At 72.3% G+C, this 55,426-nt stretch carries 61 protein-coding genes, 1 tRNA gene and 1 pseudogene (1 of these 63 running past the window's edge); 57 read left to right on the top strand and 6 right to left on the bottom strand.

The features are described 5' to 3' along the window. Positions 1-102, bottom strand: partial view of a type IV secretory system conjugative DNA transfer family protein gene (locus HNR12_RS10860; RefSeq protein WP_179767376.1) — the beginning only. 1,638 nt of this gene lie to the left of the window's left edge; 102 of the gene's 1,740 nt are visible here — the first part of the coding sequence; it begins with the start codon at positions 100-102; its stop codon lies beyond the left edge, outside the window. A 1,205-nt stretch (positions 103-1,307) separates the two neighbouring features. On the opposite strand from HNR12_RS10860, the gene HNR12_RS10855 reads away from it, so the two are divergent. From HNR12_RS10855 to HNR12_RS10845, 4 genes and pseudogenes are all read left to right on the top strand, one after another. Next, on the top strand, positions 1,308-1,541 hold the full coding sequence (locus tag HNR12_RS10855; RefSeq protein ID WP_179767375.1) for a DUF4258 domain-containing protein: 234 nt from the start codon (positions 1,308-1,310) through the stop codon (positions 1,539-1,541). Between the two features lie 5 nt (positions 1,542-1,546). Further along, positions 1,547-1,684: pseudogene (locus HNR12_RS28415) on the top strand (DUF2283 domain-containing protein); the annotation flags it as partial. Between the two features lie 171 nt (positions 1,685-1,855). Then, complete coding sequence (locus HNR12_RS28410) at positions 1,856-2,065, top strand: helix-turn-helix domain-containing protein (protein ID WP_246425434.1); 210 nt, start codon at positions 1,856-1,858, stop codon at positions 2,063-2,065. A gap of 95 nt (positions 2,066-2,160) precedes the next feature. Further along, on the top strand, positions 2,161-3,060 hold the full coding sequence (locus HNR12_RS10845) for an aminoglycoside phosphotransferase family protein (RefSeq protein ID WP_179770540.1): 900 nt from the start codon (positions 2,161-2,163) through the stop codon (positions 3,058-3,060). Here the strand turns inward: HNR12_RS10845 and HNR12_RS10840 are convergent. Continuing rightward, a complete protein-coding gene (locus HNR12_RS10840) occupies positions 3,057-4,442 on the bottom strand; it encodes a hypothetical protein (RefSeq protein ID WP_218901909.1) in 1,386 nt (461 codons plus the stop codon). The genes HNR12_RS10845 and HNR12_RS10840 overlap by 4 nt on opposite strands. 148 nt (positions 4,443-4,590) lie before the next feature. Here HNR12_RS10840 and HNR12_RS10835 point away from each other — a divergent pair, with 148 nt between their 5' ends. After that, positions 4,591-4,752, top strand: a complete 162-nt coding sequence (locus HNR12_RS10835) for a hypothetical protein (RefSeq protein WP_179767373.1) — start codon at positions 4,591-4,593, stop codon at positions 4,750-4,752. Here HNR12_RS10835 and HNR12_RS29750 read toward each other — a convergent pair. Next, positions 4,747-5,097: a helix-turn-helix domain-containing protein gene (locus HNR12_RS29750; RefSeq protein WP_179767372.1), complete on the bottom strand. Its 351-nt coding sequence runs from the start codon at positions 5,095-5,097 to the stop codon at positions 4,747-4,749. The genes HNR12_RS10835 and HNR12_RS29750 overlap by 6 nt on opposite strands. Before the next feature lie 372 nt (positions 5,098-5,469). Here HNR12_RS29750 and HNR12_RS10825 point away from each other — a divergent pair, with 372 nt between their 5' ends. From HNR12_RS10825 to HNR12_RS10715, 24 genes are all read left to right on the top strand, one after another. After that, entirely contained in the window at positions 5,470-5,619 is a 150-nt protein-coding gene (locus HNR12_RS10825; protein WP_179767371.1) for a hypothetical protein, read from the top strand. An 84-nt stretch (positions 5,620-5,703) separates the two neighbouring features. Further along, entirely contained in the window at positions 5,704-5,928 is a 225-nt protein-coding gene (locus tag HNR12_RS10820) for a hypothetical protein (protein WP_179767370.1), read from the top strand. Positions 5,929-6,407: 479 nt separating this feature from the next. Continuing rightward, complete coding sequence (locus tag HNR12_RS10815; protein WP_179767369.1) at positions 6,408-6,683, top strand: hypothetical protein; 276 nt, start codon at positions 6,408-6,410, stop codon at positions 6,681-6,683. A 78-nt stretch (positions 6,684-6,761) separates the two neighbouring features. Continuing rightward, positions 6,762-6,929: a hypothetical protein gene (locus tag HNR12_RS10810; protein WP_179767368.1), complete on the top strand. Its 168-nt coding sequence runs from the start codon at positions 6,762-6,764 to the stop codon at positions 6,927-6,929. A 24-nt stretch (positions 6,930-6,953) separates the two neighbouring features. After that, entirely contained in the window at positions 6,954-7,481 is a 528-nt protein-coding gene (locus HNR12_RS10805) for a DUF3307 domain-containing protein (protein ID WP_179767367.1), read from the top strand. 88 nt (positions 7,482-7,569) lie between these two features. Next, a complete protein-coding gene (locus HNR12_RS10800; protein ID WP_179767366.1) occupies positions 7,570-7,740 on the top strand; it encodes a hypothetical protein in 171 nt (56 codons plus the stop codon). A gap of 102 nt (positions 7,741-7,842) precedes the next feature. Continuing rightward, positions 7,843-8,034 (top strand): hypothetical protein, encoded by a 192-nt coding sequence (locus tag HNR12_RS10795; RefSeq protein WP_179767365.1) that lies wholly within the window; start codon positions 7,843-7,845, stop codon positions 8,032-8,034. A 92-nt stretch (positions 8,035-8,126) separates the two neighbouring features. Next, complete coding sequence (locus HNR12_RS10790) at positions 8,127-8,726, top strand: NUDIX hydrolase (protein ID WP_179767364.1); 600 nt, start codon at positions 8,127-8,129, stop codon at positions 8,724-8,726. Between the two features lie 142 nt (positions 8,727-8,868). Beyond that, entirely contained in the window at positions 8,869-9,249 is a 381-nt protein-coding gene (locus HNR12_RS10785) for a hypothetical protein (RefSeq protein ID WP_179767363.1), read from the top strand. Positions 9,250-9,383: 134 nt separating this feature from the next. After that, positions 9,384-9,512, top strand: coding sequence for a hypothetical protein (locus tag HNR12_RS29150; RefSeq protein WP_276516382.1), 129 nt, complete (start codon positions 9,384-9,386; stop codon positions 9,510-9,512). Further along, positions 9,509-9,694, top strand: a complete 186-nt coding sequence (locus HNR12_RS10780) for a hypothetical protein (protein WP_179767362.1) — start codon at positions 9,509-9,511, stop codon at positions 9,692-9,694. Before HNR12_RS29150 ends, HNR12_RS10780 begins: the two co-directional genes overlap by 4 nt. Beyond that, positions 9,691-10,863 carry a hypothetical protein gene (locus tag HNR12_RS10775; protein ID WP_179767361.1) on the top strand — a complete coding sequence of 391 codons (1,173 nt, stop codon included), beginning with the start codon at positions 9,691-9,693 and terminating at the stop codon, positions 10,861-10,863. Before HNR12_RS10780 ends, HNR12_RS10775 begins: the two co-directional genes overlap by 4 nt. Positions 10,864-10,959: 96 nt before the next feature. Then, the gene (locus HNR12_RS10770; protein WP_179767360.1) at positions 10,960-13,188 is read left to right on the top strand and encodes an FtsK/SpoIIIE domain-containing protein; all 2,229 of its coding nucleotides are present in this window, start codon (positions 10,960-10,962) and stop codon (positions 13,186-13,188) included. 233 nt (positions 13,189-13,421) lie between these two features. Further along, entirely contained in the window at positions 13,422-13,610 is a 189-nt protein-coding gene (locus tag HNR12_RS10765) for a hypothetical protein (protein WP_179767359.1), read from the top strand. Positions 13,611-13,613: 3 nt separating this feature from the next. After that, complete coding sequence (locus HNR12_RS10760) at positions 13,614-14,408, top strand: DNA cytosine methyltransferase (protein WP_179767358.1); 795 nt, start codon at positions 13,614-13,616, stop codon at positions 14,406-14,408. 74 nt (positions 14,409-14,482) lie between these two features. Continuing rightward, positions 14,483-14,620, top strand: a complete 138-nt coding sequence (locus tag HNR12_RS10755) for a hypothetical protein (protein ID WP_179767357.1) — start codon at positions 14,483-14,485, stop codon at positions 14,618-14,620. Continuing rightward, positions 14,617-15,762 carry a DNA polymerase III subunit beta gene (gene dnaN / locus HNR12_RS10750; RefSeq protein WP_179767356.1) on the top strand — a complete coding sequence of 382 codons (1,146 nt, stop codon included), beginning with the start codon at positions 14,617-14,619 and terminating at the stop codon, positions 15,760-15,762. Before HNR12_RS10755 ends, dnaN begins: the two co-directional genes overlap by 4 nt. Further along, the gene (locus HNR12_RS10745; RefSeq protein ID WP_179767355.1) at positions 15,759-16,055 is read left to right on the top strand and encodes a WhiB family transcriptional regulator; all 297 of its coding nucleotides are present in this window, start codon (positions 15,759-15,761) and stop codon (positions 16,053-16,055) included. Before dnaN ends, HNR12_RS10745 begins: the two co-directional genes overlap by 4 nt. Continuing rightward, positions 16,052-16,870: a deazapurine DNA modification protein DpdA family protein gene (locus HNR12_RS10740; RefSeq protein WP_218901908.1), complete on the top strand. Its 819-nt coding sequence runs from the start codon at positions 16,052-16,054 to the stop codon at positions 16,868-16,870. The genes HNR12_RS10745 and HNR12_RS10740 overlap by 4 nt, the downstream gene beginning before the upstream one ends. Beyond that, positions 16,867-17,832, top strand: a complete 966-nt coding sequence (locus HNR12_RS10735; RefSeq protein ID WP_179767354.1) for a bifunctional DNA primase/polymerase — start codon at positions 16,867-16,869, stop codon at positions 17,830-17,832. The genes HNR12_RS10740 and HNR12_RS10735 overlap by 4 nt, the downstream gene beginning before the upstream one ends. Then, entirely contained in the window at positions 17,833-19,635 is a 1,803-nt protein-coding gene (locus HNR12_RS10730) for an ATP-binding protein (RefSeq protein WP_179767353.1), read from the top strand. It begins immediately after the preceding gene. 77 nt (positions 19,636-19,712) lie between these two features. After that, the gene (locus HNR12_RS10725) at positions 19,713-19,901 is read left to right on the top strand and encodes a hypothetical protein (protein ID WP_179767352.1); all 189 of its coding nucleotides are present in this window, start codon (positions 19,713-19,715) and stop codon (positions 19,899-19,901) included. Continuing rightward, a complete protein-coding gene (locus HNR12_RS10720) occupies positions 19,898-20,107 on the top strand; it encodes a helix-turn-helix transcriptional regulator (RefSeq protein WP_179767351.1) in 210 nt (69 codons plus the stop codon). The genes HNR12_RS10725 and HNR12_RS10720 overlap by 4 nt, the downstream gene beginning before the upstream one ends. Then, positions 20,104-21,492 (top strand): tyrosine-type recombinase/integrase, encoded by a 1,389-nt coding sequence (locus tag HNR12_RS10715; protein ID WP_179767350.1) that lies wholly within the window; start codon positions 20,104-20,106, stop codon positions 21,490-21,492. Before HNR12_RS10720 ends, HNR12_RS10715 begins: the two co-directional genes overlap by 4 nt. Before the next feature lie 207 nt (positions 21,493-21,699). On the opposite strand, the gene HNR12_RS10710 is transcribed toward HNR12_RS10715, so the two are convergent. Next, positions 21,700-21,771 (bottom strand) — tRNA-Arg (locus tag HNR12_RS10710). Between the two features lie 108 nt (positions 21,772-21,879). On the opposite strand from HNR12_RS10710, the gene HNR12_RS10705 reads away from it, so the two are divergent. The 28 genes from HNR12_RS10705 (at position 21,880) to HNR12_RS10570 (ending at position 52,458) form a co-directional block, all read left to right on the top strand. Further along, the gene (locus HNR12_RS10705; protein WP_308118610.1) at positions 21,880-22,278 is read left to right on the top strand and encodes a response regulator transcription factor; all 399 of its coding nucleotides are present in this window, start codon (positions 21,880-21,882) and stop codon (positions 22,276-22,278) included. Positions 22,279-22,428: 150 nt separating this feature from the next. After that, on the top strand, positions 22,429-23,916 hold the full coding sequence (locus HNR12_RS28405; protein ID WP_308251318.1) for a DALR anticodon-binding domain-containing protein: 1,488 nt from the start codon (positions 22,429-22,431) through the stop codon (positions 23,914-23,916). A gap of 322 nt (positions 23,917-24,238) precedes the next feature. Beyond that, positions 24,239-25,633 (top strand): diaminopimelate decarboxylase, encoded by a 1,395-nt coding sequence (gene lysA / locus HNR12_RS10695; RefSeq protein ID WP_179767349.1) that lies wholly within the window; start codon positions 24,239-24,241, stop codon positions 25,631-25,633. 107 nt (positions 25,634-25,740) lie between these two features. After that, positions 25,741-27,036, top strand: coding sequence for a homoserine dehydrogenase (locus tag HNR12_RS10690; protein WP_179767348.1), 1,296 nt, complete (start codon positions 25,741-25,743; stop codon positions 27,034-27,036). 260 nt (positions 27,037-27,296) lie between these two features. Beyond that, a complete protein-coding gene (gene thrC, locus HNR12_RS10685; RefSeq protein ID WP_179770535.1) occupies positions 27,297-28,355 on the top strand; it encodes a threonine synthase in 1,059 nt (352 codons plus the stop codon). A 21-nt stretch (positions 28,356-28,376) separates the two neighbouring features. Further along, complete coding sequence (gene thrB, locus HNR12_RS10680) at positions 28,377-29,354, top strand: homoserine kinase (protein ID WP_179767347.1); 978 nt, start codon at positions 28,377-28,379, stop codon at positions 29,352-29,354. Positions 29,355-29,784: 430 nt separating this feature from the next. Beyond that, the gene (rho, locus tag HNR12_RS10675) at positions 29,785-31,743 is read left to right on the top strand and encodes a transcription termination factor Rho (RefSeq protein ID WP_179767346.1); all 1,959 of its coding nucleotides are present in this window, start codon (positions 29,785-29,787) and stop codon (positions 31,741-31,743) included. Between the two features lie 232 nt (positions 31,744-31,975). Next, the gene (locus HNR12_RS10670; RefSeq protein WP_179767345.1) at positions 31,976-33,841 is read left to right on the top strand and encodes an L-lactate permease; all 1,866 of its coding nucleotides are present in this window, start codon (positions 31,976-31,978) and stop codon (positions 33,839-33,841) included. A gap of 188 nt (positions 33,842-34,029) precedes the next feature. Continuing rightward, positions 34,030-35,304, top strand: coding sequence for a serine hydrolase domain-containing protein (locus HNR12_RS10665; protein ID WP_179767344.1), 1,275 nt, complete (start codon positions 34,030-34,032; stop codon positions 35,302-35,304). A 209-nt stretch (positions 35,305-35,513) separates the two neighbouring features. Next, positions 35,514-35,723 (top strand): 50S ribosomal protein L31, encoded by a 210-nt coding sequence (rpmE, locus tag HNR12_RS10660; protein ID WP_179767343.1) that lies wholly within the window; start codon positions 35,514-35,516, stop codon positions 35,721-35,723. 153 nt (positions 35,724-35,876) lie between these two features. Continuing rightward, positions 35,877-36,944, top strand: coding sequence for a peptide chain release factor 1 (gene prfA / locus HNR12_RS10655; RefSeq protein WP_179767342.1), 1,068 nt, complete (start codon positions 35,877-35,879; stop codon positions 36,942-36,944). Further along, complete coding sequence (prmC, locus tag HNR12_RS10650) at positions 36,941-37,798, top strand: peptide chain release factor N(5)-glutamine methyltransferase (RefSeq protein WP_179767341.1); 858 nt, start codon at positions 36,941-36,943, stop codon at positions 37,796-37,798. The genes prfA and prmC overlap by 4 nt, the downstream gene beginning before the upstream one ends. Positions 37,799-37,923: 125 nt before the next feature. Beyond that, positions 37,924-38,772 (top strand): L-threonylcarbamoyladenylate synthase, encoded by an 849-nt coding sequence (locus HNR12_RS10645; RefSeq protein ID WP_179767340.1) that lies wholly within the window; start codon positions 37,924-37,926, stop codon positions 38,770-38,772. Positions 38,773-38,863: 91 nt separating this feature from the next. After that, positions 38,864-39,529 (top strand): hypothetical protein, encoded by a 666-nt coding sequence (locus HNR12_RS10640; RefSeq protein WP_179767339.1) that lies wholly within the window; start codon positions 38,864-38,866, stop codon positions 39,527-39,529. Between the two features lie 316 nt (positions 39,530-39,845). Further along, on the top strand, positions 39,846-41,126 hold the full coding sequence (locus tag HNR12_RS10635) for an erythromycin esterase family protein (protein ID WP_179767338.1): 1,281 nt from the start codon (positions 39,846-39,848) through the stop codon (positions 41,124-41,126). Positions 41,127-42,028: 902 nt separating this feature from the next. After that, complete coding sequence (locus HNR12_RS10630) at positions 42,029-43,189, top strand: MraY family glycosyltransferase (RefSeq protein ID WP_179767337.1); 1,161 nt, start codon at positions 42,029-42,031, stop codon at positions 43,187-43,189. 288 nt (positions 43,190-43,477) lie between these two features. Then, on the top strand, positions 43,478-43,930 hold the full coding sequence (locus HNR12_RS10625) for a hypothetical protein (RefSeq protein WP_179767336.1): 453 nt from the start codon (positions 43,478-43,480) through the stop codon (positions 43,928-43,930). A gap of 69 nt (positions 43,931-43,999) precedes the next feature. Then, positions 44,000-44,218: an AtpZ/AtpI family protein gene (locus HNR12_RS10620; protein WP_179767335.1), complete on the top strand. Its 219-nt coding sequence runs from the start codon at positions 44,000-44,002 to the stop codon at positions 44,216-44,218. A gap of 206 nt (positions 44,219-44,424) precedes the next feature. Further along, complete coding sequence (gene atpB / locus HNR12_RS10615) at positions 44,425-45,267, top strand: F0F1 ATP synthase subunit A (RefSeq protein WP_179770534.1); 843 nt, start codon at positions 44,425-44,427, stop codon at positions 45,265-45,267. Positions 45,268-45,387: 120 nt separating this feature from the next. Continuing rightward, positions 45,388-45,600, top strand: coding sequence for an ATP synthase F0 subunit C (gene atpE / locus HNR12_RS10610; protein ID WP_179767334.1), 213 nt, complete (start codon positions 45,388-45,390; stop codon positions 45,598-45,600). A 21-nt stretch (positions 45,601-45,621) separates the two neighbouring features. Next, positions 45,622-46,176 carry a F0F1 ATP synthase subunit B gene (atpF, locus tag HNR12_RS10605; protein WP_179767333.1) on the top strand — a complete coding sequence of 185 codons (555 nt, stop codon included), beginning with the start codon at positions 45,622-45,624 and terminating at the stop codon, positions 46,174-46,176. Then, positions 46,176-46,985: a F0F1 ATP synthase subunit delta gene (locus tag HNR12_RS10600; RefSeq protein WP_179767332.1), complete on the top strand. Its 810-nt coding sequence runs from the start codon at positions 46,176-46,178 to the stop codon at positions 46,983-46,985. The genes atpF and HNR12_RS10600 overlap by 1 nt, the downstream gene beginning before the upstream one ends. A 77-nt stretch (positions 46,986-47,062) precedes the next feature. Continuing rightward, positions 47,063-48,706 (top strand): F0F1 ATP synthase subunit alpha, encoded by a 1,644-nt coding sequence (gene atpA, locus HNR12_RS10595; protein WP_179767331.1) that lies wholly within the window; start codon positions 47,063-47,065, stop codon positions 48,704-48,706. A gap of 3 nt (positions 48,707-48,709) precedes the next feature. Beyond that, on the top strand, positions 48,710-49,630 hold the full coding sequence (locus HNR12_RS10590) for a F0F1 ATP synthase subunit gamma (protein ID WP_179767330.1): 921 nt from the start codon (positions 48,710-48,712) through the stop codon (positions 49,628-49,630). Between the two features lie 5 nt (positions 49,631-49,635). Next, complete coding sequence (gene atpD, locus HNR12_RS10585) at positions 49,636-51,078, top strand: F0F1 ATP synthase subunit beta (RefSeq protein ID WP_179767329.1); 1,443 nt, start codon at positions 49,636-49,638, stop codon at positions 51,076-51,078. A gap of 79 nt (positions 51,079-51,157) precedes the next feature. Beyond that, positions 51,158-51,565, top strand: coding sequence for a F0F1 ATP synthase subunit epsilon (locus tag HNR12_RS10580; protein ID WP_179767328.1), 408 nt, complete (start codon positions 51,158-51,160; stop codon positions 51,563-51,565). Between the two features lie 28 nt (positions 51,566-51,593). Next, positions 51,594-52,079, top strand: coding sequence for a DUF2550 domain-containing protein (locus HNR12_RS10575; protein ID WP_179767327.1), 486 nt, complete (start codon positions 51,594-51,596; stop codon positions 52,077-52,079). Positions 52,080-52,155: 76 nt separating this feature from the next. After that, positions 52,156-52,458 (top strand): MTH1187 family thiamine-binding protein, encoded by a 303-nt coding sequence (locus HNR12_RS10570; protein WP_179767326.1) that lies wholly within the window; start codon positions 52,156-52,158, stop codon positions 52,456-52,458. Between the two features lie 86 nt (positions 52,459-52,544). On the opposite strand, the gene HNR12_RS10565 is transcribed toward HNR12_RS10570, so the two are convergent. Together HNR12_RS10565 and HNR12_RS10560 are read right to left on the bottom strand one after the other, a co-directional pair. Next, positions 52,545-53,156 carry a cob(I)yrinic acid a,c-diamide adenosyltransferase gene (locus HNR12_RS10565; RefSeq protein ID WP_179767325.1) on the bottom strand — a complete coding sequence of 204 codons (612 nt, stop codon included), beginning with the start codon at positions 53,154-53,156 and terminating at the stop codon, positions 52,545-52,547. Positions 53,157-53,559: 403 nt separating this feature from the next. Further along, the gene (locus tag HNR12_RS10560; RefSeq protein ID WP_308118726.1) at positions 53,560-55,125 is read right to left on the bottom strand and encodes a M20/M25/M40 family metallo-hydrolase; all 1,566 of its coding nucleotides are present in this window, start codon (positions 55,123-55,125) and stop codon (positions 53,560-53,562) included. Positions 55,126-55,426 lie beyond the last annotated feature (301 nt).

Below are 55,426 nucleotides of genomic sequence, written 5' to 3'. Positions count from 1 at the left end.
GGAACCCCACACCGCCAAGATCACCAGGAAGACGAACAGACCCATGAAGAAGAGTTCCCAGGACTCGTCGTCGCGTGGGCGCCCCGGATCTGCGTTAGTCATGCCTTCCTCTTTCTCCAGCACGACCGGGCGCCTTGGAGGAGCCGGGCCGCGAGCGCACCGCAGAGGCTACTAGCTTGATCAATTTTTTTAAAGGGTCGGTTTTCGCAGGTCATGACGGAGAGACGCCCTTCTCCAATGATCATTTCCGGCTGTGAGTCCGCTCCTGGAGGGCAAATGAAACCGCTGGTGGGCTGGTCTTTTCGGCAGCGCACCTCAGACGCGGGGACCGGTGCCCCCGGTTCGCCCGGGTCCGGGTTTGGCCACGATAGGCCAACCGTGCGCATAAACGATCTTGAAGCCGCCGGAGGTCCGGCCGGAACCGGCCGGGCACGGCCGGACCGCCGCACCCCAAACCGGTTTGCCTCCCTTTCCGATTCCACGCGGAAATGATCGGCGTCGCCGCAGGTGAATTGCTGCGAGAGGGCGAAACGGCGCGGCGCGGTGTCCGCCGGCCGGCGCGGCCGGCCCCGGCCGAGCGGACGGACCGCGAAGGCGGCCCGGACACCACGCCCCCCGTCGGCGCGGCGGCGACACCCTCGGCGGCCGCCGGCAGCGGGCGCACAAAAAAACCGGGGACCCGGCGGAACGCCTGGTCACCCGGTCTGCGGGATGCTGCTGTGCGGTGCCCCCTGCAGGATTCGAACCTGCGCACACGGCTCCGGAGTGCGTGAACGGCAAACGCCATGACCAGCACAAACGCCCGCCGTCAGTGCCATGCTGGCCACCACCCGACCACAGGGCTCCCATAGAGGGCTCATTCGAGAGCTCCCGTCGCTGGGGCTAAGGCTGTGTCGCTAGCCATCGGGGGGTCTCGTTTGGAGATTAAGAAGGTATCAGTGTCCGCAGCGTCCGCACTGCCCTTGAAACCGGGATTGACCTGCGCGGACGCTGCGGACACTGAGTGCGGACACTGTTCTGCCCTAGCGTCCGCAGGGTCCGCAAGATCAACCGCCAGCGCGCTGGCCCTGAGACGAACAGGGATCCCCTCGCTACCACCTCACTGCCTAGGCCCTCCTAGCACATACGGCACCCGTTCCGCCCTCCCTTGCCCAGATTTGGCCAATCCGTTCCGCCGTTGGCACACAGTGCTCACAATGGCAACGCATCACTGTGGGCTCTCGTCCGTTCCGCTACGTCGGCCTAAGCGACAGGCGCGCAAGCTAGGAGCGAGGGGAGACGTCGTGACCAGGAAAGGCGGATGGTAGGTGCCTCCACGCTTCACACGGCACCTACGGGAGCGCTTGCAGGCGAGGCAGATAGCGGAAGACGACGTCAGCGCCATCATCGCTCGTCCAGCGAGGGAAGAGCATGACCCCACGAACCACTCCTACAAGTTGTACGGCTGGACGACCGAAGGGCGGTGGATCTACGTCGCGGTCACAGAAGACTCCTGGAGGACCGAGCATCCTGTCGTGAAGACCGCAGTGGAAGTATCGTGAGAGGCATGGCCGAGGTACCCAGCGTCTCGATCGATCCCGAAGCGGACGCCGCCTACCTCACCCTGGTCGAGGCGCCCGTGGCACGCAGTGTCGACCATGGTTCCTTCGTCGTGGACCAGGACGCCGACGGGCGAGTTGTCGGAGTGGAGTTCTTGACACTGCGGCACGGGTTGCATACTGAAGAAGTTTTGGATGCGATCGCATCGGCTGGCCCGGGGACGCGCAAGACCGAGAATCTCCTAGCCAAGCGCGTTCTTCCCGTAATAGAGACGTTTCTGTCTGCTGGGAAAAAAGCATTTCGCTCATCATCTGCAATGGCGCCTCTGGATGATGTTCGATTCCTGACGGTCGGTGAAGTCGCCACCATTATGCGGGTCTCAAAAATGACCATTTATCGAATGGTGCACGCAGGAATAATCCCCGCAATTCGAGTGGGTCGTTCTTACCGGATACCGGAACGCGCAGTGCATGCGTATCTGACTGAAACGCTTGAACATCAGGACCATAAAGGCGAAGGTCTCTAAATATCATAATCCGCTCAAGGGAGAAGCGGTGTGCCCCCCAATGGCTAGCATCCTGTTCAGACGTCTTTGTCAGGTACCCTCGACGTGTGGCAGTGATGAACAGCAACGATGCCCTCACGGAGCATGAAGCGTGGCTCGTGCTCAAAGCTGCATGCCGACACGGCGGCCTTGCTTCGGATGGAGCCGAACTGGTCCGCATCGGCTCAAATGCGGTCTATCGACTTCGTGAGCAACCGGTCATCGTACGGATCTCCCGCGACGGTGCTCTCGAAGATGTGCGCCGTCAGGTAAACGTCGCCCGGTGGTTGGTGGGCGAGGGCTACCCGGCCACCCGCGCACTGGATCTTGAGCAACCGATCGTGGTGCGCGGACGTGCGGTGACCTTTTGGGAGTCCGCCTCTGAGCGCACCGACTATGCCTCACTCGAACAAGTCGGCCGTCTGCTGCGGTGGCTTCACCGCCTAACATCGCCCAAAGACCTCGCGCTCCCCGAGAAGTGTCCCTTCGACGACGACATCGGCGACCGCCTCGCCTACTTGGAAGGGCTTCCGGCCGCCGACGCCGGCTATTTGCGCGAGCGGCTCGCCGACGTCCAGCTGCGCTACGCAGCCCTCGACTTCGTGCTCACGCCCGGCGTAATCCACGGTGACGCGAACATTGGCAATGTGATCCTTGACCGGGCTGGCGAGCCAGTTCTCATTGACCTTGACGGCTTCTGCACCGGCCCTCGAGAGTGGGATCTCGTACAAACCGCGCTCTTCTACGAGCGGTTCGGGTGGCACACAGCAGGCGAATACCGACAGTTCGTCGACGCCTACGGGTTCGACATAATGGACTGGCCTGGCTACCCCGTGCTCGCCGACTACCGCGAAATTGCGATGACGCTCTGGCTGTGCGGCAAGGCCCAATGGGACCAAGAAGCCGCGGCCGAGGTCACCAAACGCGTGTCGTCGATGCGGGACGGCGGCGACCGCCGGGACTGGGAGCCGTTCTAGCCGGTGTTCTCGGCTTTCCAGAGCCGTGCTGTACGGGCTTGCTCGGCGAAGTCCCGCACGACAGGGCTGTCGCCGACACGCTTGAGGCGTTGGCGGAATTCGTCGACGTAGACCCGGCAGCGGGCGGATTTGAGGTTCTCGCCGATCTCCAGGCCGGTCAGCGCGACGCGGCAGGCTTCCTCCGCCTCGCCCTGATCCAGGTAAGAATCGGCGAGGACCATCGTGGCGAAAAAATCACTGCGGAGATACCCGTTGCCGCCGAGTGACTGCTCAGCATAGGCGCTGGCATCCACCGGCCGACCGAGGTCCCGGTTGCAGTGACCGAGTTCTGCCGCGAGCTCCGCGTCATCGAAGTAACCGAACCAGTCCGCCGGATCATTGTCCGGGTCGCGCCGCTCGAATTCGCGCACGGCCGCCGCCATAGCCCGGTCGCAGTCGGCGCGCTCACCAAGGCGTGCCAGCGCGCGCGCCTCCATGGCGTAAAAGTGCGCCTGAGCACTGGGTGAGCCAGCTGCCTCGGTCCCCATCCTCGCGGTCCTGGCGAGGTTCGCCGCCTCACGGAAATTACCCAGAAAGGTGGCCTGGTGGCTCATGGCATCCAGAATGCTGGCGGCCCGAAGGTTCTCCCCCGTCGCTTCAGCAAGCTTTAGAGCCTGGATGAAATACCGTTGGGCAAGCCCATGCACACCAGCGTCATAGGTCATCCAGGCGCCGAGGAGTACGGCTTCAGAGGCAACACGGAAAAGCTTTTTCCCAACCTCATCGGAATAGGATCCGCGCAGTAGGACGGCGAGGTCCGACCGCAGGAACTCGATAAGGGAGCGGCGCGCATGCCCCCCGCCATGCCGACCGTCGAGTTGGTCGAACATGTCGACGGTGCTGCGGATGCCCGTGATATCGGATTCGCCGACTCGCCGACTTCCCGTGCCGTTGGCTACCCCACTCCGAGTCGCGACAAGCCACGAAAGCGCCGCTTCATTCCACGCCCCCACGTGCACCGGCGCGGCGCGCAGCACGTACGCCCGGTCATGGTCGGCCTGCCAGAGTTGAGTGACGGCTGCGACGCTGTCCGCTGGCGAGTCCGGATAGCGGAGACCGAGATGGGGATCCAGCTTCTCGGTCCCGCCGAACCCTAATTCGTCCTGCCCCACAGTGCGGCCCAGGCGCTCTTCAAGGGCAGTAGCAATGGCCTGGCGAGTTGCCGGGTCTCGTGGCACCACGCCGTCAAGCCAGCGCTTGACATAAGTGTGCGTGTACGAGCGGTTGCCGTGCCTGCTCACCGCTCGGGCGAACACCTTCGCCCCGACTGATCCGTCGTCCTTGAGGAATCCGGCCTGGCGCATTAGCGCAGCGAGGTGCCCGTTTCCCCCCACCTTGACCACCGTTTCACGTCAAGCACTGGATCCTGAGTGTTCAAGTGTGCCCCCGTCTGTGCCCTGTTGACTAGGCGATTCGCGGACAAGACTCGGTTGTGCGTCGGCGGACAACGCCGACTGTGCTGATCAGTCAGACCTGACGCGGAGGTACAAAATGATCCCCCAGCCCAAGAAGATCTGGCCGGCGGCGGCCATGATCGTATTTGTCCTGTTTGTGGTGCAGTCGCCCGAGGCTGCCGCGAGAATCGTGAGCGGCACCTTTGGTCTGCTGTCGACGGCGGCAGACGCGGTAGGTGTGTTCGTGGAGACGCTATGAGTCGCGCACCGACCCAATGGAGCGCTCCAGAGCTTCCACGCGCCGTCGGAGGTCGGCAACCTCGCTGCGCAGATCTCCCGTGGGGCCGCCCGCAGCCGATGATGACAGCCCGACCTCGCCGTCCGCTACGGCGCGGAGATGGTCGTCAGGTAGGCCAAGCGCACGGGATACGGCGCTGAGGATCGCATCCGAGCGCTCCTGGGCGACTCCCTTTTGAATCTTGCGCAGGGTCGCAACGGACACCCGCGACCGCCTGGCTAGCTCCTTCTGCGTCAGTCCCAGTTCGCGAAGCCGCCGGTTCACAGCGTCCGCCACTGCCGCCCAATCCCTCACAGCACGCTCCATCCGACCTGTGGGTTGACCTCACCAACCTTAGTGAAGCTCGAAGCGCTATTGACAGCGCTACTAGTAGCGCTTTTAATAGCGCTACAGGCACTGCGGGTGCCCGCCGAAGCCGGTACTCACTTCCGGCCGGAGCCCTTTGACAACTTCACAGCGTGCCTAGCCCTGGCCCTATCCCCAGCTCCCACGGGACGGCTACCAGGGAAGTCGTGGTCCACCTCGGGACCGTCCTTGCCGATGCTCACGTCAGCCGGCGGACCGCTCCCGACGTGTATGGGCCGCGCCACCGCGTCCGTGTGACGCCGATCCGCCCCCGATGCGGGGGCGGCGTCGGGGCCGCACGGCCCGCACGAACCGCATCACCAAGGAGCTCCGATGAACAGTGCCACCGCTCTTCGCCCGGACCAGCGCGTGATCCACGTCGACATGGGCGAGGTCGTCGTCACCCGCGTCGAGGGCGACCGCGTCACCGTCGCCGACGAGACCGGCGACACCGTCCAGGTGCCCGCCGACGAGATCTGCTGACCGCCGCACACCAACCCGAGCGGGCCGCCCGCGCGTTCGCGGGCGGCCCTGCTGCTTGCCGGATCCACCCACCAGGAGAGAGACATGCCCGTCCCCGCCGATCCCGCCGAACCGGTGGTCCTCACCAGCCTGATCGCTCCGGCGCTGCTGGCCGAGATGGCCGGCCCCCGCCGCATCAACGAGAGCTACGCCGACTACCGCGCCCGCCAGGCCGCGTTCGCCGACATCACCGCCGACCTGGCCGACGAGTACGCGGCCGGCGGCGGCGACGAGTGGTTCGAGACCGACCCGGAGGACCTTGTCGCGTGAAGCGGGCTGGTGCCTCTGCCGCCCCGAGCCGGGGGCGGCGGGGAGACCGGCCCGCGATGGAGGAGAGGAGGTGAGGCTGTGTGCGGCTGACCGCCGATGCCGGCATGACCCGGGAGGAGGAGCGCGAGATGTACGAGCGCGAGGTCCGCGAGCAGAACGGCGCCCCGCCCACAAAGTAGGCCCCACCCATCGCCTGGACAGCCGGGTGAGGCCCACACCGAACCGCACTCGATCCGGAGTCGCCCATGCTAGCCCTGTCCCCGCCCGGGCGCCTGAGCCACTGCGTGTACGCAAAGGAGACCTGCTCCTACTGCGGCGCTGAGGCGCTGCTCATCACCTATCCCTGCGGCCCGGACCTGCCGGTGCCGGTCTGCGGGAAGTGCGCTGGCCGCTGAGCGGCCGGTGCCTCTGTCGTCCACCCCAGTGGGTGGGCGGCGGGGGGACCGGTCAGGTCCGCACCCGAGAGCACGAGGAGCAGCATGTCCGACCAGCACAACACCAACAACCCTGTCGCGCAGGGCGAGGCCCCCATCCGGTGCGTGTGCGCGTCCGCGTTGGCGCGCGCCCGGCAGACCTACGGGCACCTGGAGGGGTGCGATGTCTGGATCCGCCGCGACGACAGCGGCACTGCGTACCGGGGCATCCTCCACGTGGCCACCGCCCTGCCCGGCCATCTCTGGATCGAGCGCCAGTACGGCGACGGCCGGGACCTGATGGTGCACGTAGACGACGTGCGGGAGTGCACCCTCGCCTGATTCGGCCGGTGCCTCTGCCGCCCACCCGCTGGGGTGGGCGGCGGGGGGACCACCCGCTTTCAGATCAAGGAGCCACCCGTGTCCCACAGCGACCAGCCCACCGTCGTGATCGGCCCGATCCACCGCCTGGAGTCGGTCAACGGCATCACCGTGGTCGTCCGCCCCGACGGCACCCACGAGACCTACGAGGGGCCGGTGACGGTCCAGGCCGACACCATCACCGGCGGCATCCACTTCACCCGCTGACCCCCGAATCAGAAAGGCACGCTGATGCACGTCGACATCACCGTCTTCACCGCCGCAGCCCTGGCGCTGTTCGCCGGGCACCACCTGGGCGACTACTGGCTCCAGTCCGACCGCCAGGCCCAGGCCAAGGGCGGGTGCGGCCGGGCCGGGCGCACCGCCTGCGCCGGCCACGTCTCCACGCTCACCGCCGCCCAGGGGCTGCTGCTGGTGCTGGTGATCGCCCTCACCGGAGTGGAGGTGTCCCCGGCCGCTGTGGGCTTGGGGCTGGCCCTCAACGCGCTCTCCCACTACTGGGCGGACCGCCGGTTCACCCTGCGGGGCCTGGTGGTGGCCACCGAGCCGCTGACCGCCAAGCGCGGCTTCTACGACAACGGCGGGGCGGCTCACCTGGACCAGGCGTGGCACGTGGCCTGGCTGGTGCCCTCGGCTCTGATCGCCGCGGCGCCGCTGCCGCTGGCGGGCGCGATCACCGCCGCCTGCCTGGCGCTGCTGGTCGTGGCCGATGTGGTCTCCCGGGTCGCCCGCCGCGCTGAGGCCCGCACCGCCGCTTGACCCGGCCTGTGCCTCTGCCGCCCACCCCAGCGGGTGGGCGGCGGGGGGACCGGCCGAGACACGGACGGCCGCACGGAGAGGAGCCGACATGGCCAAGAACGACCCCACCACCGAGCAGGAGTTGCGCGAGAAGGCCGCCCACCACGCTGAGCAGGCGTACACCGCGCGCCAGGCCGGAGACCGCTTCCTGGCCGACGCCAACCACACAGAGGCCATCCGCCTCAACAACAAGGCGCGCGAGGCACGCAGGAACAAGTAGCCCGGCCTGGCCTGTGCCTCTGCCGCCCGCCCCGCTGTGCGCGGGCGGCGGGGGGACCGACCGATGAGCGGACGGCCACCAGGACCAATGAGGAGAAACCCCATGGCGAAGAACAAGACGCAGACCACCAAGACGACCCACCCCGACGGCTCCGTCACCACCACGACCACCACCTACGACGCCGACGGCAACGTGGTCAGCACCAGCACGTCCACCGTCTCCGGGAGCGGGGTGGTGGGCATCCAGGCCGGGTCGGTGTCGGACTCGACGGTCGTCGTCAACGGCTGGTGGTGACGACCGGCCGGTGCCTCTGCCGACCGCCCCGCGCGGGGCGGTCGGTGGGGGGACCAGCCCGGTCCGCGCCTCTACACCGCCAAGGAGAACTCATGCTCAGGTCCCGTTGCTGCGGTACCAGTGTCGGCGTCATCGTCACCGACAAGGCCGACAACCTGCTGATGATCACCCGCGGCTGGTTCCCGGTGGGGGTCGCCCCGGTGGCCGGCCACATCGCCGATGAGCACACCGACCCCATGGCCGCGCTGGTCGCCGAGGTCCGCGAAGAGACCGGGCTGGACGCGATCTCCCGCCGGGAGGTCTGGCGCGGATGGCTGCCGAACGTGTGCGCGTCCCCGCCGGCGTCGATTCCCGGCCACCACTGGGTGTTGGCCGTCGCAGGCGTCAGCGGTGCCCTGGCGCCCGACCCCGTGGAGACCCGGGGAGCCGCGTGGTACACGCCCGCTCAGGTCTGCGAGCTGGCCTCCCGCACGCTCGCCTACGCCCGCGGCGAGATCAGCGACCAGGAGTTCGAAGAGTCCCCCGGCCTGGAGCCGGTCTGGCTCGAACTCCTGCACGCCGCTGGGCGGCTGGAGGTCACCCAGACCGGCCGCGCTTTGGCCCGACGCCTCTACACCACCCCGCCCCAGGAGTACTGGCTGGGCGAGGACGAGGGCCTGGTGCCCGCCGCCCAGCTCGCCGCCTGTTCATGACCCGGAAGCCGCAGCCCCGGCTCGCCTACCAAGTGCCGCCAGGCCGCTACTCGCAGATAGGAGCACCACCGTCGTGAGCTTGTCCGATAAACCCCCGATGGTCTTGAAGCCGCGTCGGGTGCCGCGCCGCACCGCGCCGCCCATGGCACCGGCGTCTCCGAAGCCGGTGGAGGAGCACCCCGAAAGCACCCCCGCCACACGCGAGGAATTGCTTGCCCGCCGCTCCCGGGCCGCCGCCGCGTCGCTGGACCGCGCGTTCGAGTTGGCCGGCAGTTCGCCCAGCGCGGACGGCGCCGAGGCCGGCGACTGGGCGCAGATCGCCGCGGCGATCCCGCTCATGCCGCCCTCTGCGTTCGAGGTGCCGCCGGTCGTGGCCGAGGAGGGTCCGCCGGTGTGGTTCTACCTCGGGCCGACCTACCTGTCGCTGGCTGATCTCGACTTCCTGCTGCGGACCCGGTACGGGCTGACGGTGCCCGAGATCGACCAGATCATCCGCGACGCGCGGGCCGCGTGCGGCCGCTGACCCTGGCGCGCCTGTCCCGCCCGATGTCGTCGGGCGGGGCGGGGAAACCACGGTTCACCCGAGCGAAGAACGCGGCCCCGGCCTGCCTTCCAGGACCGCCGGGGCCGCTACTCCCAGAGAGGAGCACCACCATCATGACCGCATCCACCCACGAGCGCCAGGCGTCGGCCCGTGAACGCCAGCGGAGCGCCGTGGCCCTGCTGGCGCGCGTCTGGTGCGCCCCCCAGGACCGCGACGACCTCGCCCCCGAGGAGGCGCCGTGACCACCCTGGAAATGATCCGCGACGCCGGGTTCGCGGCGGTGGCCCTGCTGCTGCTGGCCGCGATCACCGTGCTGGTGCTGCGGCTGGTCGCGCTGCCGCTGGCCGGGGCCTCACTGGCGCTGGACGCCGCGGCGACCGGCATCGTGCGCGCCGTCACCGCCCCGCCCGGAGGTGGGCCGTGACCACCCCCACCGCTTCCGAGGAGCTGGTGCGGCTGCGTGAACGCCTGGAGCGCCGCGAGGACCGCGCCCGCGTCCGCGCCGATGTGCGGATCAAGCGGATCCGCCGACGCGCGGAGCTCGCCGGAGCCCTGGCCCGCACCCGCCACACCGTGGCCGGGTCCGGGGAGGCCCGCGCCCAGCGCGTGGCTAGCACGCGAACCGTGGCGCTGGCTGTGCTGGTGCCCGTCCTCATAGCGTTCGGGGGCTGGTCGGCCGCCGGAGTGCAGGCCGGGATGGTCGCCATGCTCGGCCTGGACCCCGACTCCCCGGCCGCGCTGGCTGCCTGGCTGGTCGAACCCGGCCTGCTGGGGCTGGTCGTAGGGGTGATCCTGATCCGCGCCCGGCTCCAGAGCGCGGGCGGGGACCTGGACTCCCGCGCCACCCGCATCGAATGGGCCGCCCTGTCCACCAGCATCGTGCTGAACATGGCCGGCCACTGGCCGAGCACTCTGGATAGTGCGGCACTGGCGTCCCTGGCCGGGCACGCTCTGGGGCCGCTCGGCGCGGCCGGGACCGCCTACCTGATCAGTGTCGTGCAGGACGGGGTGGCCGCCGCCGATCCGTGGACGCTGCCTGATGGCACTCCCGCGCCCTCTCTGAGCAGCACTCCCGAGAGTGCTTCTGAGAGTCCGTCCGGGGCCGCTTCCCAGAGTGCTCGTGAGGTGGTGCCGCCCGCTCTTGAGTGGGTGCGCGCCCCCCAGGGGGCGCGGCTGCTGCCGCTGGTGGCACGGCCCCACCGCAAGACCATCACCGCCTCTGCCAAGAGCACTTCTGAGAGCCCCCGGCGTTCGACGTCTGAGCAGGGCCGACAGCCCTCTTCGGAAGAGGCTCCCGAACCCGCTGCCAAGCGCCCTCAGAAGCCGCGCGCCGACCGGGGCACCACGCTCCCGCCCGCTCTCAAGAGCACGCCGCCGCCCCGGCCGAGGCAGCTCTCAGACGAAGACCTGGCCGACCTGCTGGACGCCGCGATCGCCGACGCGCGTCTGGACCGCGAGCCCTCGGTGTCCGCCGTCCAGAAGTGCCTGGGGGTCGGGTTCGAGAGGGCCAAAAGAGTCCTGGCGCTGCGCGAGGAGCGCACCGAGACCCTCGCGCTGGCGGCCGTGCCCGCTGCCCGCGACGACGCCGCCTGAGCGCGGCCCCACCACTCCACCACCCACCCGCGGGCGGCGCCCATCTCTGCCGTGTCCTCGACGCCGCCCGCTCACCTACCCGGAGGTAGCACCACCATGAGCACCGAGTTCCACCGCGCCCCGGAGACCGGCCGCACACCCGGTGGTCCGCTCGGCGAGGTCATCACCTTCCCCCGCCCCGGCCAGCAGCCGGCCGGGCGCACCACCGTCACCGAGGTCCCCGACCAGCCCGGCGAACCGGTCGAGGGGGAAGTGGTGGAGGCGCCCCGGCGGGTCGACGCGCTCGCGCCGCACCGGCCCGGGTGGATGGAGACCCACCAGGCGCGCCTGGCTGAGGCGCCCGCCGTCATCCCCTCCTACCTGCGCAACCGGCAGGAGTTCACCGACAACGCCCGCTTCATCGTGGAGTACTACGCCCGCATGGGCGCCTACCAGGCCACCCGCTCCCCGATCTACCTGCTGCGGCTGGTCGGACGGTCCCCGCGGGGCATCGGCCGGCTGCTGCGCCGCTGGCTGTGCTGGCTCAACGACGTCGAAGCCAAGCCCGTGCTGGCCCACGCCGCCGGCTCCGGCGACCCGGCCGCCTGGATGCAGTTGGTGGCCACCCAGACCAAGCGCACCCGCGCCCGCCGCAACATCTCCCTGGCCGTGGGCGCCCCCGCCGCGCTGGCCGTGGTGGCGGCCGTGGTGCTGCTGCCCTCCTGGGCGGTGGGCGCGGGCCTGGTGGCGCTGCTGGCCGCGCTGGGCCTGGCCGGGTCCACCAGCACCGACAAGCCCATCATCGACCGCTGGACCTCCCCGCAGTTCCAGCGGGAGCTGACCTCGGACGAGGTCGTCCAGGCCATCGAGGCGCTGGGTGTCAAGGGGCGGGTCGACTTCGTCAACCCCATCCAGACCGACGGCCCCGGCTGGCGTGCCGAGATCGACCTTCCGCCCGGCCACCTGGCCGAACGGGTTCTGGAGGAGCGCGCCAAGCTCGCCGCGGCGATGCGGCGCCCGCTGACCACGGTGTGGCCCGAATCCGACCCCGAGGCCCACCCGGGGCGGCTGGTGCTGTGGGTGGCCAAGAAGGACCCGGCCCGCTCCCCGCGGCGGCTGTGGCCGCTGATGACCTCGGGCCAGACCAACCTGTTCGAGGACATCCCCTTCGGGTTCAACCCCCGCGGCCAGGTCGTCGGGCTGAACCTGATGTACACCAACCTGCTGATGGGCGGGGTGCCCGGCTCCGGCAAGACCAGCGGCGTGATGGTCGTGGCCCTGGCCGGGGCGCTGGACCCCCACTGCGAGATGTGGGTCTATGAGATGAAGGGCTCCGGTGACCTGGACCCCGTCCAGCCCGTGTGCCACCGCTACGTCTCCGGCGACGACGACGAGCACTGCGCCTCCGGGCTGGACGCCCTGCGCAAGCTGGAGAAGGAGCTCAAGCGCCGCAAGGAGGTCATCGCCGCCCTGCCGCCCGACCAGGTGCCCAAGGGCCGCAAGGTCTACCCGCACCTGGCCAAGCGCAAGGACCTGGGGCTGCACCCGCTGCTGGCGGTGTTCGACGAGGCCCACACCCTGTTCGAGCACGAGGAGTTCGGCAAGGAGGCCGCCGACATCGCCGGGCGCCTGATCCGCAAGGCCCGCGCCTACGGCATCATCCTGGTCATCACCACCCAGCGGCCCGACGCCAAGTCCCTGCCCAAGGTCATCAGCGACAACGTGTCCACCCGGTTCTGCCTGGCGGTGACCGGCCAGCAGGCCAACGACATGGTGCTGGGCACCTCGATGTACAAGAACGGCGTGCGCGCCACGATGTTCGACCCCAAGAAGGAGGCCGGCACCGGGTGGCTGGCCAAGAGCTCCCACGACACCCAGATCGTGCGGGCCGCCTTCATCGAGCAGGCCGAGGCCATCGAGATCGGCAAGCGCGCCCTGGCGCTGCGCACCGCTGCGGGCACCCTGACCGGTGAGGCCGCCGGCCAGGCCATCGAGCCCGAGGACACCACCACCGTGATCGACCACCTGGTGGCGGTGTGGCCCACCGGCGAGGACACCATGCACTCGGTGCGGCTGGTCGAGGCGCTGGCGGCCTACCGGCCCGAAACCTACGGCCCCTGGATCCAGACCGACACCCCGGTACAGGACATGGATCCCGACCAGGTCCGGGCCTATGAGACCCGGGCGGCCACCATGCTCAGCGCCGCGCTCAAGCCCTTCGGCGTGCACACCGGGCAGATCACCAAGCGCGGCGCCGGCGGCTCCCGCAAGGGCGTCAAGCGCGCCGACCTCCAAGCCGCGGTCGGCCGCGCCGCCGTCGCCGACGAGGACGACCAGGCGGGCTGAACCCGACTCTGGGCGGCTTCAGGGCCCCCGAAACCGGTTTCGCCCCCGATACCGCCAAGACCCCGGCCTGACCTGGGGCGATATCGGGTTTCGCCCGCTGTTTCCGTGCCCATGAGCGGCCAGAAACACCCCTGTTCGCCCACGGTCGGCGCCTCTGCCGCCCGCCCCGCCGTGCGCGGGCGGCGGGGGGACCGCCCGGTCCGAACCACCACCGAAGCTGACGGAGGACGATCATGGCCAACGCCGACGACCAGGAATGCGTGGCGGAGTTCGTTGAGGGCTCCTTGACGGTCGAGGAGTGCGGGTGCACCGAGTGCCGCGACGAGGAGGCTGACCTGATCGACGCCGCGGTCGAGCAGGGCGCCATCACCGAGGAGGAGGCCCGCGACCGCCACCTGCGCAACTTCCTGATGTGGGGCTGAGGCATGAGGATCGCATCCGCCACCCGCAAGGGCAGCCGCTCCCACAACTGCGACGCCGCCAACCACCGCGACGCCGAGCACCTGTGCGCCGACATCGACGCCTACGACATGCGGCGCCTGCCGCGCACTGACGGGCTGTGGGCCTCCCCGATCTGCACCGAGCTGTCCCCGGCCGGGGGCCGCCCCCGCAAGCGCCGCCGCGCGGTGCCCGGCCAGGCCGACATCGAGGACTTCGGGCACGTGCCCCAGGCCGCCTTCGAGCGCACCCGAGCCAACTTCTGGGACGTGCTGCGCGCCGCCGAGGTCCACCGCTACCGGTTCGTGCTCGTGGAGAACGTCTATGAGGCCGCGGAGTGGGAGCTGCTGGACGTCTGGCTGGCGGGCATGAAGGCGCTGGGCTACCGCGTGCAGTTCGTGTCGGTGTCCTCGGCCCACGCCGGCGGACAGGGCAACCCGGCGGCCCCGCAGTGGCGCGACCGGATCTACTTCGTGGCCACCCGCGAGGGCGTCCCGCTGCCCGACGTCCAGCCGCGGCCCGCGGCCTGGTGCCCGGTGTGCGAACAGACCGTGTCGGCGGTGCAGTCCTGGAAGAAGCCGGGGGCGCGCCGGCTGGGCAAGTACCGCCAGCACTACCTCTACCGCTGCCCCAACGGGTCCCGGTGCCGCCACGCGGTCGTGGAGCCCTTCGTGCGCCCGGCCGCCTCGGTCATCGACTGGTCCCATACCGGGGTGCGCATCGGCGACCGCGCGGCCCACGGTCTGCGCCCGCTGGCCGCACTCGACTCCCCCAGGCCCTGACCCGGCGGCTGCCGCTGCCGCCCCACGGGGCGGTGGCGGCAGCAAACCGGTCCCCGACCCCTTTGGAGGACACCGTGCCCACCACCGACACCACCGAGACCGCCGTCATCAGCGTCGACGACACCGACTTCGAGAAGGCCGCCCGCGCCGACGACGCCGACCTGCCCGACGGCTGGGTCCAGCTCGTCATCCCCGGAATGGAGGACCTGTGAAGCTCACCGTCGACTCCCGTGCCCTGGCCGCCGAACTGGCCTGGGCCGTGAAGTTCCTTCCGGCCCGCCCGGCGGTGCCCGTCCTGGCCGGCGTCCGCCTCGACGCCACCGACGGGCTCCTGCGCGTGACCGTGTTCGACTACGACACCTGCGCCCGCGCCGAGGTCCCCGCCGACATCGAGGAGGAGGGGGCGGTGCTGGCGCCCGGCCGGGTGCTGGCCGCCGCCGCCGGCCACCTCCCCGACGGCCCCGCCCTGCTGGAGGCCGAGGGCCCCGCCCTGGGCCTGTCCTGCGGCTCGGCGCGGTTCCGGCTGCTGACCCTGCCGCTGGAGGACTACCCCCACACCCCCGCTGTGCCCGAGCCGCTGGGCGAGATCGACGGCGACGCCCTGGCCGAGGCCGTCGCGGGCACCCACGTGGCCTGCTCCACCGACCTCACCCTCCCGATGTTCACGGGCGTCCTCCTCACAGCGGAGGGCACACGGGTCCGCCTGCAGGCGACCGACCGCTACCGGCTGGCCGAGCAGGCCCTGGACTGGACGCCCACACGCCCCGGCGCCGCCGCGCGGGTACTGGTGCCCGGCCGTGTGCTGGCCACGGCCGCCCGAGCGATGACCGGCGCCCCCGTGCGTATCGGCCTCGCCGAAGACCACGGCACGCCCTCAGCGGTGACGCTGGCGGGCGCCGGCCGCAGCCTCACCGCCACCCTGCTCGACACCAAGGACTACCCCGACCTCAACCGCTTCTTCACCACCGCAGCCGAAGGGGAGGCGGTCATCGCCCCCACCCAGCGGCTGCTGGAGGCCGTGCGCCGGGCGGCCACCATCGCCTACCGCCACACCCCCGTGGCCCTGACCATCACCGCCGACCGCATCGACGTCGAATGCGGCGTCGACGACACCCAAAGCGGCGACACCGTCTCCGCCGTCGCGCAGAGCGAAACGCGGGTGGCGTTCAACCCCGCCTACCTCGCCGACGCCCTGTCCCACATCCCCGGCGGCACCGTGCGCCTGCTGGTCCCGCCCGGCGGGAGCGGCCTGGTGCTGCTCACCGCCGACGAGGACGACCCCGCCTACCGCCACATCGTCGTGCCCGTCCGCACCGCCGACGCGGGCCGCCAAACCGAGAGGAGCGCCGCATGACCTCGTCGCTGGACCTGACCCCGAGCGCGGCCCCGTCCTGGATGGGCAGCGCGCTGTGCGCGCAGATCCCCACCGAACAGGACCTGTGGTTCCCCGAGCCTGAGCGCGGCCCCGTCATCGCCTGGGCCAAGCGCGTCTGCGCCCGCTGCCCCGTGCGCTCCGAGTGCCTGGAGGCGGCCCTGGCGCTGAGCGGGCCCGACGCCCCGCGCGGGGTGTGGGGCGGCACCACCGCCCACGAACGCGAGCGCATCCGGAGCCGACGCCGCGCCGCCCGGCGCGGGCAGGCCGCGTGAGCACCAACCCCGTGGGTGCCCGGTTCTACCTGGGCACCCACCGCGAAACCTGGCTGCGTGACGAACGGTTCCGCGGCGTGCCGCTGTTCATCAGCCACCGCCGCCTGCGCGACCGCCGCCGCCTGCCCCGCGCCATCACCGACTGGGCACTGGACAGCGGAGGCTTCACGGAGCTGTCCATGTACGGGAGGTGGGAGACGCCGCCCGAGCACTACGCCCAGGCCGTGGCACGCTACGCCGCGGAGATCGGCCAGATCCAGTGGGCCGCGCCGCAGGACTGGATGTGCGAACCGTCCGTGCTCGCCAAGACCGGGCGCACCGTGGCCGAGCATCAGCGCCTCACCATCGACAACCTGCTGGAGTTGCGAACTCTGGCCCCGGATCTGCCGTGGGTGCCGGTGTTGCAGGGCTGGCACCCCGACGACTACCGCCGCCACGTAGACGCCTACACCCGGGCCGGGATCGACCTCACCCGCGAACCCGTCGTCGGCCTGGGATCGGTGTGCCGCCGCCAGGCCACCGCGCCCATGCACGCCCTCATCGGTGACCTTGCTCGACAGGGCCTGCGCCTTCACGGGTTCGGTTTCAAGACCCGCGGCCTGGCCCACATGCACCACCTCCTCGCCTCGGCCGACTCCCTGGCCTGGTCCTATGCGGCGCGCCGGCGGCCCCCGCTGCCCGGCCACGACATCGCCCACATCAACTGCGCGAACTGCCCCACCTACGCCTTGCGCTGGCGGGCCGAGATGCTCGCCGGTCTGCCGGCCTGGCATCAGCCCGCCATCTTCGATCTGCCTGAGAGGAGCGCCGCGTGACCTTCACCCGCCTCGACTACGCCCTGGCCGCCGCGCGCCGGGGCTGGCCCGTGTTCCCGCTGCGGCCGGGCACCAAACAGCCCGCGATCCGCGCCTGGGAGCGGGCCGCCACCACCGGCCCCGACCGCATCCGCGCCTGGTGGGACCAGTGGCCCGACGCCAACCCCGGGATCGCGACCGGGCGGGCCGGGCTCGTCGTCATCGACCTCGACCAGCCCAAACCCGGCCAGCGCCCGCCGTCGGAATGGGACCGGCCCGGCATCACCGACGGCGCCGACGTTCTAGCCGCCCTCGCCGAGCAAGCGGGCGTGCGTCGGCTGCTGCTGGACACCTTCACCGTGCGCACCCGCCGCGGCGGCACCCACCTCTACTACGCCGCCCCGCCCGGGGCTGTCCTCGGCAACACCAGCGGGACGCTGGGTTGGCTGATCGACACCCGCGCCCGCGGCGGCTACGTCGTCGGCCCCGGCAGCCGCGTCACCTCCGACGACGGCCAAGACGGCTCCTACGAGGTCGTGTGCACTGCCCCGCCCGCGCGGCTGCCCGGGTGGCTGGCCCACCGCCTCACCCCCCGCGTCCCGCCGACCACCGCCGCTGACGCTAGCCAGTCGGGGGGCGATGCGGTGCTGGCCGCTGTGGCCGCCGGCCCCGACCAACGCCGTACCGCCTACGCCACCGCCGCGCTGCGCGGCGAACTCGACAAGGTCGCCACCGCGCCCGAGGGCCAGCGCAACCAGACCCTGTACATCGCGGCGGTCTCGCTGGGCCAGCTCGCCGCCCAGGGCCTGCTGGACGCCGCCGCGGTGGCCGACGCACTCCAGAGCGCCGCCGAAGCCAACACCAGCGGCCCGCCCAACAGCTCCCGTGAGATCGCCGCGACCATCCACTCCGGCCTCACCCGGGGCCTGACCGTCCCGCGCCGCACCCGCACACCCGCGACCGCACCGAAGGAGGCCGCCTAAATGAGCCAGGCCGGACCCGCCGACGACAAGAAGCCCTCCCAGGCAACCAAGCTGATCGAGCTGGCCGACCGCATGGTCGACGTCGTCGCCGGCGCCGACGGGCGCGCTTATGCGGTCCGCCGGTCGGGTCCGGCCATCGCCATGCCCCTCCGAGGTCAGCGCGGCCTGCGCGTGCAGCTCGCCCACCACTACGCCACCGAGTACCAGGCCGTCCCGTCGCAGTCGGCGCTGACCGACGCCGTCGCCGTGCTGGAAGGGCGCGCCCTGGAGCTCGATCCGCGCCCGGTTCACCTGCGCCTGGCCCCCCACACCACTTCCGGGGGCCACCAGGCCGTGGTCATCGACCTGGGCACCGCCGACGGCCGCGTCATCACCGCCACTCCCACCGGGTGGCGCACGACCTCGCAAAGCCCGGTGCTCTTCCGCCGCACGGCGCTCACCTCGCCCCTGGCCGAACCCGGCGAGGCCGGGGACACTGAGGCCGGCCTGGCCGCCCTGCGGCGGCTGCTCAACGTGGCCGAGCCCGACTTCCGGCTGATCGTTGGGTGGTTGGTGGCCGGGCTCATCCCCGACATGCCCCACCCCATCCTCGCCGCCCGCGGCGAGCAGGGCACCGGCAAGTCCACCGCGCTGTCCATGCTGGTCAACCTCATCGATCCCAGTCCGGCGCCGCTGCGGTCCCTGCCCAAGGACCAGAAGTCATGGTCGGTCACCGCCAGCGCCTCCTGGGCGGTGTGCCTGGACAACGTCAGCACGATCGCGCCGTGGCTGTCGGACACCCTGTGCAAGGCGGTGACAGGCGAGGGCTACCTCGATCGGGCGCTTTACAGCGACGACGACGTCACCGTCCTGTCGTTCCGGCGGCTGCTGGCCATGACCAGCATCGACACCGGCGCCCTCGCCAGCGACCTGGCCGAACGCACGCTTCCGGTCGAGTTCCTGCCGATCAAGCGCGACCAGCGCCGCACCGACGCCGGCCTGGCCGCCGCCTACCGCCAGGCCGCCCCGGCCATCCTCGCCGCACTGCTGGACCTGCTCTGCCAGGTGCTGGCCCGCCTGCCCGAGACCCATCTCGCGGAGATGCCGCGCATGGCCGACTTCGCCCGCGTCCTGGGCGCCCTGGACGCCGCCACCGGCTGGTCCACCCTGGGCACCTACCTCGCCGCCACCGAGGTGTCGACCAGCGACCTGCTGGACGCCAAGCCCTTCACCGCGGCCGTGGCCGACCTCGTGGAGAAGCGCGGCGAATGGGAAGGCCCCATCGGCAAACTGCTGCTGGCCGTCACGCCCGAACACCCGCCCAAGTCCTGGCCCGCCGACGCAACCCGCGCCGCCGGGCAGCTCAAGCGCGACGCGCCGGTGCTGCGGGCCATCGGGATCCGCGTCGAAGACGCCGGCCGCTCGCGTGACCGCCGCCGGGACCGCCTGTACCGCCTCGTCCTCGAAACCGTGGAGATCGCCGGCGAGAGCACCGACTTTCAGCGTCCGCACCCGGACACCGAACCCCACCCGGGCGGTGACCAGGGCGGACCCCTTTTTTCGGCCCGTGAGACCACACCAGCACCAGCGGACACAGTGTCCGCAGCGTCCGCACCAGTGTCCGCAGAAAACCGCTGGTCAGCGCCGGTAGAGGACGCTGCGGGGGCTGCGGACACTACTGCCGCCCAACTCTCTAAGGACGCCGCCCCGCACCCGTCGGAGGCGGTGTGCGAGTGGTGCGGCGACACCTACACCCCCACGACCGGCGGTCCAGCCGACGCCCGGTGCAGCCCATGCGCCGAACTCCAGCCGTCGACCGCCTGAGGAACACAACGCGGCCCCGGCGCTCAGCCGCCAAGCACCGCGCCGGGGCCACCACTCCAGAGAGGAGCACCACCATCATGGCCCAACGCCCCAAACCACCGCGCCTGCGCATCGTCAAGGTCCGGCTCAGCGGCCACCCCGACGACGTCGCCGCCGTCGCCGACCGCATCGCCCAGGAGTTCACCGCCAGCACGCCCTCGCCCGCCTACCCCAACCGGCACGACCCCGGAATCGTCCGCGTCTACCTGGAGGTCGACCCCCGATGAGCCCCCAGGCTGCTTCCGTCTCCGACCCCAACGAACTGCTCAAGGTCTCCGAGGTCTGCCGTGAGCTGCGGATCTCGCGCAGCACATGGGACCGGATGGTGCGGCTCAACGAGGCGCCCCGCATGAAGCGCATGGGCGGCAAGCGCGGCGAGATCCGCGTGCGTCGCCGCTGGCTTGACGAATGGCTGGAGAACAACGCCGGATGATGACCTTCGACGTGCAGTTCTACAAAGTCCGGGTGCGCCGCAAGCCCGGCGCCAAGAGGAGGGAGGACAACTACCCCAAGCCCTACCAGGCCCGTTGGCGGGTGGGCGCCAAGGTGCACCCCAAGTCGTTCGCAACCGAAGACCTCGCCGAAGGCTGGCTGGCGGAGCTTCGAGCGGCGGCCGGCCGCGGTGAGAAGTTCGAGGTCGAGTCCGGATTGCCGCAGTCGAAGCTGCGGGAACTCCGTGACGTGACCTGGTTCGCCCACGCTGTCGAGTACGCCCACGCCCGCTGGGCGGACATGGCCGGGAAGACCCGCACCGGCATGGTGGAGAGCTTCATGGCGGTGACGCCCGTGCTCGTCCGCGACGTGCCGGGGCGGCCAGATCCGGACGTGCTGCGGGCCGCACTGCGGGCGTGGGCGTTCGACCCCAAGCGCCGGCTTGAGGACGCCCCGCGGCGCTTCCGGGAGGCACTGACCTGGCTGGAGAAGGCGTCGCTTCCCGTCAGCGCGCTGGCCGAAGCCCAGCACCTGGGTGCGGCCGTGCGCGCGTGCGGTCGGAAGCTGGACGGGAAGCCCGCCGCCGCCGACTACTTCAGCCGGCGGCGGCGGGGCTTTAACGCCGCCCTGCAGTACGCGGTGATGCGCCAGCGCCTCGCAGAGAACCCGCTCGCGGGGAAGGACATCCCGTCGGACTGGCGCCCACCCAAGACGGAGGAGGAGGTCGACCCGCGCGCCATCGGTAACCCCGCCAAGGCCCGGCACATGCTGACGATGGTGAGCTACGTCGGGCGGCGCCAGGGACCTCGGTTCGCCGCCTGGTTCGGCTGCATGTACTACGCGATGATGCGGCCCGAGGAGGTCGTCGGCCTGCGGCGGTCAGGATGCCTCCTGCCCGACCAGGGGTGGGGCAAGCTCACGTTTTCCACAAGCAACCCGGCGCCGGGCAAGCAGTGGACCGACGACGGGGGAGTGCACGAGGAGCGCGGCCTGAAAGGCCGCGGCAAGCGCGCCTCACGGACGGTTCCCATCCCGCCGGCGCTGGTGGCCATGCTGCGGGAGCACGTCGAGCGGTTCGGCTGCGGGCCGGACGGCAGGCTCTTCCGAAGTGAACAGGACAACCCCATCCAGCCGTCGACCTACTGGCGGGTATGGCAGCGCACCCGCGAGCTGGCGCTGACCCCCGAGGAGCGCGAAGGACCGCTTCTGCGACGGCCCTACGACCTTCGGCACGCGGGGGTCACCTACCGGTTGAACAGCGGTGTGCCGGCCACCCAGGTGGCCAGATGGGCCGGGCACAGCGTGGAGGTGCTGCAACGCATCTACGCCCAGGTGTGGACGGAAATGGACGATGTGTGGATCGACCGGATGGGCGACCATGTGTGACGCATGTCATCTTCATCGCTGAAGTGAGGGCGGGGGCTCCAAGTGATCTCGGAGCCCCTGCCCTTTTTGCGTTGTATGTCTTGTCCACCGTGTGTCCACAGAAGGCCGCGAACAACGGCGGCTCGTGACGCAAGATGACATGAAAAACCAGCGGGCGCTGATGCGTATCCGCTGGTCAGTAGGGTGATTCCGCTGATCACTCTGGGGTGCCCCCTGCAGGATTCGAACCTGCGCACACGGCTCCGGAGGCCGTTGCTCTATCCCCTGAGCTAAGGGGGCGCTTTGCTGGATCAACCCTAGCAGGGTGCGCGGGGTGGATCGCGCAATTTGCGGCGGGGTTGGGCGATCGCCAGCGGGGGCCGGGCCCGGGGCGCTAGTCTCGCGGCCGTGGGTGAAGCGTTGGCACGGGTACTGGTGGTTGACGACAACGAGGTGATCCGGCAGTTGATCGCCGTCAACCTGCAGCTTGAGGGCTTCGAGGTGCACCAGGCGGTGGACGGCGAGGACTGCCTGGCCCGTGTGGGCGAGATCCGGCCGGACGTGATCACGCTCGACGTCATGATGCCCCGGCTCGACGGCTGGGTGACCGCCGCCCGGCTCCGCGAGGGCGCCGCCACGCGCGGCATGCGGGTGCTGCTCATCACGGCGCGGGCGCAGGAGGACGACATCCGGCGCGGCCAGGAGATCGGCGTGGACGCCTACCTCACCAAGCCGTTCGACCCCACCGAGCTGATCCGGCTGGTGCGCGACCTCGCGGGCCGCGACCGTGCCGGGTCCGCCGGGTGATCCGGCCGGGCGCTCCCCGCACGCGGGGGAGCGGGGCGCGGTGCGCACGGGTTCCCACCGCCGGCGCGGCCTTCGCATCGCCCGCCCGCGCCGCCGGCCGGCGCTTGGCCGTGCCCGCGCGCGGGGCCCCGGCGCTCGCGGGGGACTGACGTGGCCCACCCCGCCGCGCCGCCGCCCACCCCCTCCGGCCTCGACGCCGCCACGCCCTGGCGCGTCGACGCGCTCATCCGGGACGCCCTCGCCCGTGCCGCCGGCTGCCGCGCCGAAGACCTTCCCGCCGCCGACGTGCGCCGCGCCGCCGGTCCCGCCGCCCCTGGCGACCAGGCCGGCCCCGACCCCGCTGACCCCGCCGGTCCCGCCGCCGCCTCCGGGCGCGGCGGGCCTTCGGCGGAGCCGGGCGGGCGGGCCGGTCGTGAGGCCCCCTTCGCGGCGGCGGGGCGCTGCACCTCCGCGCTGCCGCTGCGCGTCGCCGCGCGGGCGCGCCGGCCCGCGCGCGGCCTCGCCGAGGCCGCCGCCGCCCACCTGCGCCGCCACCCCCTGGTGGCCGACGCCGCCGCCGAGGGCCCCGGGTTCGTCGCCGTGACGCCCGCCGCCCCCGCGTGGTCGGCGCTGGTCGCGCGCGTGGCCGCCGATCCCGGGACCTACCTCGGGGGCTACCTCGCCCGGCCCTTTGCGAGTGTGCCGTCCGCCGACTCCGGCCACCTGGACGACCTGGACGGCTTGGTCGGGCCCGACCACCCGCCCGACCCGGAGCGCCCGGGCCCCGCGGGCCCCCCGGACGCCGGTGCCCCCGGCACCTGGGCGCCGCTGGCCGACGCCCCCACCGTGGCCGAGGCCCGGCTGCGCGCCCGCGCCGCCGCGCGGCGCAGGATCGCCGCCGCCGACCGCCTGCTGCCCGCCCTCGCCGAAGGGCGCGGCCGGATGCCCGGCGGCGGGCCGGGCGGTGCCGAGGTGTCCTGGCGCGACCCCTGCCTCGACCGGGGGCCCGACGGCTTCACCACCGCCGCCGGCCGCCTGCTGGGCGTCATCGGCGAGGCGAGCGCGCGCGTGGCGTTCTGCCGGAGCGCGGGGGAGCGGCCCCGGCCCGGTGAGCTGACCGGCCCCGACCTGCCCGCCCTGCCGACCGCCGAGCGGCCGGGGGCGTGGGCGCGCTCCACCTTCGACAACCCCGCCTTCGCCGTCCGCTACGCCCGCGCCCACGCGCTGAGCACACTGCGCTGGGCCGGCGCCGCCCACCCGCCCGCACCGGGCGACACCCCTTCGCCCGCACCGGGCGGCGCCGGCCCCGCCCCCGGCGCGGCCGACGGCGGGGCCGCGGCCGCCCCACCCGCCCGACCGGGCCGCCCGCCTTCCGGCACCGCGCCGCCGGCGCCCCGCGCGGCCCTCATCGGCGCGCTGTTCGACGGCCCGGTGGTGGTGCGGGCGGCCGAGCGGCGTAGCGAACCCCATATGCTCGTGCGATACCTCGAAGGCCTCGCGATTGCCTACCATGACTGGTGGGAATCGAGCGGCGTCCTTCGGGGGGAGACCGCGCGCGGCTCCGGCGGTGACGACGCGCTCGCGTTGTGCGCCGCGGTGGCGGGCGTCCTCGGCTCGGGGCTGTCGCTTCTCGGCGTGTCCGCGCCCACAAGGCTGTGAACACGACGCGCGCGTGCGCGGGCCCCTCCGGGACCACTGGGCCGCCGGGCCGCCCCGCGTCCGCACCGGCCGCCCGGACCGCGCACACCGCTCCCGGCGCGTTCCCGCGCGTTCGCGGCGTGCGCGCCACGCCGGCGGATCGCGCCCCGCGCCGCCCGCACAACACACCACGTCACACCACGTCCACGACACAGCAGACACAGCCGACACGCCGACACGCCGGCACCGCCGCCGCGACGCCCACGGCGGCCCGCGCCCCACGGCCCGCCCACGGCTCGCCGCCCGGCGCGACCGCCGACCACGACACCGAGAGCGCACCACCATGAGCCGTTACGCCCACCCCGCCGGTCCGCGCCACGCGGACGTGCTGCCCGAGGACAACCCGCCGCGCCCGCCGCGCGACCTGGGCGAACTTGCCACGCACGTCTGGCCGCGCACCGCGCGGCGCGGCGCCGACGGCGAGCTGGTGATCGGCGGCGTCGGCGCCCGCGACCTCGCCCGGCGCCACGGCACCCCCCTGTTCGTCATGGACGAGCAGGACTTCCGCGCCCGCGCCCGCGCCTACCGCACCGCCTTCAGCGACGCCGAGGCCGACGTCTACTACGCCGGAAAGGCCCTGCTCACCAAGGCCGTCGCCCGCTGGGTGCACGAAGAGGGCCTCAAGCTCGACGTGTGCAGCGGCGGCGAACTCGCCGTCGCCCTCGCCGCGGGATTCCCGCCCGAGCGGATCGGCATGCACGGCAACAACAAGTCCGAGGCCGAGCTGACCCGCGCCGTCGAGGTCGGCGTGGGCCGCATCATCGTCGACTCCTTCGACGAGATCGAGCGCCTGGAGCGGATCGCCGCCGGGCTCGGCCGCGTCCCCAAGGTCCTGGTCCGCGTCACCACCGGCGTGGAGGCCCACACCCACGAGTTCGTCGCCACCGCCCACGACGACCAGAAGTTCGGTTTCGCGCTGAGCACCGGCGCCGCCGACGAGGCCGTCCGCCGCGTCCTGGCCGCCCCCCACATCGAGCTGGTCGGCCTGCACTCCCACATCGGCTCGCAGATCTTCGACACCGCCGGGTTCGACGTCGCCGCCCGCCGCGTGACCGAGTTCATGGTGCGGGTCATCGCCGAGACAGGCGCCGACCTGCCCGAACTCGACCTCGGCGGCGGCCTGGGCATCGCCTACGTCCCCGACGACACCCCCCTGGAGCCCGAGGCCATCGCCAAGAGCCTGCTGGGCATCGTCCGCCACGAGTGCGAGTCCCACGGCCTGCCCATGCCGCGCATCGCCGTGGAGCCCGGCCGCGCGCTCACCGGCCCCGCCGGGGTCACCCTCTACGAGGTCGGCACCGTCAAGGACGTCGAGGGCATCCGCACCTACGTCAGCGTCGACGGCGGCATGAGCGACAACATCCGCACCGCCCTCTACGGCGCCGAGTACACCTGCGCCCTGGCCTCGCGCACCGGCGCCGGCGCACCCCTGCTCTCCCGCCTGGTCGGCAAGCACTGCGAGAGCGGCGACATCATCGTCCACGACCTCTACCTGCCCGCCGACATCCGCCCCGGCGACCTCGTCGCCGTCGCCGCCACCGGCGCCTACTGCTTCTCCATGGCCAGCAACTACAACCACCTCCCGCGCCCGGCCCTGGTGTCCGTCGCCGACGGCGACGTCCGCACGCTCGTCCGGCGCGAGACCGAGGAGGACCTGCTCCGCTTGGACGTAGGCTGACCGGGGGCGGCACACGGCCGCGCCGCCCGGCGGCGCCGTCCGGCACGCCGCGGACACGACGGCAAGGCGACGACACCAGTGAGACGAGAAGCGGGAGTCACCCCCCTATGGCGATGAAGGTGGCGCTGCTGGGATGCGGCGTTGTGGGCGCGGAAGTGGTGCGGCTGCTCAACCGGCAGTCGGCCGACCTCGCCGCGCGTGTGGGCACCCCCCTGGAGATCGGCGGTATCGCGGTGCGCCGCCTGGGCCGCGACCGCGGCACGGGTGTGGACCCCGCGCTGTTCACCACCGACGCCACCGGCCTGGTGACCCGCCCCGACATCGACGTCGTGGTCGAGGTGATCGGCGGCATCGAGCCCGCCCGCTCCCTGATCCTCGACGCGATCAAGGCGGGCAAGTCGGTGGTCACCGCCAACAAGGCGCTGCTGGCCGAGGACGGCGCCACCCTTCTGGCCGCCGCGCGCGCCGCCGGGGTCGACATCTACTACGAGGCGTCGGTCGCCGGGGCCATCCCGCTGCTGCGCCCGCTGCGCGACTCCCTGGCCGGCGACCGCGTCAACCGGGTGCTGGGCATCGTCAACGGCACCACCAACTTCATCCTGGACCGCATGGACGCCCAGGGCGCCGGGTTCGCCGAGTCCCTGGAGGAGGCCCAGGCCCTGGGCTACGCCGAGGCCGACCCCACCGCCGACGTCGAGGGCTTCGACGCCGCCGCCAAGGCCGCCATCCTGGCCCGCCTGGCCTTCCACACCCAGAACGTCACCGCCGCCGACGTCCACCGCGAGGGCATCACCGAGGTCACCGCCGGCGACATCGCCAGCGCCAAGGCCATGGGCTGCGTGGTCAAACTCCTGGCCATCTGCCAGCGCGCCGAGGACGGCCTGTCGGTGGGCGTGCGCGTCCACCCGGTCATGCTGCCGCGCGAGCACCCGCTGGCCTCGGTCACCGAGGCCTACAACGCCGTGTTCGTCGAGGCGGAGTCCGCCGGCCGGCTGATGTTCTACGGCCCCGGCGCCGGCGGCGCGCCCACCGCCAGCGCCGTGCTGGGCGACCTGGTCGCCGTGGCGCGCAACCGCCTGGCCGGAACCTCGGTGGGCGAGGGCGGCCACGACACCGGCCTGCCCGTGCACCCCATGGGCCAGACCGTCACCCGCTACCACATCTCGCTGGACGTGGCCGACCGCCCCGGCGTGCTCGCCCGGGTGGCCGAGGTCTTCGCCGAGAACGGCGTCTCCATCAAGAACGTCCGCCAGGAGGGCTTCGGCGACGACGCCCAGCTGGTGCTCGTCAGCCACCAGGCGCCCGACGCCGCCCTCGCCCAGACCGTCGAGCGGCTGCGCCGCCTGGACATGGTGCGCGCGGTGGCCAGTGTGATGCGCGTCGAGGCGTTCGCCGACGCGTGAGCCCTGGCGCGCCCCGCACACGCCGTCCCATCTGCTGAGACGGCACCACCGCGGTGCACGAGGCGCGGGCCGCGCCCTCTAGACTCGTGGTGAGGACGAGGCCGCGGCCCCGCCCCGTGTCCGCCGTCCCACCCCGGGCGGCCGACCACGCCTCGCCGCACCGGCTGATCCGCACCCCCGGCCGCCCCACCGGCGCCGCCGGCCGCGGAGTCCGCACATCCCAACGCATTTCCGTCTGCCGAAAGGGCCCTGTCGTGAGCATGGCACGGGCGTGGCGCGGCGTCGTGGAGGAGTACCGCGACCGCCTCCCCGTCACAGCGAACACCTCCGTCGTCACCCTGCTGGAGGGCGGCACCCCGCTGGTACCCGCCCCGCGGGTGTCGGAGCTGACCGGCTGCGAGGTGTTCCTCAAGGTCGAGGGCCTCAACCCCACCGGCTCCTTCAAGGACCGCGGCATGACCATGGCCATCACCAAGGCGGCCGAGGACGGCGCCAAGGCGGTCATCTGCGCCTCCACCGGCAACACCAGCGCCAGCGCCGCCGCCTACGCGGTGCGCGCCGGCATGACCTGCGCGGTGCTGGTGCCGCGCGGCAAGATCGCCATGGGCAAGCTCGCCCAGGCGCTCGTGCACGGCGCCAAGCTGCTGCAGATCGACGGCAACTTCGACGACTGCCTCGAACTCGCCCGCAAGCTGTCGGTCGACTACCCGGTGGCGCTGGTCAACTCGGTCAACCCCTACCGCCTCCAGGGCCAGAAGACCGCGGCCTTCGAGGTGGTGGACGCCCTGGGCGACGCCCCCGACATCCACTGCCTGCCGGTGGGCAACGCCGGCAACATCACCGCCTACTGGATGGGCTACAAGGAGTACGCCGACTCCGGCCCCGGCTCCCGGCTGCCCCGCATGTTCGGGTTCCAGGCCAGCGGCTCGGCGCCGATCGTCAACGGCGCCCCGGTGGACCAGCCGCGCACCATCGCCACCGCCATCCGCATCGGCAACCCCGCCTCGTGGACCTACGCCGAGCAGGCGCGCGACGAGTCGGGCGGGCGCATCGACTCCGTCACCGACCGCAGGATCCTGGCGGCCTACCGCATGCTCGCCGCCGAGGAGGGCGTGTTCGTCGAACTCGCCTCGGCCGCCAGCGTCGCGGGCCTGCTCCAGTCGGTCGAGGCCGGCCACATCGAGCGGGGCAGCCGCGTGGTGTGCACCGTGACCGGAAACGGCCTCAAGGACCCCGACTGGGCGCTGGCGGGCGCCTCCACCGCCACCACCGTCCCGGTCGACGCCCACGCGGCGGCCTCCGCCCTCGGCCTGGCCTAGCGCCCCACGGAAAGCACGCCCATGTCCCACACCCACCCGGCGCGGGTGCGCGTGCGCACCCCCGCCACCAGCGCCAACCTCGGCCCCGGGTTCGACTCCCTGGGGCTGGCGCTGGCCCTCCACGACGAGGTCGACGTCGAGGTCGACCCCGGCGGAGGGCTCGGCGTCGAGGTCGAGGGGGAGGGGGCCGGCGAGGTCCCCCTGGACGGCACCCACCTGGTCGTGCGCGCGATGCGCGCGGCCTTCGAGGCGGCCGGCCGCCCCCTGCCGGGGCTGCGGCTGCGCTGCCGCAACGCCATCCCCCACGGGCGCGGCCTGGGGTCCTCGGCCTCGGCGATCGTGGCCGGGGTCGGCGCGGCGGCGGCCCTGCTCGGCTGGACCGACGCCGCCGGCGGCCTCGACCGCGACCGCGTGTTCGAGCTGGCCGCCGACCTTGAGGGCCACCCCGACAACGTCGCCCCCTGCGTCTACGGCGGCTGCACGGTCGCCTGGCGCGGAGAGGACCGCTGGCGGGCCGTCGGCGTGCCGGTGTCCCCGCGCGTGGCGCCGGTGGCCTGCGTGCCCGCTGAGCGGCTGTCCACCGAGCGGGCGCGCGGCCTGCTGCCCGCGGCCGTGCCGCACGCCGACGCCGCGTTCTCGGCCGGGCGCGCCGCCCTGCTCGTCGCGGCCGTTTCCGGCCACCCGGAACTCCTGCTGGAGGCGACCGAGGACCGCCTCCACGAGCGCTACCGTGAACCGGCGATGCCCGAGAGCCTGCGGATCGCTCGTGAGCTGCGCAAGGTCCACGGGCTCGCCGCGGTGGTGTCGGGCGCGGGCCCCACCGTCCTGGTCCTCGCCGACACCGGGGCCGCCGCGCCGGCCCCGGCGGGCGCCCCGGAAACCGGGGCTGCCCTGCAAATCCACGAGGACCTGGTTGATTCAATTCGAGAGCGAACGGGTAAGCATTGGCACATACGCCCCCTAGCCATCGATCCGTCAGGAGCGAGGATCGAAACATAGACCCGTGTCAAGGAATAGCTGTGGGCTCCGGTGATGTTAGGCTGGGTGAAGCACCAGTTGCCCCGTTGCGGGGCGTGTGCTCATCCGCCACAGTGTTTTCCGCGTCCGAGATGTACGTGGTTTTGGCCATGCGATCGCTGCGCACGGTTACCACTGTGTTGAGTTCGCGGAGCGCCCGTTGCTCCGATCACCCCGCCAGCACCGTCGCCTCGCCGGCGGACGGCGGCAGCGTGGAACACGGGCGGCGGCCGCGGACTCATCGCCCCAACGCCTGGCTGTACCCGGAGCCCGCCGCGATCGGGTAGGGGAATCAACGGTTCCCGACATCCGCGTGGGGCACGCCCGACCCGGCCCCCCGCCGGTTCGCACCACCGGGCCGGCCGTTACCGACACATGACGGCCTGAGCCCGCTCCTTGGGAAGGACCCTTAGTGAGCGACACCACCGAACTCCACACGGACGCGGCGGTCAGCACGCAGCAGAACTCGACCGCGTCCGATGTGGACGCCGGCGACGCCGCGACCTCATCCAGAAAGAGCACGCCGTCTCGGTCGCGCAGCCAAGGCACGGGCCTGTCGGCGCTGAAGCTCACCGAGCTTCAGCGGCTGGCGTCGAGTCTCGGTATCACGGGCACGGGGCGGATGCGCAAGAACGACATCATCACCGCCATCGAGGCCAAGCAGGGCGGCCCGGTCGCGGCGCCGCAGGCGGCCGCCGGGCGCAAGCCCGCCGAGCGCGCCGAGCAGGCCCCCGCCGAGGCGGGCGAGCCCGCAGCGCAGGCGGCCCCGGCCGAGCAGGCCGCCGCCCGCGAGGGCGGCGCCGACCAGGCGGAGCGGACCGACAAGCCGGCCCGCACCCGCCGCACCACGCGCAAGCGCGGCGACGACGCAACTGACCAGAACCGGCCGTCGGACGGCGACACCTCTACCCCCGCGAGCAGCGTGACCAAGACATCCAACTCCCAGAAGTCCGGTTCCGACTCCCAGGGCCAGTCCGGCCAGAGCGGGGGCCGTGAACGGCAGCGCAACCGCCGCAACCGGGGCAGCCGCGAGGACTCCGCCGCCGAGGCCCCGACCCAGGACACCGCCCAGCAGGGCGGCGGCCAGGGCGGGCAGCAGACCGGCCGCGGTGGCGGCGGGGGCGACGACGACTTCGGCACCGGCCGCCGGCGCGGCCGCCGCCGCGACCGCCGCGACCGCCGCTCCGGGCGCGGGGAGCGCCAGGAGACCGAGCCGGTCATCAGCGACGACGACGTCCTGCTGCCGGTCGCCGGCATCCTGGACATCCTCGACAACTACGCGTTCGTGCGCACCACCGGCTACCTGCCCGGCGCCAACGACGTCTACGTCTCGCTGGCCCAGGTCCGCAAGAACGGCCTGCGCAAGGGCGACGCGATCACCGGTGCCGTGCGCCAGCCGCGCGAGGGGGAGCGGCGCGAGAAGTTCAACGCCCTGGTCCGGCTCGACACCATCAACGGCATGGCGCCCGACCAGGCCCGCAGCCGCCCGGAGTTCGCCAAGCTGGTCCCGCTCTACCCGCAGGACCGCCTGCGCCTGGAGACCGAGCCGAACATCCTCACCACGCGGATCATCGACCTGGTCGCGCCCATCGGCAAGGGGCAGCGCGGGCTCATCGTCTCGCCGCCCAAGGCGGGCAAGACGATGGTGCTGCAGGCGATCGCCAACGCGATCACCGAGAACAACCCCGAGACCCACCTGATGGTCGTGCTCGTCGACGAACGGCCCGAAGAGGTCACCGACATGCAGCGCACGGTCAAGGGCGAGGTCATCCACTCGACCTTCGACCGTCCGGCCGAGGACCACACCACGGTCGCCGAGCTTGCCATCGAGCGCGCCAAGCGCCTGGTCGAGATGGGCCTGGACGTGGTGGTCCTGCTCGACTCCATCACCCGCCTGGGCCGCGCCTACAACCTCGCCGCCCCGGCGAGCGGGCGCATCCTCTCCGGTGGTGTCGACTCCACGGCGCTGTACCCGCCCAAGCGGTTCTTCGGCGCCGCCCGCAACATCGAGAACGGCGGGTCGCTGACCATCCTGGCCACGGCGCTGGTCGAGACCGGTTCGCGCATGGACGAGGTCATCTTCGAGGAGTTCAAGGGCACCGGCAACATGGAGCTGAAGCTCAACCGGTCCCTGGCCGACAAGCGCATCTTCCCCGCGGTCGACGTGGTTTCCTCCAGCACCCGCAAGGAGGAGATCCTCATGTCGAACGAGGAGCTGAAGATCATCTGGAAGCTCCGCCGGGTGCTGCACGCCCTCGACATCCAGCAGGCCCTCGAACTCCTGCTGGAGCGCATGAAGGACACCAAGAGCAACACCGAGTTCCTGCTCCAGGTGCAGCAGACCACGGTCGGCGGCCCCAACGAGCACTGACCCCGGCAGGCCGTCCGGTCCCCGCCGCGCGTCGGCGCGGGACCGGACGGCCGCGGTCGGCTGAGGGCCCCGCGGCGCGTCCCGCCGTGCGGCGGTGTCCGCGCGCGCCGTACTGCGGTGCACGGTTTTCCCCCGCGTTTCCCTTGTGCCCCCCTTTACCCGGCACGCGCCTCGCCGTAAGGTGCGCAGGGAGATTGCATACCGTGTACCGCCGGTCTCCCCGGGAGTGCGTGTGGACGGCATCGCCCTGCTCAGCCTGCTCGCCCTGGCCCCGATCCTGCTGGTGGGAGTCCTCCTCGTGGGGTTCCGCCGGCCCGCCAAGTACGCCATGCCCGCCGGTTACGCGGTCGTCGTGGCCCTCGCCGTCACGGTGTGGCGGACCGACTGGGCGGCGGTGGCGGCCTCCACGGTGCAGGGCCTGATCCTGGCCGCCGGGCTGCTCTACATCATCTTCGGCGCGCTGCTGCTGCTGGCAACTCTCACCAAGAGCGGCGCCATCCACACCATCCGCGCCACCTTCACCGGCATCAGCCCCGACCGGCGCGTGCAGGCCGTGATCATCGGCTGGCTCTTCGGCGGCTTCATCGAGGGCGCCTCGGGGTTCGGCACCCCCGCCGCGGTCGTCGCGCCGCTGCTGCTGGCCCTGGGCTTCCCCGCGATGGCGGCGGTCATGGTGGGCCTGGTCATCCAGAGCACCCCGGTCAGCTTCGGTGCCGTGGGCACGCCCATCCTCGTCGGCGTCGACGGCGGGCTGGCGGGGGCGCCGGAGGTGGAGGGCCGCGCCGCCGAACTCGGGCTGACGGTGGCCGGACTCGTGGAGCGCGTCGGCCTGCAGACCGCGATCGTGCACGGGATCATCGGCACCCTGGTCCCGCTGTTCCTGTGCTGCCTGCTGTGCGGCTTCTACGGCGAGCGCCGCCGCTTCGCCGACGGCCTCGCGGTGTGGCCGTTCGCGCTGTTCTCCGCCTTCGCCATGACCGTCCCCTCGGTGCTCTACAACGCGCTCCTGGGCGTGGAGTTCACCTCGCTGCTGGGCGGGCTTACCGGGCTGCTGATCGTGGTGGCGGCCGCGCGGCGCGGCTTCCTGCTGCCGGCCGTGCCCTGGGACTTCGGCCCGCGCGCCGCCTGGCCCGCGCGCTGGTCGGGCACGCTGCGCCCCGGTGACGGCGACGGCCCCTCCGGCGGCACCGGCGGCACCGGCGGTACGAACGGCGCCGGGGGAGCGGCGGGACGCCCCGCCATCGGCCTGCTGCGCGCGTGGTCGCCCTACCTGCTGGTGGCCGCGCTGCTCGTGCTCACCCGCATGGTGCCCGGCCTCACCGCCTGGCTGCAGAGCGTCGAGTTGGGCGCGCGCGACCTGTTCGGCACCTCCATCGGCGACGCCGTGCAGCCGCTGTACTCGCCCGGCGCGGTGTTCATCCTCGTCAGCGTGGCCACCTGCCTCCTGCACCGCATGAGCGCCCGGCAGGTCGCCGCGTCCTGGCGGATGGCCGGCGGGCAGCTCGCGGGCGCCGCCGTCGCGCTGCTGTTCGCCGTGCCGCTGGTGCGGGTGTTCATCAACTCCGGTGCGGAGTTCGGCGCCGGCGACCTCGACAGCATGCCCCTCACGCTCGCCCGGGGCGCGGCGGAGCTGGCCGGCGGGGCGTGGCCGCTGATGGCCCCCTGGATCGGCGCGCTCGGCGCGTTCGTCGCCGGGAGCAACACCGTGTCCAACCTCATGTTCTCGCTGTTCCAGTTCTCCACCGGCGAGCGGATCGGTGTGCCGCCGGAGTCGGTCGTGGCCGGGCAGGCGGTCGGCGGCGCCGCGGGCAACATGGTCACCGTGCACAACGTCGTCGCGGCGTCGGCGGTGGTGGGCCTCGTCGGCCGCGAGGGCGACCTCATCCGCCAGACCGCGATCCCGCTGGTCTACTACCTGCTGGCGGCCGGGGCACTGACCTACCTGCTCACCTACGGCGTCGGCCTCAACGCGGGCCTGGCGCTGCTGGCGGCAGTGGCCGCCGGGCTGGCCGGGATCGCGGTGCTGCTGCGCCGCTCGCCCGGCCGCCCGCCGCACGCGGACGCGCCCGCGCCGCCCGAGGACGGCCGCGCGGGCTGACACCGGCCCCTCCCGCGCGCGGCCCGGCCGGTGTGGGCTGGATCGCACCGCGCCGCACCGCCGGCGGCGTGTGCCCAGTTCGGGCGGGTGGGCCGGGGCCGCGCCCCGGCACGCGGGGGCCCGAAACCCCCTCCGCGCGGGCTGTCCGAGTCGCGTACGGCCCCGATCCGTGTTTCCATTTCGGCCTGATGGAAAGCAGGAAGAACTGGGCACTCCTGGCAACCGGGGCGCTGGCCGCCGCCGCGGTCATCACCGCGGCCCAGGTGCTGGTCCTCGGTGCCACCGATCGCGCGGCCGACCCCGCCCCCGCGGTTCCCGCGGCCGACGACGGCGACCGCCCCGCCGCCGGGATTTCGGCCGACAAGCAGATCGCCCTCCAGCAGGCCCTCAACCGGGTCGTGCGGCAGGGCTCCAGCGGCGCCGTGGCCGAACTCGCCGTGGTCGACGAGCAGGGCCGCGACACCTGGAACGGGGTCGCCGGCGTGGCCGACCGCGCCACCGGCGCACCCGTGGACCCCCAGGCGCACTTCCGCGTGGCCAGCCTGTCCAAGCCGTTCGTGGCCGCCACCCTGCTGCACCTGGTGGAGCGGGGCCGCGTGGACCTGGACGACACGGTCGAGGAGCTGCTGCCCGGGGTCCTCGACGGCGGCGAGCGGATCACCCTGCGCATGCTGCTCAGCCACACCAGCGGCGTCTTCAGCTACAACCGGGCCATGCCCGACGTCCGCGAGGACCCGCACCGCCGCTGGCGCCCGCAGGAGCTGGTGGCCATCGCCAACCGGCGCGGCCCGGTGTTTGAGCCCGGCACCGACGTCGAGTACTCCAACACCAACTACGTGCTGGCGGCGATGGTCATCGAGAAGGTCACCGGCCGCCCCTACACCGAGGCCGTGGACCGCGCCGTGCTCACCCCGCTGGGCCTGGAGGACACCTCCATCCCCACCGACAGCGAGGTCCCCGGCCCGGCGATGCACGCCTACCTCGCCGCGGCGCCCGCGCCCGGCCTGGCGCCCGAGCCCACCGACATCACCCACTTCAACCCCACACGCTGGTACGGCACCGCCCAGGTCGTCTCGACGGTCAGCGACGTCAACCGCTTCTGGGAGGCGCTGCTGGGCGGCCGGCTCCTGAGCAAGCCCACCCTCGCCCGGATGCTGGAGGTGCAGGCCGTCACCGACGACGGCTACGGGTTCGCTTTGGGGCCGCGCAGCTACACCCTCACCTGCGGGCTGGACGTGTGGATGCACTCGGGCAACATCCCCGGCTACCGGACCTGGACCGTGCACGGCGGCGGCCGCCACCTCACCCTCTTCCAGGCCCGCTACACCAAGGACCCCGACCCGCCCGCCTGGGCGATGATCGAGACCGCGCTGTGCCCCGTCCACGGCGACCGGCCCGCTCCCACGCCCGGCGACCACCCCACCGAGCCGGTGGAGGACACCGGCCGCGGCGAGGACGGCTGAGGCCCCGCCCCGGGGCGGGGGAGCGCCCGCGCGCGGCCGGCGGAATAGCCGCTGGTCGGTTCTTCGTTGAAGGTCTGGCAAACTGGTATATCGACCGCCGCGGTACCGGTTCACGCACACCCGACGAGTCCTTGCGCTCGACGCGCCCGTGTGCCCCGTGTGCGCCCGCGCGAGTGCGCCCGGCGACCGCCCCTAGCGAGGAGATCCACGTGAAAGCCGACATCCACCCCGAGTACGTTGTCACCGAGGTCACCTGCACCTGCGGGAACACCTTCACCACCCGCAGCACCGCCACCTCCGGCGTGATCCGGGCCGACGTCTGCTCGGCCTGCCACCCGTTCTACACGGGCAAGCAGAAGATCATGGACACCGGCGGCCGGGTCGCCCGCTTCGAGAAGCGCTTCGGCAAGCGCCAGTAGCCTGCCCCGCGGCGCCGGAGCGCGCGGAGCCGACCCGTTCGGCCCGCGCGTCCGGCGCCGCTCGTCGTAGGTGCCCCCCGGTCCGCGCACCGGCGGCCGGGCGCGCCCGCCGGACCGACCCGAACGCCATCCACGGAAGCTGGTAAGCGAGAAGTGAAGCTGGACGACCTCCTGGGCGAGTACTACGAGCTGGAACAGCAGCTCGCGGACCCCGACGTGCACGCCGACCAGGGGCGGGCGCGCGCCCTGGGCAAGCGCTACTCCCAGCTCACGCCCATCATCGCCGCCTACCGCGAACTCAAGCAGGTGGAGTCCGACATCGAGGCCGCCAAGGAGCTGGCCGCCGAGGACTCCTCCTTCGCCGACGAGGCGCGCCAGTTGGAGAAGACCCGCGAGGAGCTGACCGACCGGCTGCGCGTGCTGCTGATCCCGCGCGACCCCGCCGACGACAAGAACCTCATCATGGAGGTCAAGGCGGGCGAGGGCGGCGAGGAGTCCGCCCTGTTCGCCGGCGACCTCGTGCGCATGTACCTGCGCTACGCCGAGCGCCAGGGCTGGAAGACCGAGATCATCGACTCCACCCCCTCCGACCTCGGCGGCTACAAGGACATCACCATCGCCTTCAAGAACCGGGGCACGCCCGAGCCCGGCCGGGGCGTGTGGCCGCAGCTGAAGTTCGAGGGCGGGGTGCACCGCGTGCAGCGGGTGCCCGTCACCGAGTCCCAGGGCCGCATCCACACCTCCGCCGCCGGCGTGCTCGTGGTGCCCGAGGCCGAGGAGGTCGAGGTCGAGATCAACGACAACGACCTGCGCATCGACGTGTTCCGCTCCTCGGGACCCGGCGGCCAGAGCGTCAACACCACCGACTCCGCCGTGCGCATCACCCACCTGCCCACCGGCATCGTGGTGTCCTGCCAGAACGAGAAGAGCCAGCTCCAGAACAAGGAGCAGGCCATGCGCATCCTGCGCGCCCGCCTGCTGGCCGAGGCCCAGGCCAGCGCCGACGCCGAGGCCGCCGCCGAGCGCCGCAGCCAGGTGCGCACCGTTGACCGCTCCGAGCGGGTGCGCACCTACAATTTCCCGGAGAACCGCATCTCCGACCACCGTGTCGGCTACAAGGCGTACAACCTGGACCAGGTCCTCGACGGAGAACTCGACGGCGTCCTCCAGGCGCTCATCGACGCCGACACCAAGGAAAGGCTGGAGCAGGCCCAGTCATGAACTTCCTGCTCGACGAGGTCGCCCGCGCCACGCTCCGGCTGGCCGACGCGGGCGTCCCCTCGCCCCGCACCGACGCCGAGGAGCTGGCGGCGTATGTGCACGGCGTTCGTCGAGGGCAGCTGCACGAGGTCGCCGACTCCGACTTCGACGCGCTGTACTGGGAGTGCGTGGCCCGCCGCGCCGCGCGCGAGCCCCTTCAGCACATCACCGGCCGCGCCTACTTCCGCTACCTGGAGCTGCGGGTGGGCCCGGGCGTGTTCGTCCCCCGGCCCGAGACCGAGATCATGGTCGACTGGGCGATCCAGACCCTGCGCGCCATGGACGTCGCCGACCCCCTGGTCGCCGACCTGGGCACCGGGTCCGGCGCCATCGCCATCTCCATCGCCCAGGAGGTGCCCCGCTCGCGGGTGCACGCCGTCGACATCGACCCCGAGGCGCTGGGCTGGGCCCGCCGCAACATCGAGGCCAGCGGGCACGCCGACCGGGTGCACGCCCACCAGGGCGACATGCGCACCGCGCTGCCCGACCTCGACGGCCGGCTGGACCTGCTGATCTCCAACCCGCCCTACGTGCCCACCACCGACTCCGCGGTCCTGCCGCCCGAGGTGCGCGACCACGACCCCGCGCCCGCGCTGTGGGCCGGGCGCGACGGCCTCGACCTCATCCGGAGCCTGGAGGCGGTGGGCCGCCGGCTGCTGCGCCCCGGCGGCGCCATGGCCATCGAGCACGGCGACGGCCAGGGCATCGACATCCCGCGCCTGTTCCCCGAGGAGCTGGGCTGGCGCGACGTCCGCAACCGCAAGGACCTCGCCCACCGCGACCGGTTCGTCGTCATGCGCCGGGCCGAGGACTGAGCGGATTCGTGAGCGAGCGGTCCGGTGCACCTCCCGCGCTCCGCGCCCGGCGCGGAGCCGGGGCCGCCACCGGACCGACGACCCGCGCGCCCGGTGGGCGCCGACGAGAGAAGAGGTGACCGCAGGTGAGCCGCAGCTACGACTGCGCTGACGTGCAGGAGCGCGCGGACGGCATCGCCGATGCCGCCTCGTCCGTGCGCCGGGGCGAGCTGGTGGTGCTGCCCACCGACACCGTCTACGGCATCGGCACCGACGCCTTCAGCCCGAGCGCCGTCTCCGGCCTGCTCCAGGCCAAGGGCCGGGGCCGCGACATGCCGCCGCCGGTGCTCGTGGGGTCGGTGCGCGCCGCCCAGGCGCTCATCGAGGACCTGGGCAACTACGGCCAGGACCTCATCGAGGAGTTCTGGCCCGGGCCGCTCACCATCGTCTGCACGGCCGCCCAGAGCCTGTCCTGGGACCTCGGCGACACCAAGGGCACGGTCGCGGTGCGCATGCCCATGCACCCGGTGGCCCTGGAGCTGCTGAAGGAGGTCGGGCCGATGGCGGTCAGCAGCGCCAACCTCTCCGGGCGGCCCGCCGCCACCACCGCCCAGGACGCCGAGAAGCAGCTGGGGGAGTCCGTCGCGGTCTACCTTGACGGCGGCCCGTGCGCCGACCAGACCCCCTCCACCATCGTCGATCTCACCTACGCGGTGCCGCGCGTGCTGCGGGACGGCGCCATCCCGGTCGAGCGGCTGCGCGCCGTGTGCGGCACGGTCATCGGGGTGGCCAAGCGGCGCCCGACCACGGCGCCCGAGGACGCGCCCGAGGACTCCGCCGCGCCCGGCGCCGCTCCCGGCGGCACCGCCGGCGAGGCGGCGGCCGGAGGCGGCGCGGACGAGGAGTCCGCGCGGCCGCGCCCGGACGGCGAGGGAACCGGCGCGCCCGCCCCCGACGTCTCAGGCCCGGAGAAGCCGGGAGGCAGCACACCCTGAGTCCGTTGTCGCGCTGCCACGGCGTTGGTCGGGCCGGTCGGCCGAGGGGCCGCCGGCCGGGTGCCGGCAGCGGCGAGAAAGCGGGTGCGGGGTGCGTGCAGGACAACGGCGCGGGGCGGGTGCGGCGGGCGCCGAGGGCCGCTGGGGCCCGCCCGGCGACGGGCCCGGCCCGGCCGGGCGCGCCGCCTCGGCGGCGGCCGCGCTGGCCACGGCACTGATCCTGACCGCCTGCGGCGCCCCTGTGGGCCCCGGCGGCGACCAGGCGGGCGTGCGGAGCCGCCCGGCCGCCGGCGCCGGGACCTCCGCCGCGCCCCTCACACCCCTGGCCCCGCTGCCCGAGGGGGTCACCGTCGTCGCCGAGAACCCGCCCGGCGAGGACCCCGACCGCGCGGCCGTCGCGGCGGTCGTGGAGCTCCAGGCCGCGCTGCTGCGCGCGCTGCACGGCGGCGACGAGGACGCCGTGCTGGCCCGCGCCGTGCCCGGCTCGCCGGCGGCCGGCACCCTGAGCGACCGCCTGGCCGAGGACCGCCCGGCACCGGCCGGCCGGTTCGTCTTCCACCACATCGCGGTGGGCCGCTACACCCCCGACCTGGTGCAGATCGACGCCTGCCTGGACCAGACCGCCGTGGTGCCCGCGCCGACCGAGCCCATCCAGTGGACGGGGTTCACCATGCGCCGCGACGGCGACGGCTGGCGCGCCGCCGCCATCCTCACCGACCCCGTGGGCCTGCTCCCGGACGGCCCCTGCGGCACGTAAGCGCCCCCGGCCCAATCCGGTGCGGGTTTCCCGCGCCCGCTCCCGTGTCCCTCCGGCCCCGGGACGGTGAGGGGCAGTGGGTCGGACGGGCCGGTGCGGCGGGGTGGGAAAAGCGCTTCGGCGTGGCCGTGCGCCGCTGGTAGCGTGGCGGGTATGCCGACCGGAAGCCTGTTCCTCTAGCCGTCCGCTCCACCGGTGCGCGACCGGGGCCTACCGCCCCCGGTCGGTGGCGCGTGGGCGCATCGCCCCGCCACCGTTCGCGTCCGGTGCCTCCGGTGACCCTTCACCCGAACCACCGAGAAACGAGCGCTGGAACATGACCGACGGCACCTCCGCTTTCCGTGCCCGCCACTGGCTGGCACCGCACACCACCGTCCTCGGCGGGCTCGACCCCGACGCCCCGCTGGACGACCTCGAACCCCTGCGCGCCGTGATCGGCGACGCCCGCGTCGTCGCCGTGGGCGAGGGCGCCCACTTCGTCCGCGAGTTCGGCGCCGCCCGGCGGCGCCTGGTGCGGTTCCTCGCCGAGCGCTGCGGGTTCACCGTCCTCGCCTTCGAGTACGGGTTCGCCGAAGGGCTCGCCCTGCAGCGGTGGCTCGACGCCGACACCGGCGCCGACGGCCCGGCCGAAGCCGGCGGCACCGCCAACGCCGGGCTGACCCCCGACATGGGGCACTGGCTGCGCCGCCACAACCGCACCAGCGGCCACCCGCTGCGGTTCGTCGGCGTCGACGTCCCCGTCGCCGGCGGCCGCCTGCGCCCGGTGCTGGAGCCGCTGGCCGACTACCTGCGCGAGGTCGACCCCGAGGCGCTGCCCCGGGCCGAGGCCGCGCTGGCCCTGGCCGACCGGTTCGGCGGGGAGTCGGTGGCCGCCGCCGCCCCCGCCTGGGCCCGCCTGGAGGCGGCCGACCGCGACGCCCTCACGGCGGCGCTGGCGCGGCTGCTGCTGCGCGTGCGCGCGCTGGAGCCGGTCTACGTCGAGCGCGGCGGCGCCGACCGCTACGCCACCGCGCTGCGCCTGCTGGAGGCCGCCACGCACACCGACTACATGTTCGGCGCCATGAGCGACCTCTTCGCCGGCGGCGGGCTGGGCTTCGACACCTCCGTGCGCGAGCACTACATGGCGCGGACGCTGCTGTGGCACCTGGACCGTGCCGCGCCGGGCACCCGGTTCGTCCTGGCCGCGCACAACAACCACATCCAGAAGACGCCGATCACCGGCGACCACACCGCCCTGCCCATGGGCCACCTCGTGCACCGGGAACTGGGCGCCGACTACCGCGCCGTCGCCCTGACCCACACCGCCGACCGGGTGCCGGAGATGTACCCCGACGACAGCGAGGCCGGGTTCAGCGTGGCCGAGGCCCCGCTGGCGCCGCCGCCCGAGGGCAGCGTCGAGGCCGCGATCGTCGAGGCGGGACACGGCGCCCACGCCGTCCTGGCGGACCTGCGCGGCGCGCCGGAGGGCCCGGCGGACCGGCTGGTGCGGATGCGGTCGCAGTCGGCGGTGATGGAGGTGCCCGTGCGCACGGCCTTCGACGCCGTGCTGTCGGTGCCCGCGACCACCACCGAGGTGTCCATGCGCCTGGGCGGCTAGGGCGCGTCCGCGGATCCGCGCGGAACTCCCACCCGGCCGGCCGGAAACGACCGGGCCGGCCGGGGCGGGATGCCCTGCCGCTGCCGCTGCCGGCCCGGCCGGGGCGAAGGTCCTACGGTGGCCGCCGTCCCGGCCGGGCGCGGCCCCGGTCCCTGCCCGGCGCCCCGCCCGGGCGGTACCCGCCACGGGCGGGCATGGACCTCTCCAGAGAAGGCACTCGGGCGGGCCGCGCGGGCCGCCCCGCCCTCGGCCCCGAGCGGCCGGATCGGGGGTTCCGGCCGAGAGCGCCGGCCGGGCGCTAAGAAAGCGCAAAGATCGGCGGCGGCGGAAACTCCACCGGCTACGCAGCGCGTTGTCCATGAGCCGCTTTTGGCCGCCCCTCGCGCGCCGACCGGCAGCGCCCTTCGCGCCGGTCAGGCGCTGCTCCACCCGCATTCCCCGCGGGCCCGCGGGCGCCGCCGGGGCGCGCCCGATGGCACCCGCCCGGGCGGTGTGGTGCGGATTGTCCGGGCCGCCGCGCGGCGCGGGCCCGCCGCCGCCACCGCTCCCCGCGCGCCGCCGGGCTCCGTCCGGGGCCGCCCCGCCCGGCCGCCTCCGCCGCCCGGCCCGGCCCGGGCGGCGGCGCCTCCGTGGCCGGGGCCACATTTATCACGCCATGTAGTCATACGGTCTTGCCGCATCCCGGCGGCGGGTAGTGCTAGGTTCGACACCACCGCGGTCCCCGGTGCCCGGCGGCCGCTCCAGCGGCGCCCGCCCGCCGACCGCGGTCCCGACCGGCTGAGCCGACCGGTCCGCTGGGGAGTCCGAGCCGACCGCCGGCGTGCGGCCGCCGCGGTCGTTCGTCCACCGCCGCGCTCGGCGCAGCAGCCGACGCGCTCTACGAGGAAGGCACCTGACACGCCGTGCGTGAGTACGCGCTCACCTTCGTCATCGCCGTGGCGGTCACCTACCTGCTGACCCCGTTCGTCCGGCGCGCGGCGATCGCCTTCGGCGCGGTGCCCCCCGTCCGCGACCGCGACGTCCACACCGAGCCCATCCCGCGGCTCGGCGGGATCGCCATCTACGGCGGCTTCGCGGCGGCGCTGCTGATCTCCTACCGGCTCCCGCACCTGCAGGACGTGTTCGTCTACACCACCTGGCGGGGCCTGCTCCTGGCCGGCGGCGTGATCATGGTGATCGGCATCATCGACGACCGCTGGGGCATGGGCCCCATCCCCAAGCTCGCCGGGCAGACCCTGGCCGCCGGGATCATGGTGTGGTCGGGGGTGCAGATGCTGTGGCTGCCCATGCCCGGCACCCAGCTCTCCCTCGGGCCGTGGCTGGGCACGATGGTGTCGGTGCTGCTGATCGTGGTGACGATCAACGCCGTGAACTTCGCCGACGGGCTCGACGGCCTGGCCGCGGGGATCGTGGCGATCTCGGCGTTCGCGTTCTTCATCTACTACTACGTCGCAGCGGTGGACCAGGGCTTCGAACGGCAGTCCTACCCGGCGATGATCGCCATCATCCTGGCCGGGGTGTGCATCGGCTTCCTGCTGCACAACTTCAACCCGGCCCGGGTGTTCATGGGCGATACCGGGGCCATGCTGCTGGGCCTGCTGCTGGCCTCGATCACCATCACCGTGACCGGCCAGTTCTACCCCGAGGGCCGCACCAGCGTGCACGGCCTGGCGCTGTTCCTGCCGGTGCTGCTGCCGCTGCTGGTGATCGCCCTGCCGCTCGCCGACCTGGTGCTCGCCGTGGTGCGGCGCACCATGGCGGGCAAGTCGCCGTTCGCCCCGGACAAGAAGCACCTGCACCACCGGCTGCTGGAGTTGGGCCACTCCCACGCCCGCGCGGTGCTGCTCATGTACCTGTGGGCGGCGATCATCGCGTTCGCATCGGTCTCCCTTTCGGTCTTCGACAATCCGTTCGTGGTGCTGACCGTGACCCTCCTGGTGGCCGCCTGCGCCGTGGCGCTGATCACGATGCCGCGCCTGCGCCGCCGGGCCGAGGAGCGCGCCGCCCGCGAGCGCGACCAGGGCCGCGGCGCCCCGGCGGCGTCGGCGGGGGAGCGCCCGTGACCGCCCCGAGGCCGGCGCCAACGCGTCCAACGTCCCGAAACCGCGCGGGGTTCCCGCGCCGGACACCGTCTCCGGGAGGCAGAGCGGGGTAGATGCGCACATGATCCGCGGTGGTGTGACCGCGGTGACAATCGCGACAGGCGGGCGCGCTGAAGCGTGAGCGGCCGGTGACCACGGCAGGACAGGCGCGGGTAAGGTGGGCGTAAAGGCCACCCGCGTCCGGGTGCCCTAAACCTTGTGATAGCTTTCACGAGCAAGCACCCCAAGACAGCCACCGGAGCCTTATTCATGCAGGAACACGACGCCCGGATCCTCCGCGGCGCCGCGATTCCCACCGCTGCCGTGGGTGTGGTGGCCGCAGTGGCCGCCACCGTCACGGCGGGCGTTCCGGGGCTCATCGGCGCCGCCGTCGGCACGCTGCTGATCCTCGGCTTCTTCGCCGTGTCGGCCTTCGTGGTCTCCTGGACCGGCCAGCGCCACCCCCATCTGCTGCTGCCGATCGCGTTCGTGGTCTACACGACCAAGATCGGCGTGCTGGCGGTCGCGCTGGTGCTGTTCGGCGGCACCACGGCGTTCGACCACATGTCGTTCGCGCTGACCTCGCTGGGCTGTGTCATCGCCTGGCTGACCGGTCAGGCGATCGTCAGTTCCCGCGTCCGCCAGTTGTACGTGGAGCCGGCGGGTGACGACACCGCGAACGCCGGGCCCGAGGCCGGTGCCGGGGTCGGGAACGACAGGTGAAACCGGTGGTTGCGCCCCTTCGGGGCGATGTGCGAGCAAGTTTCACTTACTGCTATCTTCCGGAGCGAGATGAACGATCGTCCAGCCCCCGGCGAGGCCCCGAAGTCGCCGGAGGCCGACGGGATGACGGTCTTCTCCTACCTGCTGGCAGGCCCGCTCGTCTTCGGCGGCGCGGGCTGGTTGGCGGACTGGCTGCTGGGGTTGCCGACGGTGTTCCTGCCGATCGGCGTGCTCCTCGGTATGGCGGGCGCGATCTATCTGATCGTGGTCCCCTACGTCCGCTCCTGAACGTCCACTCCGGTACCCCCGCGGCCCAGGGTCCGCGGTGCGGTGCCGCCGTATACATCGAGGATTGAGTTGCGTCACGACGAATGGGTTCGCCGTGAGGGAGCCCCACGAGGGAGCGTAGTGGTCGGCGCCGTCGCGCAGCCTGTCCGCACCGTCCGCGTAGCGAGCGAGGACCGGTGAACGTACACACCAACGGGAGTGCTGCCGTGCACAGTGCCGCCCAAGAAGAAGGCTGCCACATCTTCAACGACTTCGGATGTGGGTTCCAGGCCCCCACCACGGAGCTCTTCTTCCCCGCCCCCTGGGTGGAGTTCGGCCTTCCCGGCACGTCCGGAATCACCAAGTACCTGCTGGTCCTGATCATCGCCACGCTGGTGTCGATGGCGTTCTGGTACTTCACCACGCGCAACCCCAAGGTGGTCCCCACCCGGGCGCAGAGCGTCGCCGAGCTGTTCGTGGGCTTCGTGCGGGACCAGATCACGCGCAACACCATGGGCAAGGCGGGCGACAAGTACATCCCGCTGATGGTCACCCTGTTCATCTTCATCTTCACGATGAACGTGATGGGTCTGATCCCCGGCCTGCAACTGCCCGTCACCAGCAACCTGGCCTTCCCCGCGGTGCTGGCGCTCTTCATCTACATCCTGTGGAACGCGGTGGGCATCCGCCGCCACGGGGTGGGCGCCCACTTCAAGGCGCGCATGGTGCCCGCCGGGGTCCCCGGCTACCTGCTGCCGGTCGTGGTGCCGATCGAGGCGATCTCCAACTTCGTGATCCGGCCCTTCACCCACGCGGTCCGGCTCTTCGCGGTGATGTTCGCAGGCCACCTGCTGCTGGCGGTGTTCGCGGCCGCCGGGTTCTACATGTTCAACCCCATGACCCCCATGGGCCCGCTGCTGGGCGGCGTGTCGGTGCTCTACTCCGGCATCGCGCTGTTCGGGTTCCTGGTGTTCACGGTGTTCGAGCTGTTCATCATGGCCGTCCAGGCCTACGTGTTCGTCCTGCTCGCCTCGGTCTACATCGGCGAGGCGATGGAGGGTGCGCACTAGCGGCCCTCCCCGCGCGGGACCCGCGTGCGCCGTCTCGACCCCTAGTCCGCTTGTCCGCAAGTAGCAACGTCAGTCCGGCGGAACCCATACCCGTCGGCGTGTTCGAGTAAAGGGAAATCAATGGAAATCACCGGTAGCCTCGCGACCATCGGTTACGGCCTCGCCGCCATCGGCCCCGGTATCGGTGTCGGTCTGATCTTCGGTATGGGCGTGCAGGCCATCGCCCGCCAGCCCGAGGCCCGCGGCATGCTGCAGACCCAGATGATCTTCGGCTTCGCGGTCGTCGAGGCGCTGGCCATCCTCGGCTTCGTGCTCGCGCTGATCCAGCAGTAGACCGCATATTCGACCTAGGAGATGCCGGCCATGATTTTGGCGCAAGGGCACGAGGAGCCCAACATCCTGCGGATCCACTGGGACGAGTTCACCTTCGGCGTGATCGCCTTCGCGCTCTTCGCCCTGGTGGTCTACCGCATGTGGCCGCGGCTGATGGCCGCTCTCGACGAGCGCGCCAACCAGATCGAGGGCGGCATCGAGCGCGCCCAGAAGGCCGAGGCGGAGGCGGAGGAGATCCGCCAGCAGTACCGCGAGAAGCTGGAAGAGGCGCACCGCGAGTACGCGCGGGAGCTGGAGAAGGCCAAGGAGCAGCGGGCGGCGATCATCGCCGAGGCGCGCGAGGAGGCCCAGGCCGAGGCGCAGCGGATCCTCGACGCCGCGCACGCGCAGATCGAGGCCGACCGCCAGCACGCCTTCGCCCAGCTGCGCGGTGAGATCGGCGCCCTGTCGACCGACCTCGCCGCCCGCATCGTCGGCGAGACCCTCGCCGACACCGCCGCCCAGAACCGCGTCATCGACCGGTTCCTGGACGAGCTGGAGCGGAGCGACACCGCATCCCAGGCCGAGGTGCGCTGATGCGAGGTATCAGCCGCACCTCCCTGGAGACGGTCGACGAGCGGCTGGGATCCGTTCTGGCCTCGGCCGACACCGCCGCCCTGGGCCGCGAGCTGTTCGAGGTCGCGGCCCTGCTGGACCGGGAGCACACCCTCCGGCGGTGGCTGGCCGACCCGGCCAACCCCGCCGAGGGCAAGTCCGGCCTGGCGGGGAACCTCCTGGAGGCCAAGGTGTCGCCCGCCACCATCCTGGTGGTCGGCGACATCGTCCAGGCCCGCTGGTCCAACCCGCGCGACCTGGTCGCCGCGGTGGAGCGGGCGGCCGTCTTCGCGACGGTCGCCGGCGCCGAGGGCGAGCAGCGGCTGGGCGAGGTGGAGGACGAGCTGTTCCGGTTCGGCCGGATCCTCTCCGGTGAGCCCGAGCTGCGCGCCGCGCTGACCAACGAGGCCGCCACCCCGGCCGCGAAGGCGGAACTGGTGGGCTCGCTGCTCGGCGGCAAGTCCGATCCCGCCACGTCCGCCCTGGTCACCGAGGTCGTGACCCGTCCCCGGGGACGTACCCTGGAGCAGGGCCTGGAGTACTACGGGCAGCTCGTGGCCGAGCGCGCGCAGCGGTACGTCGCCCTGGTGCGCACGGCCGTCGCGCTCAGCGACGCTCAGCAGGAGCGGCTGCGCACCACCCTCTCGCGGGCCTACGGCCGGCCGATCCACCTGAACATCGACGTCGACCCCAAGGTCCTGGGTGGCCTGTCCATCCGCGTGGGCGACGAGGTCATCGACGGCACGATCGCCGGGCGGCTGAGTGAGGTCCGGCGCCGCCTGGCCGGCTGAGGCGACGATCCACCCCCAAGCACAACGCACCGGCGCCGGGCAACGCGGCGCCATTCGAGAGCAAGGACATACGTGAGATGGCGGAGCTGACGATCCGGCCGGAGGAGATCCGGAACGCGCTGCAGCGCTTCGTCCAGTCGTACGAGCCCGACGCCGCCGCACGCGAGGAGATCGGAACCGTCACCTACTCCGGTGACGGAATCGCGCGCGTCGGTGGCCTTCCCTCGGCGATGGCGAACGAGCTGCTGCAATTCGAAGACGGCACCCTGGGCCTGGCCCAGAACCTGGAGATCGGCGAGATCGGCGCCATCGTCCTGGGCGACTTCACCCACATCGAGGAGGGCCAGGCGGTGCGCCGCACCGGCCAGGTGCTCTCGGTGCCGGTGGGCGACAACTACCTCGGCCGGGTCGTGGACCCGCTGGGCAACCCGATCGACGGCCAGGGCGAGATCGAGACCACCGAGCGTCGCGACCTCGAACTCCAGGCCCCCTCGGTCATGAAGCGGCAGCCCGTGGGCGAGCCGATGCAGACCGGTATCAAGGCCATCGACTCGATGACCCCGATCGGCCGCGGCCAGCGCCAGCTCATCATCGGCGACCGCCAGACCGGCAAGACCGCGATCGGCATCGACACGATCATCAACCAGAAGTCCAACTGGGAGTCGGGCGACCCCAAGAAGCAGGTCCGCTGCATCTACGTCGCCGTCGGCCAGAAGGGCTCCACCATCGCCGGCGTGCGCCGCGCGCTGGAGGAGTCCGGCGCGATGGAGTACACCACCATCGTCGCCGCCCCGGCCTCCGACCCCGCCGGCTTCAAGTACCTGGCGCCCTACACCGGTTCGGCCATCGGCCAGCACTGGATGTACGACGGCAAGCACGTGCTGATCGTCTTCGACGACCTCACCAAGCAGGCCGAGGCCTACCGCGCGGTGTCGCTGCTGCTGCGCCGCCCGCCGGGCCGCGAGGCCTACCCCGGCGACGTGTTCTACCTGCACTCCCGGCTGCTGGAGCGCTGCGCCAAGCTCTCCGACGAGATGGGCGCGGGCTCGATGACCGGTCTGCCGATCATCGAGACCAAGGCCAACGACGTGTCGGCCTACATCCCCACCAACGTCATCTCCATCACCGACGGCCAGGTCTTCCTGGAGACCGACCTGTTCAACCAGGGCCAGCGCCCGGCGATCAACGTCGGTGTGTCGGTGTCGCGTGTCGGTGGCGCCGCCCAGACCAAGGCCATCCGCAAGGTCACCGGTTCGCTGCGGCTGGGCCTGGCCCAGTACCGCGAGCTGCAGGCGTTCGCCGCGTTCGGCTCCGACCTCGACGCGGTCTCCAAGGCGCAGCTGGAGCGCGGTGAGCGGCTGATGGAGCTGCTCAAGCAGGGCCAGTACGCCCCCTTCCCGATGGAGAAGGAGGTCGTCTCGATCTGGGCGGGCACCACCGGCCAGCTCGACGACGTCCCCGTCGAGGACGTCCGCCGCTTCGAGGAGGACTTCCTGGACTACCTCTCCCGGGAGCACGGCAAGATCCTCGACAACATCCGCGAGAGCGAGAAGTTCGAGGACGAGACCGAGGCCGCGCTCAAGGAGGCCATCGCGGACTTCAAGGCCACCTTCCAGACCTCGGCCGGCACCGTGCTGGGCACCGAGGAGGAGGCCGAGGCGCTTGAGGAGAGCCAGGTCGGCCAGGAGACCATCAAGGTCGCCAAGAGTTCCGGGAAGTAGCCCATGGGAGCACAGCTTCGCGTCTATCGCCGGCGGATCCGCTCGACAAAGTCGATGGCGAAGATCACCCGGGCGATGGAGCTGATCGCCACCACCCGCATCTCCAAAGCGCAGCGGGCGGTCGAGGCGGCGGGTCCCTACGCCCGGGAGATCACCAGGGCGGTGTCGGCACTGGCGCAGCGCGTCACCGACCACCCGCTGCTGACCGAGTCGGAGAACCCGACCCGGGCGGCCGTCCTGGTCATCACCAGCGACAAGGGGCTCGCCGGCGCCTACACGGCCAACGCGATCAAGGAGTCCGAGCGCCTGAGCGCGCTGCTGCGCAACCAGGGCAAGGACGTCGTCCAGTACGTCGTGGGCCGCAAGGGCGTCGCGTTCAACCAGTTCCGGCAGCGCGCCATGGAGCGGACGTGGGAGGGCATCACCGAGCGCCCGTCCTACGCCGACGCCAAGGAGATCGCGTCGGTGCTGATGGACCGGTTCACCAAGGACAGCGCGACCGAGGACGGCGTGGACGAGATCCACATCGTCTCCACCGAGTTCGTCTCGATGCTCACCCAGAACGCGGCGTCCCACCGGGCGCTGCCGCTGGAGGTGGAGGAGGTCGACGCCGAGGTGCTGGAGGCCGAGCAGGGCGGTCCGCTGCCCCTGTACGACTTCGAGCCCTCCGCCGAGGAGGCGCTGAACCAGCTCCTGCCCCAGTACGTCACCAACCGGATCTATTTCGCGCTCCTGGAGTCGGCCGCATCGCAGCAGGCGTCGCGCCGCAACGCCATGAAGGCGGCGACCGACAACGCCGAGGAGCTTGCCAAGACCCTGACCCGCCAGGCCAACCAGGCCCGCCAGGCGGAGATCACCAACGAGATCAGCGAGATCGTCGGCGGCGCTGACGCGCTCGCCGCTGCCCGCGCGGGAAGTGAGTAAGAGAAGTGACTGCGACTGTTGAAGGGACGGCCACGCCTGGCACGGCCACCGGGCGCATCGCCCGGGTCACCGGCCCGGTCGTCGACGTGGAGTTCCCCGCCGACGCCCTCCCGCCCATCTACAACGCCCTCCACACCGATGTCACCCTCGGGGGCGAGACCAAGACGCTGACCTTGGAGGTCGCCCAGCACCTCGGCGACAACCTGGTCCGCACCATCAGCCTCGCCCCGCAGGACGGCATGGTCCGCGGCGCCGAGGTCCGCGACACCGGCGGCCCCATCACCGTGCCCGTGGGCGACGGCGTTAAGGGCCACGTGTTCAACACCCTGGGCGAGTCCCTGGACGTGCCGACCTCGGAGCTGAAGGTCACCGAGCGCTGGCCGATCCACCGCAAGGCCCCGGCCTTCGACCAGCTGGAGTCGAAGACCGAGATGATGGTGACCGGCATCAAGGTCATCGACCTGCTCACGCCCTACGTGCGCGGCGGGAAGATCGGCCTGTTCGGCGGCGCCGGCGTGGGCAAGACCGTGCTCATCCAGGAGATGATCACGCGTATCGCCCGCAACTTCGGCGGTGTGTCGGTGTTCGCCGGTGTGGGCGAGCGCACCCGTGAGGGCACCGACCTGTTCCTGGAGATGGACGAGATGGAGGTCCTCCAGGACACCGCCCTCGTCTTCGGCCAGATGGACGAGCCGCCGGGCACCCGGCTGCGCGTGGCGCTGTCCGCGCTGACCATGGCGGAGTACTTCCGCGATGTGCAGAACCAGGACGTGCTGCTGTTCATCGACAACATCTTCCGGTTCACCCAGGCAGGCTCGGAGGTCTCGACCCTGCTGGGCCGCATGCCCTCCGCGGTGGGCTACCAGCCCAACCTGGCCGACGAGATGGGCATCCTGCAGGAGCGGATCACCTCGACCCGCGGCAACTCGATCACCTCGATGCAGGCGATCTACGTCCCCGCGGACGACTACACCGACCCCGCTCCGGCGACCACGTTCGCCCACCTGGACGCCACCACCGAGCTGTCCCGCCCGATCTCGCAGAAGGGCATCTACCCGGCGGTGGACCCGCTGGCGTCGACCTCGCGCATCCTCGACCCGCAGTACGTGGGCCAGGAGCACTACGACGTCGCCCAGCGCGTGATCGGTATCCTGCAGCGCAACAACGACCTGCAGGACCAGATCGCGATCCTGGGTATCGACGAGCTGTCCGAAGAGGACAAGATCATCGTCGAGCGGGCGCGCCGCCTGGAGCGGTTCCTCTCGCAGAACATGTTCGTCGCCGAGAAGTTCACCGGCAACCCGGGCGTGTTCGTTCCGCTGGAGGAGACCATCGCCTCGTTCAAGGCGGTCTGCGACGGCGAGTACGACCACCTGCCCGAGCAGGCGTTCCTCGACGTCGGCAACATCGAGATGGCCGTCGAGAAGGCCAAGACGCTGCAGGGCTAGGCGCTTCGCGGGACGCGGCCGGCCGGTTCGGCCGGCCGCGTCCCCGTGAAACCGCCCACGAGCAGAGGAGTTTGTGGCAGTGTCGAAGAAGCTTTTCGTCGAGATCGTCTCGCCCGAGCGCGAGCTGTGGGCCGGCGAGGGCGACATGGTCATCGCCAAGACCACCGAAGGCGAGGTCGGCGTGATGCCCGGGCACACCCCGGTGCTGGCGCTGCTCGCGCCGGGCGCGGTGGTGCGGGTGCTCGGCGGCCGCGAGAACGGCGAGGTCCGGGCGGCGGTGCACGGCGGCTTCATGGTCGTGTCCCAGGACAACCGGGTCTCGATCCTGGCCGAGGTCGCCGAGTTGGCCGAGGACATCGACGTCGAGCGCGCCAAGGCGGCGCTGCGCGACGTGGAGTCCGGGGGCCTGTCGCCCGAGGACGTGGAGAGCCTGGCGCGGGCCGCGCGGGCGCGCAGCCGCCTCCAGGCCGTCGGCGAGACCGTCTGAGCGGCGGGCCGAGCGAGGAGAGGCGTCAGTGCGGGAGCGGATACTGGGCCAGGCGTGGTTTCTCGTCGCCGAATGGGTCTTCATCGCGCTCCTGGTGCTGACGCTGCTGGGCCTGCTCGCCGTCACCGGTCGGCGGTTCGTCCTGGAGCGGGGCGGCGGCGGTGTCGAGTGCTACCTGCGCGTCGGGGCGGGGCCCCGCCCAACCCCCTGGCGCATGGGGTTCGGGCGCTACGGCAGCCAGGAGTTGCGCTGGTACCGGATCTTCTCCCTGTGGCCGCGGCCGACAGCACACCTGTCGCGCCGCGGCCTCGTCGTTATGAACCGGCGCACGCCCACGCCGGCCGACCTGACCGAGCTGACGATGGACCTGGTGGTCGTGGAGGTCGGCTGGCTGGCCGCCGACGGCTCCGACCCCAAGGAGCCGGTCTATGAGCTGGCGATGACCGAGGGCGCGCTCACCGGGTTCCTGTCGTGGCTGGAGTCGATGCCGCCGGGGACCCACTGGGAGTCCTAGGCCGTGCACGTGCCCGCCGGTGCGCCGGGGGCGCCCCTTCCGCGACAGGGCGCGGCCGCCCGCCTAGGCTGGCCCCATGATCGTGGCATTCTCAGTGAGTCCGATGGGAACCGGCGACTCGGTCGCCCCGGCGGTGGCGCGCGCCGTGCGCGTGGTGCGTGAGAGCGGCCTGCCCAACCGTACCGACGCGATGTTCACCAGCGTCGAGGGCGAGTGGGACGAGGTCATGGACGTCGTCAAGCGGGCGGTGGCCGCCGCGGGCGAGGGCGCCTCGCGGGTCAGCCTGGTGCTGAAGGCCGACATCCGCGAGGGGATGACCGACGGCCTGACCGGCAAGGTCGAGGCGGTCGAGCGCGAACTCGCCGAGGGCGCGGGCTAGCCCGCGCCAAAGCGGCGGTGGGCGCGCGGCGCGCGCGGGCGCGCACGGCCGTCCCACCGCCGCTCACCGCTGCTCGGGACGCCGGCTCAGCGTTCGCCGCCCGGCTTCCACAGCACCTCGGTCCCGTGCGGGGCCAGCACCCGGCACAGGACGAACAGCAGGTCGGAGAGCCGGTTGAGGTAGCGGGCGGTCAGCGGGTTGACCGTGTCGCCGTGCGCCTCGATCGCCGCCCAGGCGGAGCGCTCGGCGCGGCGGACGACCACCCGTGCGGTGTGCATCAGGGCGACCGCCGGCGTGCCGCCGGGCAGCAGGAAGCTGCGCAGGGTCGGCAGGTCGGCGTTGTAGCGGTCGCAGTCGGCCTCCAGGCGCTCGACGTAGGCCGGCTCCACGCGCAGCGGCGGGTACTCGGCGGTGTCGTCGGAGGGCACCACCGGCCGGGACAGGTCGGCGCCCAGGTCGAACAGCTCGTTCTGCACCCGGCCCAGGACGGCGCGGACGTCGTCGGGGATGTCGCCGCCCAGCGCGAGCGCGGTGCCGATGGCGGCGTTGGCCTCCTCGACGTCGGCGTAGGCGGCCAGGCGGAGGTCGGTCTTGCGGGTGCGGCTCAAATCGCCCAGGGCGGTGCTTCCGTCGTCGCCCACGCGGGTGTAGATCCGGGAGAGCACGACCGGGGAGTCGGGGTCGCGGTGGTTGGTCATGGCGCCAACTCTAGGCGGCGCGCCCCGCGCGCGGCGGCGGCGTCCGCGGATAACCGTTCGGCATCAGTGGGTGTGGGCCCAACGCGGTGCTGATACCTTATGGAGTGGGTGAACTACTCAGAGTAGTTATCCGGATCGCCGGGCGCGCGGTGCTGTTCGGGTGTGAACAGCGGGGGCCATTCGACCAACCAGCGCGCGCCGGCGCGAGCGGCGCGCCGCGACCGCTGGGGTGGATGGCCGGGGTCGGGGGGCCGGGCCATCCACCCTGGTAGGGGGGAGCATTCGCGGCGCGCGGCACCGGCCGGCCGGCCGCGCCTACCGCAGGGCGGCGGGTCCGGCCACACGGAGCGCCCGTGGACGAGGCGCATCACCTCGTCCACGGGCGCCGTCTGCGGTAGGACGGTTACCGCAGCCAGAGGTCGCCCTTGCGGGCCGGGTCGAACCCCTGGGCCTGGTAGGTCCGGGCCACGCCGTTCACCGGCAGGGTGCTGCGGGCGAAGGTCTCCACGGCGTAGGCCACGCCGTCGGAGAGCTGGTCCACGGCCTCCATGTTGACGTTGTCGAGGTCGTCCTGGGCGGTGTGGTAGTTGGGGTCGAAGTCCACCCCGGCCGTGCCGCCGTAGTACTCCACCTGCTGCTCGGTCTTGGTGCCGTCGCCGCCGCTGAACAGGCCGCCCGAGGGGATCCCCGCCTCGATGAAGGCGCTGTAGTCGGAGCGGCCGTTGAACGCCGTCGGCTCGGTGACCAGGCCGCGGTCGCTGAAGTAGTCCTCGAACGTCTTCTGGATGGCGGCCGAGCCCGAGGGCGGCGGCAGGGAGTCGTCCAGTTCGCCGCGGCCGTCGTAGACGAACCGGCCGTAGTTGGGCGAGCCGAGCATGTCGAAGTTCAGGTAGAGGGCGATCCGCTCGCGCTCGCGCTCGGACAGGCCCTCGACGTAGCGGGTCGAGCCGACCAGGCCCTCCTCCTCAGTGCCCCAGAACGCGAACCGCACGCGGTTGGCGGGGTCGTCCAGCTTGGCGAACTGCTGGGCGGTCTCCAGGACGGTGGCCACGCCGCTGCCGTTGTCGTTCATGCCGGGGCCCTCGGGGACGCCGTCGAGGTGGGCGCCGACCATGACCACGTTGTCGGCGCGGCCGCGGCGGCTGTCGGCGACGATGTTGTAGGAGGACTCCGCGCGGACCTCGGAGTCCACGGCAAGGCGCAGCTCCAGGCCCTCGCCGGCCGCCAGCAGCGCCTCGCCGGCGGCGGCGGTGGCGCCCACGACCGGAATGGCCGAGGTCTCGCCGACCGTGCCGTTGACCGGGCCCTCGACGTTGTTGATGACGACCACGCCGGCGGCGCCCGCGTCGGCGGCGTTCTGCGTCTTCTGCTGGAAGGTGCAGGTGCCGCGCATGATCAGCGCGATGGCGCCCTGGGGGAAGCCGGCGAAGTCCTCGGCGGCGCAGCCGCTCTCGGCGCTGCCGGTGTTGACCGCCACGGCCGGCGCGGTGACGTCGCCGGGCCCGGAGTAGCTCATGGTCGCGAAGTCGTCGGGGTAGGCGAACTCGCGCTGCTCGGGCGCGGTCTGGGCCAGGACGGGGTCGGAGTTCTCCACCCACAGCTCGTAGTCGTAGTCGATACGGCGCGGTTTGTAGCCCGCGCGCTTGAGCTGGTCGACCACGTAGTCGGCCGCGACGTCGTAGCCGGGGGTGTTGGTGGCCCGGTTGCCGCCGTTGTACTCGGCGATGGTGGAGAGGTTCTCCAGGTGCTCGCGGATGCCGTCGGGGGTGACCAGGGTCGGCAGCACCGCGTCGTCGGCGTGCGCCGTGCCGGGGGCCAGCCCGAGGCCGAGGGCGAGGACGACGGCGGAGCCGGCGCCGATCAGGCGCGTGGCGCCGCCGCGGCCCGTGCCGCCGGCGGGCCCGCGGCCGCTCAGGCGTCCGGTGCGGCGGGCCGACCGGGGGGATTGTCCAGGTTCACGGGTGGGCACTTGAGTCCTCCTGTGGGCGCGCCCTCTACCCGGGGTGATGGGGTGGGCGCAACTGGTGCGAGGTATCGAGAGCCTGTCACCGGGGTCGCGCCACAGCAAGACGATACGCGCATACTTGCCACATTCAGCCACACACCTTCCGTGATGTCGGAGTTGTGTGGTGTGATGAACGGTTCCCGCATTGGGGTGGTGGAAGCAGGAGCGTACCGGGGCCGATGGGCATGAGGCGCCCGCCGCCGCGTGAGGGACGCGGCGGCCGGTGTCCGCGGGGGTCACCCGGTTCGGACCGGGTGGCCAGGAG

This window comes from Streptomonospora nanhaiensis (genome assembly GCF_013410565.1).
Lineage (GTDB): Bacteria > Actinomycetota > Actinomycetes > Streptosporangiales > Streptosporangiaceae > Streptomonospora > Streptomonospora nanhaiensis.
This window is presented reverse-complemented; position numbering and strand designations above follow the sequence as displayed.

Excerpts from the sequence above, each read along its gene's own strand:
- HNR12_RS10760 (WP_179767358.1), top strand. The coding sequence starts at position 13,614 with ATGAGGATCGCATCCGCCACCCGCAAGGGCAGCCGCTCCCACAACTGC.
- HNR12_RS10665 (WP_179767344.1), top strand. The coding sequence starts at position 34,030 with ATGGAAAGCAGGAAGAACTGGGCACTCCTGGCAACCGGGGCGCTGGCC.
- HNR12_RS10625 (WP_179767336.1), top strand. The coding sequence starts at position 43,478 with ATGCAGGAACACGACGCCCGGATCCTCCGCGGCGCCGCGATTCCCACC.
- HNR12_RS10620 (WP_179767335.1), top strand. The coding sequence starts at position 44,000 with ATGAACGATCGTCCAGCCCCCGGCGAGGCCCCGAAGTCGCCGGAGGCC.
- HNR12_RS10730 (WP_179767353.1), top strand. The coding sequence starts at position 17,833 with ATGAGCCAGGCCGGACCCGCCGACGACAAGAAGCCCTCCCAGGCAACC.
- HNR12_RS10570 (WP_179767326.1), top strand. The coding sequence starts at position 52,156 with ATGATCGTGGCATTCTCAGTGAGTCCGATGGGAACCGGCGACTCGGTC.
- HNR12_RS10805 (WP_179767367.1), top strand. The coding sequence starts at position 6,954 with ATGCACGTCGACATCACCGTCTTCACCGCCGCAGCCCTGGCGCTGTTC.
- HNR12_RS10715 (WP_179767350.1), top strand. The coding sequence starts at position 20,104 with ATGATGACCTTCGACGTGCAGTTCTACAAAGTCCGGGTGCGCCGCAAG.
- HNR12_RS29150 (WP_276516382.1), top strand. The coding sequence starts at position 9,384 with ATGACCGCATCCACCCACGAGCGCCAGGCGTCGGCCCGTGAACGCCAG.
- atpE (WP_179767334.1), top strand. The coding sequence starts at position 45,388 with ATGGAAATCACCGGTAGCCTCGCGACCATCGGTTACGGCCTCGCCGCC.
- HNR12_RS10800 (WP_179767366.1), top strand. The coding sequence starts at position 7,570 with ATGGCCAAGAACGACCCCACCACCGAGCAGGAGTTGCGCGAGAAGGCC.
- HNR12_RS10725 (WP_179767352.1), top strand. The coding sequence starts at position 19,713 with ATGGCCCAACGCCCCAAACCACCGCGCCTGCGCATCGTCAAGGTCCGG.
- HNR12_RS10720 (WP_179767351.1), top strand. The coding sequence starts at position 19,898 with ATGAGCCCCCAGGCTGCTTCCGTCTCCGACCCCAACGAACTGCTCAAG.
- HNR12_RS10690 (WP_179767348.1), top strand. The coding sequence starts at position 25,741 with ATGGCGATGAAGGTGGCGCTGCTGGGATGCGGCGTTGTGGGCGCGGAA.
- HNR12_RS10785 (WP_179767363.1), top strand. The coding sequence starts at position 8,869 with ATGGCACCGGCGTCTCCGAAGCCGGTGGAGGAGCACCCCGAAAGCACC.
- thrC (WP_179770535.1), top strand. The coding sequence starts at position 27,297 with ATGGCACGGGCGTGGCGCGGCGTCGTGGAGGAGTACCGCGACCGCCTC.
- HNR12_RS10745 (WP_179767355.1), top strand. The coding sequence starts at position 15,759 with ATGACCTCGTCGCTGGACCTGACCCCGAGCGCGGCCCCGTCCTGGATG.
- HNR12_RS10770 (WP_179767360.1), top strand. The coding sequence starts at position 10,960 with ATGAGCACCGAGTTCCACCGCGCCCCGGAGACCGGCCGCACACCCGGT.
- HNR12_RS10600 (WP_179767332.1), top strand. The coding sequence starts at position 46,176 with ATGCGAGGTATCAGCCGCACCTCCCTGGAGACGGTCGACGAGCGGCTG.
- HNR12_RS10815 (WP_179767369.1), top strand. The coding sequence starts at position 6,408 with ATGTCCGACCAGCACAACACCAACAACCCTGTCGCGCAGGGCGAGGCC.
- HNR12_RS10565 (WP_179767325.1), bottom strand. The coding sequence starts at position 53,156 with ATGACCAACCACCGCGACCCCGACTCCCCGGTCGTGCTCTCCCGGATC.
- thrB (WP_179767347.1), top strand. The coding sequence starts at position 28,377 with ATGTCCCACACCCACCCGGCGCGGGTGCGCGTGCGCACCCCCGCCACC.
- HNR12_RS10845 (WP_179770540.1), top strand. The coding sequence starts at position 2,161 with ATGAACAGCAACGATGCCCTCACGGAGCATGAAGCGTGGCTCGTGCTC.
- HNR12_RS10790 (WP_179767364.1), top strand. The coding sequence starts at position 8,127 with ATGCTCAGGTCCCGTTGCTGCGGTACCAGTGTCGGCGTCATCGTCACC.
- HNR12_RS10795 (WP_179767365.1), top strand. The coding sequence starts at position 7,843 with ATGGCGAAGAACAAGACGCAGACCACCAAGACGACCCACCCCGACGGC.
- HNR12_RS10835 (WP_179767373.1), top strand. The coding sequence starts at position 4,591 with ATGATCCCCCAGCCCAAGAAGATCTGGCCGGCGGCGGCCATGATCGTA.
- HNR12_RS28410 (WP_246425434.1), top strand. The coding sequence starts at position 1,856 with ATGGCGCCTCTGGATGATGTTCGATTCCTGACGGTCGGTGAAGTCGCC.
- HNR12_RS10765 (WP_179767359.1), top strand. The coding sequence starts at position 13,422 with ATGGCCAACGCCGACGACCAGGAATGCGTGGCGGAGTTCGTTGAGGGC.
- lysA (WP_179767349.1), top strand. The coding sequence starts at position 24,239 with ATGAGCCGTTACGCCCACCCCGCCGGTCCGCGCCACGCGGACGTGCTG.
- HNR12_RS10825 (WP_179767371.1), top strand. The coding sequence starts at position 5,470 with ATGAACAGTGCCACCGCTCTTCGCCCGGACCAGCGCGTGATCCACGTC.
- prmC (WP_179767341.1), top strand. The coding sequence starts at position 36,941 with ATGAACTTCCTGCTCGACGAGGTCGCCCGCGCCACGCTCCGGCTGGCC.
- HNR12_RS29750 (WP_179767372.1), bottom strand. The coding sequence starts at position 5,097 with ATGGAGCGTGCTGTGAGGGATTGGGCGGCAGTGGCGGACGCTGTGAAC.
- HNR12_RS10590 (WP_179767330.1), top strand. The coding sequence starts at position 48,710 with ATGGGAGCACAGCTTCGCGTCTATCGCCGGCGGATCCGCTCGACAAAG.
- atpF (WP_179767333.1), top strand. The coding sequence starts at position 45,622 with ATGCCGGCCATGATTTTGGCGCAAGGGCACGAGGAGCCCAACATCCTG.
- atpA (WP_179767331.1), top strand. The coding sequence starts at position 47,063 with ATGGCGGAGCTGACGATCCGGCCGGAGGAGATCCGGAACGCGCTGCAG.
- HNR12_RS10820 (WP_179767370.1), top strand. The coding sequence starts at position 5,704 with ATGCCCGTCCCCGCCGATCCCGCCGAACCGGTGGTCCTCACCAGCCTG.
- HNR12_RS10635 (WP_179767338.1), top strand. The coding sequence starts at position 39,846 with ATGACCGACGGCACCTCCGCTTTCCGTGCCCGCCACTGGCTGGCACCG.